Genomic DNA, 50475 nt, shown 5'->3' on the forward strand with positions numbered 1-50475 from the left:
ACACCAATCGAGATCTTCTTACTTAATCTACGTCACTAAATTCGTTCAAGTTATTTCTTGCAATCTGCCATATCGAATGAAAGAAAGGGCTGTGTACCCGTAAGGGTACCGACAATTAAAATGACAGAAAATAACGAATTACCAGAAGAAAATGTTGTACCAACACCAAACACAGACGACATTGAAAAGTCATGGTTCGTTGTGCACACGTATTCAGGTTATGAACACAAAGTGAAGGCTAACTTGGAATCACGTACACAAACAATGGGTATGACGGAACAAATTTTCCGTATTTTGGTGCCAGAACAAGAAGTCACAACGATTCAAGATGGTGAAGCCAAGACTTCAGTTGAAAATGACTTCCCAGGGTATGTGTTGGTTGAAATGGCTACGCCACAAGACTACAACATGACAGATGAAGCTTGGTACGTTGTCCGTAACACGCCAGGTGTGACTGGTTTCTTGGGCTCGCACGGTGCCGGATCAAAGCCAAATTCTTTGTTGCCTGAAGAAGTTGATTTGTTGATGAAGCGAATGGGGATGGTCACACGTGAAGTGGTTGACCTTGATGTTGAAGTTGGGCAAATCGTTAAAATTATTGCTGGCCCATTTTCAGGCATGGAAGGCACAGTTGTCAGTGTGGATGCGGAAAAGCAAACACTTGAAGCAACGGTGGAAGTCTTTGGTCGTGAAACACCAACAGAATTGGATTTTGCCGATGTCGACACGGTCTTGGACGAAGCCTAAATAAAAGTATTGCAATTTGCTTTATTTTTTAATATAATGTATTGGTATGCCATCGGCATACGTGGGAGTAGCACTCAAGCTACGTCTACCACAACACGAGGAGGAAAAAATCGTGGCTAAAAAAGTTACACAAGTAGTTAAGCTACAAATTGCCGCTGCTAAAGCAACACCAGCACCACCTGTTGGTCCAGCTTTGGGACAAGCCGGCATTAACATCGCGCAATTCACAAAGGAATTTAACGCGCGTACTGCAGACCAAGCAGGTTCAATCATTCCGGTTGAAATCTCTGTTTTCGATGATCGTTCATTCGAATTCGTGACAAAGACACCACCTGCTGCTGATCAATTGCGTAAGATCGTTGGTAAGGGTTCAGGTGAACCTAACACTAAGAAGGTCGGAAACGTTACTTTGGATCAAATCCGTGCAATTGCTGAAAACAAGATGGCTGACTTGAACGCCAACGACTTGACAGCTGCGATGCGTATGATCGAAGGTACAGCACGTTCAATGGGTGTTACTGTTGATGGTGTTGACTTGACTGTTGAAGGTACAGCAATCAAGGAGGACGCAGAATAATGACTCAAAAGCATGGTAAGAAGTACGCCGCAGCCTTAGCAAAGGTTGACGCTGAAAAGAACTACGCCTTGAACGATGCCGTGGCATTGGTTAAGGAAATTGATTACGCTAACTTCGACGCATCAGTTGAAGTTGTCTTCAACTTGAACGTTGACACACGTCAAGCCGACCAACAATTGCGTGGCGCTGTTGTGTTGCCAAACGGTACAGGTAAGGACAAGAAGGTTATCGTCTTTGCACAAGGTGACAAGGCTAAGGAAGCGGAAGCTGCTGGGGCCGATGTTGTTGGTGCTGCTGACTTGGTTGCACAAATCCAAGGTGGCTGGTTAGACTTTGACACAGCTATTGCGACACCTGACATGATGGCCCAAGTTGGTCGTGTTGCCCGTGTATTGGGACCTAAGGGCTTGATGCCAAACCCTAAGACTGGTACTGTGACAATGGACGTAACTAAGGCTGTTTCAGATGCCAAGGGTGGTCAAGTGACATACCGTACAGACCGTGACGGAAACGTTGCTGTACCTGTTGGTCGTGTTTCATTTGAAGATGGTAAGTTGGCTGAAAACATCAAGACAATTGCTGAAACTGTTTTGAAGGCTCGTCCAGCTGCTGTTAAGGGCACATACGTACAACACGTATCAATTGCCTCAACATTTGGCCCATCAGTAACATTGGACATCAACACATTGTAAAATTTGACGATATCAACTTGGTTTGATATAATCATTTAAGTGAATTAAATCATTTTGCCTAAGACTCAGGTGGTACTTGTACCTTAATATCCTGCCGAGGAAGTTTTAAAAAAACTTTTCCCGTGCGTCTTTTGGTGCACGGGATTTCTTTTGCAAAATAATATTAAGGAAGGAGAATCACATATCATGAGTGAAAAAGCTATTGCGCTTAAGGCACAAAAGGTTGAAGAAGTTGCTGAACAATTCAAGAACGCTGCTTCAGTAGTTGTGGTCGATTCTCGTGGATTGACAGTTGCGCAATCAACAGAATTGCGTCAACAATTACGTGAAGAAGGCGTGTCTCTTGAAGTGATCAAGAACAAGATTTTGACACGTGCTGCTGAAAAAGCTGGTTTTGCTGAATTGAACGACATCTTTGTCGGTCCTTCAGCCGTAGCCTTCTCAAGTGAAGACGCTATTGCGCCATCACGTATCTTGAAGAAGTTTGCTGACACCAACGAAAAGTTGGAAATCAAGGGTGGTGTTGTTGACGGCAACATCGCTAACTTGGACGACATCAACAAGTATGCATCTTTGCCATCACGCGAAGGTTTGCTTGGTCAATTGATGGCCGAATTCCAATTCTCAATCCGTTCATTTGCATATGCTGTTAAGGCTGTGCAAGAGAAGTTGGAAGAAGAAGGTGGCGAAGCTGCTGCACCTGCTGCTGAAGAAGCACCAGTGGCGGAAGCTGCAGCCGAAGAAGCACCATCTGCTGAATAATCAGCAACAAGTTTTACTAACGACAACATCAAAACAAAAATTTGGAGGATTTAATCATGGCTTTTGATAAAGACGCGATTATCGCATCATTGAAGGATGCAACAATCTTGGATTTGGCTGAATTGGTTTCAGCAATCGAAGAAGAATTTAACGTTTCAGCAGCAGCTCCTGTAGCAGCAGCTGGTGCAGCTGACGGCGCAGCCGCAGCAAAGACAGACTTCGACGTAGAATTGACTTCAGCAGGTTCTGCTAAGGTTAAGGTTATCAAGGCAGTTCGTGAAGCAACTGGTCTTGGATTGAAGGAAGCTAAGGACTTAGTTGACAACGCACCTTCAATCGTTAAGGAAGGTCTTGACGAAGCAGCCGCTAACGAATTGAAGGCAGCTTTGGAAGAATCTGGCGCATCAGTAACTTTGAAGTAATTTCATTTGATGAAATAACGGATTGGTTATCATCACACCAATCGGTGTGGGATATGATTCGCAATATTAAAAGAGGTGCTTCGGTACTTCTTTTTTTGTACATAAACTTAAGGAGTCGTTATGACCACATCAAATGAAAAAATTGGCGGTGAAATGTATTTCACTGCGAATCCGAATTCTGAGCATCATTTCCAAAATTTTGATTTTGACCTGTTGGGGAATACCTTACACTTTACAACCGATAGCGGCGTTTTTTCTAAGTCGACGGTTGATTTTGGGACGCGTACGATGTTGGATGCCCTAGATAAAACAACCCTAACTGACGGGAAGGTACTAGATCTCGGTACTGGTTATGGTCCAGTGGGGGTTGCTATCGCGAAAAAATATCAACGGCCAGTGGACATGGTTGATGTCAATGAACGGGCGTTGGCTTTAGCACAACAAAACGCCAAGCAAAATGGGGTTGACCAGTTGGTATCCGTTTTCCAATCAGATATTTATCAACAAATCACGGATCAATATGCCTTGATTTTAACGAATCCACCGATTCGTGCCGGTAAAGAGGTGGTCACGGCGATGTTACAAGATGCTGTACACCATTTAGTACCAGGTGGTAAATTAATTGCTGTTTTACAGAAAAAGCAAGGGGCGCCTTCAGCACAAAAAAATATGTTGGCAGCCTTTGGAAATGCAAAAATTATTGCGAAAAACAAAGGTTACTATATTTTGGAGAGCACTTATGAGCCAGATACCTACATTTAGTGATGCGCAGATTGATTATTTTATGCAGGTGGCGCTAAACGAGGCCAAACTAGCCGCTAATGAAGGCGAAGTACCGATTGGCGCGGTGATTGTGAAAGATAATCAAATTGTGGCACGGGCGCATAACCATCGTGAAGCCCATCAGCTTGCCACAGCGCATGCCGAGTTACTCGCAATTGAAGCGGCTAACGATGCGTTACAATCTTGGCGTTTAGAAGACACGGCGTTATTTGTCACGCTTGAACCTTGTATTATGTGCGCTGGGGCGATCATTAATGCACGCGTCCCAGTGGTCTATTATGGTGCCGATGACGCCAAAGGTGGTGCGACACGTTCGTTGTATCAGTTGTTGGAAGATGAACGCTTGAATCATCGGGTTGTTGTCCATCCGCAGGTCCGCGGTGATGAGGGTGGGGCGCTGTTACAAGATTTCTTTGGCCAAATTAGAGCGCAACGGAAACGCAATAAAAAATCGCAAACATTGTAACGCCCATATTAATAATTTCGTAGTATAATAGCATCAGACTTATTAAAAGAGGCAAAATTTACATGCAAAATCCTAATGCTTGGCGTCTCGACCAAGAGTATTTAGCAATTGTTGACGATTTATTACAACACGAAGAAGTGCAACAACTCGCACAATATACACAACACCATTTTTCTAACCGGTTACGGCACTCTATCTCAGTTTCTTATCAATCTTACGTGATTGCCAAAAAAATTGGCGCTGATGCAACGGCGACGGCACGTGCCGGATTGTTACATGATCTTTTTTACTACGATTGGCGTGTGACGAAGTTTGAAGCGGGTTCACATGCTTATGTCCACCCACGTATTGCGCTTCAAAATGCCAAAAAGCTAACGTCTATTAGTGATAAAGAAGCGGATATCATTGTTAAGCACATGTTTGGTGCCACCATTGCGCTACCAAAGTACCGCGAAAGCTGGATTGTTTCAATCGTCGATGATTTCGCAGCGGTCAACGAATATTTGGTACCCAAGGCTTACTTAACTTACTTTAAGTGGCAAGCCAAGGTGACGAAGAAAGTGGCTGAAGTGTTTGCTTAAAGCAAAAAAATTAGATATAATAGAAAAGCAGGCAAGCGTCGACTCTCGAACCGGGTCAGGACAGGAATGTAGCAGCCCTAAGGTTGTTCGATGTTGTGCTTGTGTACATATTGACCGCATAGCGGTCTTTTTTTGTAAGTTAGCGTTGTAATTTGCAAAAAAAAGTTCCTCAGGAGGGGGTAACAGTGGCATATCAAGCATTATATCGGGTTTACCGACCACGGACGTTTGATGACATGATTGGTCAAGAAGTTATCACACAAACACTTAAGAATGCGATTGAAACAGAGCAGACAGGCCATGCCTATCTTTTTTCTGGGCCACGTGGAACAGGGAAGACATCCGCGGCTAAAATATTTGCGCGCGAAGTCAATGGGATTGATCCGCAAACGGATGATGCCCAAATTCCCGATATTGTAGAATTTGATGCGGCGTCTAATAGTCGCGTTGAAGATATGCGCGATATTTTGGCGAACGTGGATTATGCACCGATTGAAGCGAAATACAAGGTTTACATCATTGATGAAGTGCATATGTTGTCAAACAGTGCCTTTAATGCTCTTCTAAAGACGCTTGAAGAACCACCGGCAAATGTGAAGTTCATTTTGGCGACCACCGAGCCGCAAAAAGTGCCCGTGACGATTTTGTCACGGACACAGCGTTTTGAATTTAAACGGATTGCGACAGATGCCATTCAGGCACGGTTAGCCGATATTTTAACGCAACGTCAGGTCGCTTATGATGACGATGCGTTACGCATTATTGCCAACGTGGCAGAAGGTGGCATGCGAGATGCGTTGTCGATTTTGGATCAGGTGATGGCGTATGGCACAGATCGGGTGACGGTCGATAACGCCTTACAGGTCACTGGTTCGACAACAACAGCCCAACTATTGGCCTACATGGTCGCTGTTAGTCAAGGGGATACGCCAAAAGGGCTCCAGATTTTACATGATATTCTACTTGCCGGCAAAGATGCCCAACGTTTTGTGGTTGATGTGTTAGGCTTATTGCGCGATGTGATGATGACAAATGTCGCGCCTGATTTGATTAAAACAGCGATTGCTGTGACTGATCTTACGGCATTGGCCCAACAATTATCGGCTGAACGCATTCAACAGATGATGGTGATTCTAGATGACATTCAGCAACAGCTCATGCAAACGATGCAAAGTGATGTGTATTTAGAATTGCTCACGGTTAAACTGGCGATGACGGCTGCACCGCAAGCACCAGCGTCAGTCCAGTCAAGTGAAACAGTAACACCTGCACAACCCGTCAAAGTTGCACCACAAGTGGTTGCAGCGCAACCAACGTCAACACCAACACCAACGGTAACAGTTGAGACTGTACCATCAACGCCTACGCCAGTGCCACCAACATTGGCAACGCCACCAGTTGCACAACCAGTGGTAACTGCTGCGCCAACTGAAGAAGCAGCCGCTGCCAACCAGTTGTGGGCGCGTACGGGGCAAAATGCGGTCTTTGCCGTCTTACAAAAAGCGAAGCGGGAGACGCTTAGTCGCGTGAAGGCTGCTTGGTCAGACTTGATTAGTCAATTTGGTGTTGCTGAACAGGCCTTACTGACGATTGCCGCCCCGGTAGCTGCAAGTGAGGAAGGGCTTGTTTTAGCGTTTGATTTTCCACCTTTATTGGCACAAGCTTTACAAGATGCCGCCTTGCAAACAAAATTGCGGACAGCGCTGGCTGCACAACAATTGCCAACAGAAATGGTGTTGATTACCCAAGATAGCTGGCAACAAGAACGCTCTGATTATGTCGCGCAGTTAAAGGCGGGGACGACTCAACCTTTGAATTTGGCGGATATACCGAGAGTGAGCCAAACAACCACGACCCAGTCGCAAAGTGCACCGACACCAGAGCAAGCGGGGCTTGTGGAACCAGCGATCGTCGCTGAAGCTAAGAAATTGTTTGGCGCCGATATTGTGCATGTGATTGATTAATAGAGAAAGGATTGGCTGTGATAGCCTTGTACCATTATGGAATATCCAGAACCGATTGCAAAATTAATAGCAAGCTATACAAAATTACCAGGTATTGGGCAAAAAACAGCCACACGTCTGGCTTTTTATACCTTAGGTATGGCAGAAGATGATGTGATTGATTTCTCTAAAGCGCTCGCTTCTGCTAAAAATGATCTGACCTTCTGTGAGGTGTGTGGCAATATTACGGAAAAGTCAATCAATCCGTGCGTGATTTGTCAGGATCCGTCGCGTGACCAAACGACTGTTTTTGTGGTTGAGCATGCGCGTGATGTGATGGCGATGGAAAATACGCGTGATTATCACGGCTTATATCACGTGCTCAATGGTGTGATTTCACCGAGTTCCGGCACAGGACCAGAAGACATTAACTTGCCTAGTTTAATTCGGCGATTATCTGAACATCAAGAAATTAACGAAGTGATTGTCGGTACAAATGTCAACGCCGAAGGTGAAGCCACAGCGATGTATCTCGCACGGTTGCTAAAGCCCGCGGGGATTAAAGTAACTCGTTTGGCGCACGGTTTGGCAGTGGGATCAGATATTGATTATGCGGACCAATTGACGTTGATTAAAGCAGTACAAGGACGAACAGAATTATGATATTTCGTAAAAAGAAAGTAAATCTGCGACAAACTTATGACCAGGCCCTCGTTTTTCAAATTGATAAAGCCAAGATTGACTGGGATACGGCCCAAAATTCGGAAGAAGCATTGTTAGATGGCCAAGTCAATGTGCGGTTAATTCAAGCGCAAACTGCCCTGACAAAGGCCAAATTTAATTATCTCTATCGTGAAGCACGCCGCCGCAAGACAGTTGGGCATATGCAAACCCATGTCCTGAAAACTGATCGCATTTAATGTCAGTTAGGGTACTGCCACGATAAACAAAAAGGACAACAAGACACATGACGAAACCGCTATTTATTACTTTTGAAGGACCGGAAGGTGCGGGTAAGACAAGCGTCTTACAGGCACTGGTGGCTGAATTACAACCGCAGCTTGGTGAGGCACTGGTGACGACACGAGAACCTGGTGGCAATCCAATTTCTGAAGCCATTCGTGCGATTCTGCAACCAGCAGAAGATAATGGCATGGATGACCGCACAGAAGCCTTATTGTATACAGCAGCGCGCCGGCAACACTTGGTATCCGTCGTTTTGCCAGCACTTGAAGCAGGTAAAGTAGTGATTTCTGATCGTTACGTGGATAGTTCGTTGGCCTATCAAGGCGGTGGTCGTGGCCTCGGTGTCGATCATATTTGGCAAATTAATCAGTTTGCCATTGATGGCTTAATGCCTGATCTAACGATTTATTTTGATGTACCGGCCGAAGTTGGTTTGGCACGCGTGATGGCCAATCGTCAAGATAAGATTGACCGTTTGGATAAGGAATCGTTAGCCTTTCATCAAGCGGTGCGAGAGACTTATTTAGCCCTGCAACGTGATTTTTCTGATAGAATTAAATTAATTGATGCGACACAACCGCTAGAACAGGTCATTGCAGAGACACGCACATTGCTATTTGACATCATAGCATCGCGAAAGGAGTCATCATTATGAAATTAGTGACAGCTATTGTTCAAGACAAGGATGCAACCAAGCTTAGTAACGCTTTCGTCAAAGCTGATATTCGGGCGACACGCTTAACGACAACGGGTGGGTTCCTCCGTTCAGGTAACACCACTTTCTTGATTGCCATTGAAGATGCACGCGTCCAAGAAACGTTGGACATTATTCAAGAAGTGTCACAAACACGGAAACAATTTATGGTACCGCCAGTGAATTTAGATGCTGGTGGTGAACAAATCGGGATTTATCCGATTGAAGTTGAAGTCGGTGGCGCGACTGTTTATACGCAAAATATTGAATCATTCCATCAGTTCTAATGACACCGGAATTTATTACAACCGCAGAAAAGGTGTATCCGCAACAGATCACCCATTTTAAACAACTGATTGCGACAAATCAGCTCAGTCATCTGTATCTCTTTGTCGGCCCAAGCCAGCCAGAAAAGCTGGCTTTTTCGCGTTATTTGGCTTGGCTTATGGCTGGCGCGGATGAACGTCAGGCTATCCGGATCATGGCGGATGATCATCCCGATGTCAAAATTACGCAACCCAGCCTACCCAAAAGTGGGACAGGGACCAAGCGGACGTGGAAGGTTGACCAAATTCGGGCATTAAAACCAGAATTTGTCACAGTTGCGCAAGAAAGCCAACGCAAAGTTTTTGTGTTTGACGCCATCGAAACGTTACAAGCCGAGTCTGGCAATGCACTGCTTAAGTTTATTGAAGAGCCGGTTGGCCCGCAACTCATGATCATGTTGGCCGAAAACCTCAATGAGGTGCTGCCCACCATTCGATCACGGGCGCAAATTGTCCAATTACGCCCCGAAATTGCCTTGGCACAGCCAGATGATGAAGCCGAGCAGTGGCGTAAAACAATGCAACCAGTCTTATTTAAGTGGTTTGAACTAATGATGCAACGACGGGTGGAAGCTTTTGCGTATGTGCAATTGCAACTTGTCGATGCGTTGAAAGAAGCACCGCAGCAGCGTCTTTTTTTGGCCTGGTTACATGAATTGTCACCTGACACAGTTGTTTACGGGCAAATACCCGACGCACAGCTCCATTTCCCCACACTAGTTGGCTTATACAAAACTTTGCGACAGCACTATAGTCCACAACAGTTAGTGCGCGCGAGCGACGTTATTTTTGCTGATGACCGATTAAGCCAAACGAACGTGTCACTGCAAACACGATTTGAGAAAATGGTCTTGGAAATAGCCATGGCATTAGGAGAATAATATGCAACAACAAAAGAGTTTTGAACAGCGCGAAACCGGCACGCTCTATCTTGTGCCAACCCCGATTGGGAACTTGCAAGATATGACCCCGCGCGCCATTACCGTTTTGGCCGATGTTGATTTAATTGCAGCTGAAGATACGCGGCACACACAACAGCTCCTTAATCATTTTGACATTACAACCAAGCAAACGAGCTTTCATGAGCATAATTGGCAAGCTAAAATACCAGGCATAATTGCGGATTTACAAGAAGGCAAAAACATTGCTCAAGTGAGTGATGCGGGGATGCCGTCGATTTCTGATCCAGGAAAAGAATTAGTGGCCGCAGCGATTGCGCAAGGGATTGCGGTCGTCCCAATTCCTGGCGCAACCGCTGGTGTAACGGCGTTGATTGCCAGTGGGTTAGTACCGCAACCATTTTATTTTTATGGTTTCTTACAGCGGAAAAATAGCGACCAGTTGGCCGAGTTAGAACGCCTTGCTACGTTGCGTGATACAACGATTTTTTATGAGGCACCGCACCGCTTGAAACAAACCTTAGAAAATATTCAAAAGGTGATGGGCGCTGACCGACAAGTGGTTTTGGCGCGTGAACTAACGAAAAAATATGAAGAATTTTTGCGTGGGACAGTGGCCGAATTAGTGGCTTGGGCGAAAACACACGAAATTCGTGGTGAATTTGTTGTGATGATTGCTGGCTTTACTGGTGAGGAAACAGCAGCAACTGACAATGATGAGGCTGAGTTAACAGTCCAAGAAGCCGTGGCAAAGTTGGTCGCCAAAGGCTTAAAGCCTAATGCCGCCATTAAACAAGTGGCCAAAGCGCGTCAGCTTGATCGGCAAGCGGTCTATGCCGATTATCATGGCATTGATTAACGACTAACAGTCATACATTGGTACAGAATGAGGGGGGAACATGCAACCATTTGCGATGCAACGACACGTTGAATACTATGAAGCGGATATGACAGGGAAATTATCCTTGCCGATGATCTTAAATTGGGCCGTTTTGGCCTCGAAAATGCAAGGGGATGCCTTAGGGGTTGGGCAAGACGTGCACTTAGCGCGTGGCCTCGGTTGGGTTATTTTACAATATGAGGTCACGGTTAAGCGACGCCCTAAAATTAATGAGGCGGTTAAAGTCCAAACTTTTGCGGTAAAATATAATCCTTTTTTTGTGCGGCGGCCGTTTGCTTTTTTTGATGCCGCAGGGGAAGAAGTGATTCGCGTCGATTCAATTTGGGCCATGATTGACATTGAAAACCGGCGCATGGCCCGCATACCGGAAGATATTATTAATGCCTATCAAGCTGAATATGTAAAACAGATTCCACGTATTCCTAATCCGGCGCACTTTTCCTCAGATGAGGTTTACGAGGCCAAAGATTATCACGTTCGCTACTTAGATATTGATGCCAATCAACATGTGAATAACTCGAAGTATTTTGAGTGGATGCAAGATGTCATGGCACCTGAATTTTTAAATACCCATGAAGTGACCACAATTAATCTCCGGTTTGAAAATGAAATTCGGCTGGGGCATACGATCCAATCACAAGTCGTACACCAAGATCACGAGAGCAAACATCGCATTATGATGGGCGATGTCGTCAGTGCCGAGGCGGAATTCAAGTGGCGTGATGCTTAAAAGTGGTGTAAACTGAAAGTATCAATTTAGAATAAAGAGGCGATTATGTCAGTATTAGTATTAGGTGGCGCCGGCTATATCGGGTCACACATGGTAAAAACACTTGTTGAAGCAGGTCGTGACGTCGTTGTTGTTGATGCCTTGTTTACTGGGCATCGTGATGCCGTCCACCCAGACGCTAAGTTTTATCAAGTCGATATCCGCGATAAGGCCGCCTTATCAGCTGTCTTTGATCAAGAAGACATTGAACAAGTCGTGCATTTTGCCGCTTTTTCAATTGTGCCGGAATCGGTTGCTAATCCATTGAAGTATTTTGATAACAATACGAGTGGCATGGTAACGTTGCTGGAAGTGATGAAGGATCATGATGTGAAGCAGATCGTCTTTTCATCAACAGCAGCCACTTATGGTAACCCAGTCAACATTCCGATTAAGGAAACGGATCCACAAAACCCTATCAACCCTTATGGTGAATCAAAGTTAATGATGGAAAAGATCATGGCTTGGTCAGATCAAGCGGATGGTGTGAAGTGGGTGGCATTGCGTTACTTCAACGTGGCTGGGGCTGCGGAAGATGGCACAATTGGTGAAGATCACCAACCTGAAACCCACCTTGTACCAATTATTTTGCAAGCTGGTTTGGGTCAACGCGACTACATTGAAATGTTTGGTGATGACTACAACACGCCAGACGGGTTCAACGTTCGCGACTATGTTCACGTGTTAGACTTGGCAGATGCTCACATGCGGGCCTTGCAATATTTGGCTGATGGCAATGAATCGAACCAATTTAACTTAGGCTCAGCAACTGGTTTCTCAGTTAAGGAAATGGTGGAAGCCGCGCGTGAAGCAACCGGTGTTGATATTCCAGCCAAAATTGGCCCACGTCGTGCTGGCGATCCTGATATTTTGATTGCTAACTCAGATAAGGCACGTGATGTGTTGGGTTGGGCACCAAAATATGATAATGTGCAAGACATTATCAAGACAGCTTGGAACTGGCACCAAAGCCATCCAACTGGTTACAACGACAAATAAAGCAATGGATGCAAAACAGCGTTAGTGATGACTAACGCTGTTTTTTTAATAGTGTGCCATTAATTTTAGAAAAAGTGTTGCACAACATCAAAATGCATGCTATACTATTCTTTGTTGTGAAAGCGACATATGGACAGTTAGCTCAGTTGGTAGAGCAACGGACTCTTAATCCGTGGGTCCAGGGTTCGAGCCCCTGACTGTCCACTAACTAAAAGGCGATACAGAAATGTATCGCCTTTTTTTATTGTGATTGTCGGGTTGATCATAAAAAAGTAAAATGAATATGGGCTTAAGTGCTGATTTACCGCGGGTTAGACGATGTTTCAGGTGCTTACTGGCCAGCGTGATGGCCATAATTTTGCTGACCCAATCGCATGATTTTTGATATACTAGACTAGTACGTAACTGAAAGAAATTAGGAGAATTGGCATGATTGTATTATCAGGCACCATCGGCGCCGGCAAAACAAGTTTAACAGAAATGTTGGCTGACCACTTGGGGTCAAAGGCATTTTATGAAAGTGTTGATGATAATCCGATTTTGCCATTATTTTATGAAAATCCAAAGAAGTACGGCTTCCTATTACAGATTTATTTTCTAAATAAGCGTTTAGCCCAAATCAAAGCAGCACGTGCTACGGGGATGAGAAACATTTTGGATCGTTCAATCTATGAAGATGCGTTATTGTTCCAATTAACAGCTGATCTTGACCGCGCAACGCAAACTGAAGTCGATATCTATAAGTCTTTGGTGGATAATATGATGGCGGAAATTGCGGGTGTTGAAGACGTTAAGAATCCGGATTTGCTCATTCATGTGCGTGTCAGCTTTGATACCATGTTGGCACGGATTAAAAAGCGTGGCCGTTCATTTGAACAAATTGATGAAAATCCAGATCTTTATGACTATTACAAAGAGTTGAATAAGCGCTATGATGATTGGTTTGATGCCTATGATCGTTCACCAAAGGTGCAAATCGATGGCGACCGTTTTGACTTTGTAGCAGATGCTGAGGCACGAGCTAAAGTCTTAGAGATGATTGATAGTAAGTTAGCGGAAGTTCAAGACAAATAGTGACGATGGGCCATTTGGCTTGTCGTTTTTCAATAGGAGAAGGTATATGGCAAAGTACGGATTTATTGGCACGGGCAACATGGCACAAGCGATGATAAAAGGGCTATTAGCACGCCAAGTGGCACCGGCAGACATTGCCGTATCATCACCACATACAGCGGCAAAATTAGCCCAAGAATGGGGTGTACAGGCTTTGCCGGCTCAGCAACTAATTCAAGCAAGTGACGTGGTTGTTTTAGCTTTCTTGCCGAATCAATTAGCAGCAGTTGTCAACACGTTGGACTTTGGGCATAAATTAGTCGTTTCTGTGTTAGCTGGGATAACCGTTGACCAACTGGTCGCAGCGACGGGGACAACGCAGGTGGTACGGACGTTACCGAACATTAACGTGGCGATTAATCAAGGCATCACAGCCTATGCCAAAGCGTCATTGACAGCGGCTAACGCTACCGCCTTTCAGGCGTTTTCTGACCAACTCGGGCAAGCTGTTGCCGTACCTGAAGCAGAATTTGCGGCTTTCTCAGCCGTAGCTGGTTCAGGGCCAGCTTACGTTTTCAAATTCATTGATGCCTTGGCCAAAGCAGGGGTTGAAAATGGTCTGTCAGCTGAATTAGCAACAGCCATTGCCACCCAAACGGTGGTTGGTTCAGCACAGCTGTTAGCAGTCTCTGGACAATCAGCGCAAGCGATGCAAGATACCGTTGCGTCACCAGGCGGTTCAACACGTGCTGGGTTAGATGATTTGGCGCAACAACAATTTGATGCTGTTGTAGCACATGCTATCAAGGCAACCGTTGATCATAAGCATGCATAATGGCACAAAAAAACCGCAAAATATTTTTGCGGTTTTTTATTGCGATGATATAACGTTAAGCCCAATCACCGTTTCGGAAGACGGGCACAGTTTGGCCGTCTTGGGTGATACCATCGATATTCATATCGGCAGAACCAATCATGAAATCAACGTGTACATCTGAGATGTTCCAACCACGTTGAGCAAGGACTTCAGGTGCTTCAGTCTTACCACCGGTAATGTTTGAATTATAGGCCGCACCAAGGGCCAAATGGTCTGATGCATTTTCATCGAACAAGGTATTGTAGAATAAGACACCACCTTGGGCAATAGGGGATGGATCTGGAACCAATGACACTTCACCAAGTGACTTGGCACCATCGTCAGTAGCCAATAACTTTTCCAAAACGTCTTGCCCCTTCGTCGCAGTGGCCTTCACAATGCGACCATTTTCAAAGTCAAGGGCAATGTTTTCGATGACATTACCTTGGTAAGATAGTGGCATTGTAGCGGCAACGTGTCCATCAATGTGACGGTTATCGGGAGCGGTAAACACTTCTTCTGTTGGCATGTTCGGGATGAATACGTTACCGGCCTTGTCTTGTGACAAGGCTGCTTCCCAAATGTGACCTTCGGCAAGGCCAATTGTAAAGTCAGATACGGCATTCTTATAGCGTAGTGCTTTAAAGTTTTTGGCATTTAGCCAGTCGGCTTTAGCTTTTAATGTTTCAATGTGATCTGTCCAGTTTGCGATGGCGTCTGAGTCATCATCCACACGAACGTCCTTTAAGATTTCTTCCCAAAGACGTTCAACGGCTGCTTGACCTTTAAGGTCAGGGAAGACTTTTTCTGCCCAGGCTTGACCGGCAGCAGCAGCAACGAGCCAAGAAATATCATCTTTCATCGTAGCATCGCGGACACGATGCAGCGCTTTTTGCGTTGCTTTTGTATAAGTTTGCAAGCGGTCGGCATCAACACCAGCCAAACCGTCCGGATCTTGTGAGACGAGTGAAATCCGTGATGCGTACTTGTCCATCAAGGTGTTGGCCTTAAGGACCTCATATTCAGGGACGTTTTCAAGTCGATCGATTGGGGCATGGCTCAAAAATGACTTGGTAATGGCTTGATCTGACCATTCCATCACCACTTCGCGAGCGCCGGCTTCATAAGCGGCCGCAACAATTTTACGTGCAAAGTCAGCTGATTCAACAGACGCATATAAAATAATCGTTTGGCCAGGTTGGACATTAACGCCACGCTTGACAATCAATTCGGCATATTTGTTGAGTTTGGTTTCTAATGACATCGTTTTAGTGTGTTAGATGACAGGTATTCTAACACGTTCCTCCATAAAATTTCACAATATAATTATTATCTCATGAAAAAAGGCGCACGACAAGATAAAGCCGTGCAATAGCGACTTTGTGATATAAGCTTAATGTAATTGGCAGGCGCAATAGGCATAAATTTTGTATAATGGATATTATGACGAATGATGCGGCAATGAAACAAAAAATAAAAACAAATAACTGGTTGATGACGATAACGTGGCTGATTGTTATCGCTGGTATTTCAGCGACGGTTGCGGTGTGGTTGTTGGCTAAGCCAGTGGCAACGCAAACGCAGGCAACACCGGAAGGCTTTGCCGTGCAAGGCGTTGCGATTAACCAAACGTCAGGTTATGTTGATTATGGTAATTTAGCCACTAATGGCATTGACTTTGCCTATTTGCGTGCGACGACAGGGACATCATTTTTTGATGATGGCTATCAATCAAGTTATAGTCGTGCCGAGGCGGCAAAATTAAAAGTGGGTGCCATTCAAGTTTTTGATAACAGTATTGATGCGGCTGATCAAGCGCAATATTTTATTAGCCATGTTGCGGGTCATGTCGGGGAACTACCAATTGCCGTGTATGTGACCAACGATCAAGTAGCCACGCAAGCAAGTCAGTCACGATTGGCCAGCGTGATTCGGTTACTGGCGGCGCATTATGATAAGTCCGTTGTGATTTATACCACGCCAGCCGTGAAAAAGAAGTTATCCGGTACGATCCATCAGGCCAATTATTGGCTCATTGAAGATAATACGCGGGATCGGGCAGCCGACAATCAATTTATTCAATACAGTGAAGATCACACAATTGGCACAGGCTTAAAGGCTATCAAGATGCCAACTAGCGTGTTTAACGGAACCAGAAAGCAATTCGAGGCGATAAAATGATAAAACTAGGAACGATTGGGACGAATTGGATTACCAAAATGTTTATTGAAGCGGCGCTTCAAACTGGTGAGTATGAGTTGACGAAAGTTTATTCAAGGCGCCAGGCCGGTGGGGAAGCATTTGTAGCCGAACTGGGGTTGGAAAATGTCGATGTTGTTACAACTTTAAGTGACCTCTACACAGACCTTGACGTGGTCTATATTGCGTCACCAAATGCCTTGCATTTTGAACAGGCGAAAGTGGCCATCCAATCTGGTGTGCATGTGATTGTGGAAAAGCCAACCACGAGCAATCCAACAGAATTTGCTGCGATTGAGGCGTTATTGGCCAACCACCCAGATGTGCGTTATTTTGAAGCGGCCCGCCATGTGCACCAACCTAACTTTAAGATTATCCAACAGGCCATGGGTGATTTAACGCAGTTACAAGGCGCAACGTTGGTTTATCAAAAGTACTCCTCACGCTTTGATGCCTACTTGGCGGGTGAGGAACCCAACGTCCTCACGCGTGAATTTAGCGCCGGTGCTTTATATGATTTGGGTGTTTATCCGATTTATGCGGCGATTGCTTTGTTCGGGGCACCACGTGCTGTGCAGTATTTGCCAATCCTCTTAGCTAACGGTGCTGATGCCCGTGGGGTTGCCAACCTCTTTTATGATGACTTTAATGTCACCGCAATTTTTGGAAAAAATGCCAATTCTTACCTATCAAGTGAAGTTTATGGCTTAAAGGAAACCATCTCGACAAATAACATTGCTGAACTCGATACGGTGACTTTCCATGATGGCGAAGGGCACAGTACCGACATTGGGGAACGCCCCGATTCTAATCCGATGGTACGTGAAGCGCAAGACTTTGCAGCCATTATGAATGACCCCGTTGGTCACCATTTGCAGTATACGCAGTGGTTCCAACTTGCTAAACAAGTCAACCAAACGTTGTTTGACTTACGTTCGTCGGCTGGGATTGTTTTCCCAGCTGACCAGAAAGAAATGTAATTTATGCCAATTAAACCAGCGCTACAAGCGCAATTTGAACAACAATTTAAAGCCCAAACACCCATTCAAGCTGCTGTTTGGGAGAAGTTAACGCAGGGCGACAATATTTTCGGCCTAGCGCCAACTGGAACAGGGAAAACGTTAGCTTTTTTGCTGCCAATTCTTAGCCGAATTGACCCCAAAGTTAAGCAGACACAAGTCTTGATTTTGGCGCCAAGTCAAGAACTCGCCATGCAAACAACTGCTGTGGCTCGGGAATGGGGCGCTTTGGTCGATGTCTCGGTGACCAGTTTGATTGGTGGTGCCAATGGTCGCCGTCAAGCAGATAAACTCAAAAAAGATAAGCCACATATTGTGGTGGGGACATTAGGTCGTGTATTGACGATGCTTGATGGTGGTGCCCTAAAACTTAATGGTTTGCAAACCGTTATTTTCGATGAAGCAGACGCTATGTTGTCAGATGAACGGCGTGACAGTTTGCAAGAATTAGCAGCGCAATTACCAACAGACGTTCAACTTGGCCTGTTTTCAGCAACTTCTGGGGTTGATTTGAAATATGTCGCCGACACTTTTGGCCAAGAAGTCCGACCCGTATCAGTTGGCACGGATGCGCCAGCAGCGATCACGCATGAATTTCAATATGTTGACCAAAAGGCCAAGGCTAGTTTGTTGATTCAACTAGCCCGTAATAAGCAACAAGCTTTGGTGTTTTTTAATACGATTAGTGGCTTGGTTAATATGCAGGCGACGCTACGTCACGCGCATGCTAGTGTGATGAGTATTGGCAGCAATGACAAGCGACAAGTGCAGCGTGCAGATGCGTTACGTTTATTCAAAAAAGGCGAAGTGTCGCTGCTTTTGGTGACAGATGTCGCCGCACGTGGCTTGGATATTGAAGATTTACCATTAGTCGTGAACGCACAGTTACCACAACGGAAAAAAACATATATTCATCGCGCTGGCCGTACAGGCCGAATGGGTAAGCCAGGCCGCGTATTGAACTTAGGTAATGACCATGATATTCGTGATTTGAAACGCGAATTAGGGGATGATTTTGTCTTGGTGAAAGCCGCTAATACATTTGCCGATGCGAAGCAGGCGACACCGCAAAAAAGTACCGCTGCGGTCAAGGCTGCACGCGCAACTGCGCCAACTGATCAGGCAGGACACCAAGCGTCGGGCCAAGCGGCCAAACCAGTGACGCCACGTCCGACAGCTCAGGCGAAGACAGTACCGGTTGTTGAAAAGCCTAAGAAGAAAAAACGCTTAAAGGCATCCAAAGATAAGGGAAAGCCAAAATGGGCTAAAAAGTCGGCCGAGTAAGCCACATATCAAAAGGGTCACAGCTAATCATCAAGCTGTGACCCTTTTTTAATATGACTCAAGGGATGAGGTGTTGGAAAAGGGGTGTGTTCGGAATTTCAATTGATTTATGCAACGTGATGGGGGTATCATTGGCATTCGTCGTGTTAACAGTATAGTCGTAACGATAGTAGTTCTGACTTAAAGTGGCAGCATCGACATCTTTCGCATTTGGTGGGGTGATGAATTGATAGTGGCCAGGATTTTGTATGCTGTTATAGGGCGTGGCGATGAAATTGTTTTGGGCATCAAAAGTGAATTGATAACGGGTCGCGCCACCAGGTAGCATATTGAGATCAGGTAAAAAGGCTTTCGCAAAGATATGTGCTGTCGATCCCCAAAGGACGATACGATACGTGCCGTCAGGCATTTTAATGCGGGTTGCGATATCGCGTAAGTTCACAAAGGCCAGACCAATCGCCTGGCCTTTATCATCTGTTGCATCGGTGTAAATTTGGCCATCTTTGTAAATGACCCAACCAAACCCATTCCAAATGAGCTGGTCGTTGGTGGCCCCCTGCCAGATGACGGGTAGCGTCACTGAAGCGAGTTGACCAGTGTCATCGGGAATGGCCACAGTGGTCGTCCCCCAACTGATATGGTTACTTTTAAAAATCAGATTAGGATTGGCCGGTGAATGATACGTTGGCCCATCGTTTAACCAGGCAATGGCGATACCGACAGCATTAATTTGGGCGGTAAATTGGGCAATTGTTTGTGCTTTCAATTGTTGCATCAACGTGGCTAACGTTGGCTGTTGTGTCGGATCCCCACCTGCATCCAGATAGGCAGCGCGGATGGCCGACTGGAGATCGGTGTATTTATTTTGCCAATCTTGACTGGTTGCGCTGGCGGTTTTAAGTGCCGTAATGGCATTTAAAATCACTGGGCTGAGTTTATCGCTATCCAGCACTTGCCCATTTTGGTCCGTGAACGGATTATCGTTTGGTGGGGTAACGTAATATTGCGACAAATCAGGAATATTTAACGCCGTGGCAGTTGCCATAATAACTTGGTAGCGGTCGGTGATAGCAGCAGCAAGGACACTATTATCGTGCGTTAATTTGGTGATTGTCGCGGCGTTATGTGACAATGACGCTTGCGCGGTGGTGAGGGCTGATGTGAGCTGTGCGTTGTCTGCTTGACTGCTGGTTAATAAGTTTTTCATCCGCGTAATATTGTCGTTTAATTGCGCAATACCGGCAGTATTAAGTGGACTCACCCCTAAAAAATAATAGGCAGCTGAGGCAGTCCCAATCAGCACCGCGAGGGCAGTCATGAGGGGGACAACAAGTTTCGTACTTTTGAACATCGGGCTATTTCTCCTTTTTCTGTGTGCACTGTGCAAAAAAAGCTACCAGTCGATAGCGACTGATAGCTTTTTTTACGCAATGCTTAAGGATTAGCTGTTGATGTTTTGGCATTATTGGGATCAACATCGACAGTCCGATCGGTGACGCTGGTATTGGCATTGGCAGCAATGGCTTGCTGGGTGGTAACGTTAGTGCCAGTTTTGGGGTCGTTTAAGGCCGTATTGGCAGCATCAACGGCGGCATTAGCCGCCTTGATATTATCATTAGCATTTTGAATTTGCGCTTGTGCTTGCGCCAGGTCATCTTGGTGGTTTTGTTGCTCGGTATTAAACTTGTTCGTTAGGCCGGTTAGCGCATCTTGAATGGCCTGCATGCTCCCACTGAGACCTTGACTGGCTGTTGTCAAGGCACCGATGTTAGTGCTGGGACTTAGGACCCCAAAGAAATAAGTCGTTGCGGCGAAACCGGCAAATGAGAGAACCGGTAGGAGTAACAGGGTGAGAACAAACTTTTTGGAGCGCGTGTGTTTCTTGAACATAATCTTTTACTTTGTCTATTTTTGACGCACTAACCGATGATTATAAACGAACCAACCTATTATATTTATAATATCAATAATGTGATAGCTCTAGTATAAAACTTACGATGTGCAAGGTCAAGAATTTCTTAAGCAGGATTTAATCTCCTATTAATCACGGGGCATTACAATTAGAAGCAGAAAACGGTATAATGGAGATATGAAAATGGCTAAAGCAATTAAAATATTATTAATCGAAGACGATGTCAACTTGGCAGATAACATTGTCGGCTTTTTGCAAGATTTTGCCGATGTCCATGCGGTTGATAACGGCTTAGATGGTGAATTTGAAGGTCAGGAGTCACCCTATGACCTCATTATCTCGGATTTGATGTTGCCGGGCGAGAGTGGCTTGGAAGTGATCAAAAATTTGCGTGAAAAAAATATTGAGACCCCAGTCTTAATTTTGACAGCTAAAAGTTCCTTAGATGATAAAATCGAAGGCTTTAATGTTGGCGCGGATGATTATTTGACGAAGCCGTTCTATCGTGAAGAATTATTGTTACGGGTAAAGGCTTTGCTACGCCGTGCCGGTGTCTATTCTGAAGATAATACGATCGCGGTGGGGGATGTGCTCATTAACCTTGAGAATCGTGGTGTCCAAGTCCATGGGCAACCCGTCAAATTAGTCGGAAAAGAATTCGATATTTTGACGTACTTGGCACAAAATAAAAATATTATTGTGACGCGTGACCAAATCTTTGATCGTGTCTGGGGGATTGATTCCGACACAACGATTAACGTTGTCAATATTTATTTGAACAACCTCCGACGTAAGTTAGAGGCGGTTGGCCAACACGATCTGATTAAAACACTGCGCAATATTGGGTTTATTTTAGAGGTTGACGATGCCTAATGTCATCAATAAGCAACAACAAATTCGCGGCTTTTTGTTACTAATTGCGAGTTTCTTTGTCATTTTCTCGATTTTAGGTGGGGTCATGAATTGGTCTTACACGCGCACGGTCTTTCGTAATTCAGATGCGGCGATTACCCAACAAATTCGTAACTTTGAATTGGCGGGCGCTTTGGATAATGCTGACGCAACGGAGCGAAAAGCCCCACTGTTATTAGAAACCAATACGTTAGCCAATGTCTGGCTCTATGACAGTCATAAAAACTTAGTCTTAGATGCCCGTTTACCAGAGGCAACCAAAGAATTACTTAGTAAGCAATTCAAATATACGTCACGATTTGAATCTGATACGCCACAAACAGTACATATTGGGGATAATTATTATCGTGTGGCCAGTGTCACGTTTATTAAAGGCGCCAAAAATAATGATGGGCGTCCTGTCAAATATGGTGTGATCACAGTCAATGTTAATGATACAATTTACAACCTCAATCACTTTAAAAAGGTGATTCTCTGGTCGTTTGGCTCGTTTGGGTTGCTCGCTTTAATGGTGTCTTACTGGATTAGTTTAAAAAACATGAAGCCGATTTTGCGATCGTGGCAACAACAGCAAGACTTTGTGAACAATGCGGCGCACGAATTACGGACACCCATGGCCGTCATTCAAGGCAAACTCGAAAATATGTTAACGCATCCAGAATCCACAGTACGTGAACAATCTGATGCCATTATTTTGTCCTTATCAGAAGTGAGACGACTAACTTCGTTAACAAATAATATGTTAACGCTGGCGAAGTCAGGCTCGAATATGACCCCCCTTGAAAAAGAATCGACTGATATTAGTGATTTCCTATCGCAAATTGTTGCGCCATACCAAGAGATGGCAGAATTTGATGGCCAACAGGTGCTGTTGTCAGCGCGGGTTGGTCAGCGTGTGATGATTGATCAAAAGCGCATTCATCAGTTGATTGTGCTGTTGGTCGATAACGCCTTGAAATATTCTGAAGCCGGCGATACCGTATCAATCACTGCCATGATTGAAAAGCGGAAACTTGTCTTAACGGTTGCCGATACGGGGCGTGGTATCAGTGATGAGGCCAAAAAGCATGTCTTTGACCGTTTTTATCGAGAAGATAAGACAGGCAATCGAGAAACTGGTGGGACTGGCTTGGGCTTGTCCATTGCGGAGTGGATTGTCCATGCGCATGGCGGTAAAATTGTGGTGTTAGATAATCAACCAAAGGGGACGATTTTCAAAATCACGTTACCGCTATAACATACGAAAAATTGAAAGAAGCATGACCACGTTGATTAAAATGGAGGGCACGTGATGAAACATTCTCTTATAATAGTTGCGGCAGTTGCTGCCGTAGTTGGTGGTGGCGTCGTTTATTCTGGCACACAACCAAATTCTTGGTTCCAGCGCCAACCTGAAACCAAAAAAGTGGTAAATATTGCCGGGCAAGCGTCGATTGCTTCGACCGCCTATGTGAGCCAAGATGCGGCCATTTCGGCCTATAACAAAGTAAAAAATGCGGTGGTCACCGTGCAAAACTTGCAAAAGAATGCGGCCCAAACCCCAGATGGTTTTGCGGGGTTGTTTGGTCAATCAGGGCGTCAAAAGCAAGCCGATAATGGCCAAGTTGAAACTGCCTCAGAAGGCTCTGGGGTCGTCTATAAGATTGCGGATGGGTATGTCTATATCATCACCAACAATCATGTGGTGGCGAATTCGGATGCCCTACAAGTGATTACGGCAAATGGCGACAAGGTGAAAGCGACCATTGTCGGGACGAATGAACAAAAGGATTTGGCCCTTATTAAGGCCAAAACAGACCTGATTAAAACGGCGGCGAGCTTTGCACCAAGCAGTAAGCTTCAATCAGGTGAACAGGTCTTAGCGATTGGATCACCGTTGGGGTCTGAATATGCGACTTCAATGACGAGTGGCATTATTTCATCACCACAGCGGCAACTAACGGCAGAAGAGACAGGATCGAGTGATGAAACGGTCATCCAAACCGATGCTGCCATTAATCCAGGTAACTCTGGCGGCCCGTTGATTAACTTATCAGGGCAAGTCGTTGGGATTAATTCATCAAAAATTGCTGCTGCAACTGATGGTACTAACGTTGAAGGGATGGGATTTGCCATTCCATCAGACGTTGTTGAAGCCTTTATTCAGCAAACAGAAAAGTAAAAGAGTCACCAATTTGGTGGCTCTTTTTATTGTGTGCTAAATGATTGTGCATCACAAAACAATCATTTAATTTATGAAAGGGCTTTCAATAATAACAGAAGTGTGCTATTCTCAGTTTCTGAAAACGCTTACAGGAAAATCATAAATTGCAGCCAGAGGAGAACAGGCATGATTAATTCAGTTGGGGGTGTTGCTAAAAAGCACAAGGATTTTGGTCAGTTGGCTGATGGGTATCTTAAAAAGACACCGATTTTCCAATTTATCATTGTATCGTTGATGTTTCCGCTGTGGGGAACAGCGGCGAGTTTAAATGATATTTTAATTACGCAGTTTAAAACAGTTTTTGCTTTAAATGATGCGGCAACTGCCTTTGTGCAGTCAGCGTTTTACGGCGGGTATTTTCTAGTCGCTATTCCTGCCAGTTTTGTTATTCGCAAGGTCTCTTATAAAGTGACCATTATGACGGGGTTGGTCGCTTATATCTTAGGGGCTGGTTTATTTTTCCCAGCATCGCGAGTGGCGACCTATTCGATGTTCCTTGTGGCTATTTTTGCCATCGCCATTGGGTTATCCTTCTTAGAAACAGCCAGTGACACCTACAGTATGATGATGGGACCCAAGAAATATGCCAATTTGCGTTTAAATATTTCACAAATCTTGAATCCGGTGGGCAGTGTTGCTGGGATTTTGTTGGGCAAGTATTTGATTTTTGGTTCGGTGGGGAACCTGTCTGAAAAAATGGCCAGCTTGCATGGCGCAGAACGGCTGGCTTACGGCGAAAGCATGTTACAATTAACCCTCCAACCTTACAAATATATTTTGGCCGTCTTAGTTGTGATGTTGCTCATCTTAGCTGTGACGAAGATGCCAAGTGCCAAGCCAATTGTGACGGGGACACAGATGGCTAAAGTGAGTTTTCGTCAGTCAATTGCCTATTTGAGACAGAACAATCGCTTCAAAAAGGGTGTATTGGCACAATTCATTTATGTGGGGATGCAGACGGCTGTTTGGTCATTTACCATCCGGCTGGCTTTGGATGTGAATCATCATATTACAGATGCCGCGGCCTCAAACTTCATGATCTATTCGTATGTGGTCTTCTTTTTGGGGAAGGTTGTGGCGACTTGGCTCTTTAAACAATTGAAAGCAACCCAAGTTTTGACGGCTTACTCAGTACTTGGCACCTTGGCGTTGTTGCTCGCAACATTTGCGCCAGGCATGATTGCTGTGTATGCGGCCGTTGGGGCGAGCTTTTTCTTTGGCCCACAATGGCCAACGATTTACGCGCACACCTTAGATCATGTAACAGATAAGCGTTACACTGAAACAGCAGGTGACATTTTGGTTATGGCCATTGTGGGCGGTGCCGTTATCCCGGCTGTTCAAGGCCTCGTGTCTGATGCGGTGGGATCGATGCAATTGTCGTTCCTGGTGCCAACGATTGCGTTTGCACTGGTGAGTTATTATTTTGCAACAGAAGTTAAACAAGCTATGGCGACAGGACGTTAAAGGAGAAAATAATGGCGATTCAAGATTATGTGACCGGTGTGCAACACGTCGGCATTCCAACCAAAGACTTAGCAGCAACCATTGCTTTTTACGAAGCACTTGGTTTTGAACAAACTGGCTTATTCCCTAACGGTAATAGTCGTTGTGCCTTTCTAAAATTAGGCAACCTTGTGATTGAAACTTGGGAAGGTGAGCCCGTTGGGCATGCCGGTGCGATTAACCATGTCTCATTAGATGCGACGGATATTGAAAAAGCATTTGCAGCGGCCAAGGCAGCTGGTTTTGAATTGATTGATCATGACATTCAAAGTATTCCGATTTTCTGGCAGCATGGAATTCGCTACTTTAATATCTTAGGTCCGAACCAAGAAATTATTGAATTCTGTGAAATTTTAGCCCAATAAAAAAGGACCCTGTGATAAAAACAGGGTCCTTTTGATTAGGCTTGTGTACTTTGATACCAGTCGAGCACTTGTTGTGGTGTCAAGCGTTCACCGTGACCAATACGTGACACTTCTTGACCATCTTCAAACAAAACAAAAGATGGGATACCACGCATATTGTACTTAGTTGCAACCGCTAGATTTTCGTCACGGTCGGCATCGAACCAGTTAGCAGTTTGGCTAATGGTATCCTTAATGTCTTGTACAAATGGCTTGATAGCGCGGCAATCACCACACCAATCTGCTGACAAAAACATCACATTGCGACCAGGCTTGTTAATATTTTCTTCAACGACAGCATCTGAATGATGAGTAGGTTCGTACATATTTTAAGGCTCCTAATTGATTTTGAAGTCAGTATACCATAAAAATTTTGCGACGTTAAATACTTTGCTTAGTTCACCATCATGACTATAAAATGAGAAGATTAAAAAATAAATGACAAATAAGTGTTGACAACTCACAGAATAAAAGTTATAGTTAATGACAATATAAACGGTGAAGAGATAAGTACAACATGGCATTTTACCCAGAGAGTCGACGGTTGGTGTAAGTCGATAAAATAACTGTTGGAAAATGGTCTTGGAGTGATTACAGAGACGAGCAAGCGGACACCCATCTGTGTGGCGCGGTAAGTTGAAGTCGGTGGTGCTCGTTAACGCACAACTTATAACCCGAAAGATCTCACAGATGTTCTCGACGAGATGTGGTGGGCGTACGTTTGAGGTGTGGGTGCGAGAGCCCTACATAAACACTGGGTGGTAACACGTTATTTTTGCGTCCCGTAGTCTAATTTTAGACTACGGGATTTTTTTGTTTTCACATGATGTTAAAAGGAGTGAATGATGAGTGTCATATTACAAAATGGCTTATTACGACATGATCAATTGGTCATTGGCCCATATCGTGTCCTGCAGCCAACGGTTAGCATTTTATTGGTGAATCTCATGCCAAATCGCCGGCAAACGGAAGAACAGTTTGCCCAACTCTTGGCCCAATTACCGATCAATGTGCGGGTGACGTTTGCCGTACCCGCCACGCATATCATTCGCCATGACCGTGAGCTGATTGAAAAAAATTATGTAACGTTAGCCGACATTTGGCATCAACAATTTGATGGATTAATCGTGACAGGTGCACCAGTTGACCGCGAAAAAGTGACGGCTATTGACTACTGGACCGAGTTTCAACAATTACTGGTATGGCGGCAAACCCATGTGAGAGAAAGCCTACTGACTTGCTGGGCAGCCTATGGGGCCGGCTATGTCGAACGCAACTTCCCTGTGCGTCATGTTGACGACAAAATCTTTGGTGTCTACCACAACCAACCAACACTTGGTCAAGGGCATCCGCTATTAGCGCAAATGACCGACTTGGCGATGCCGCATTCACGGTATTTTACCATTCCAAATCGCGCCGTTGCCCAACGATTAAAGGTGGCTGGCGATGATCGCGTCGGCGCATTCATTTTACGCGATGATACGAAACGGACGACTTATGTGACGGGGCATTTAGAGTATGCGACGCACACGTTACATGATGAATTTTTACGCGACCAGCATTCAGGGCAGGCCATGTTACCACCAGAAAATTATTATCACGCGGGCGAACCGGTGAATTCATGGTCAGCATCTGCTGTGCAGTTTTTCAAAAATTGGGGCCATTTGCTGGTCAGTCAAGCTCAGCGACCGGCGGTCGTTGATATTATCCCAGCAGTACAAGCATAAGTGATTTTAGAGGAGTAACGATGACAACGACGATTGATACATTACTCGCCCAAGGGGGCAACGGGACAGACGATGCGCAAACAGGTGCAGTGGTTACGCCACTTTACTTTTCCACGGCCTATCGCCATCCAGGGTTAGGCGAGTCTACGGGTTTTGACTATGCGCGCTTAAGCACGCCAACGCGACAAGTGTTAGAAGAACAGCTGGCGCGCTTAGAACACGCCGCGCAAGGTTTTGCGACCAGTTCGGGGATGGCCGCCATTGATTTGGTGTTTGCGACTTTGTTAAAAACGGGCGATCATTTTTTAACCAGTGATGATTTATATGGTGGGACTTTCCGTTACTTTGATGATTTAGTGGTTCAAAGTGGGGTGAGCTATACCGCGTGTCGTGATTTAGATGACTTTCTGAAACAAATTCGACCCGAAACCAAGCTCATCTGGCTGGAGACACCTTCTAATCCAACCATGAAAATTACCGATATTCAAGCACTAAGTACGGCAGTTAAAGCTATCCGACCAGATATTATCATTGCGGTGGACAACACCTTTTTAACCCCGATTTTTCGACAGCCTTTAACACTTGGCGCTGATGTGGTCGTTCATTCTGCGACGAAGTACTTGGGCGGTCACAACGATATTTTGGCCGGTGCGGTTGTGACGAATCAAGCCGCGCTGGCCGAACAATTAGCCGCCAGTTTGGTGACCCGCGGTCAGGTATTAGATCCTTTCAGTGCATGGTTATTGTTACGTAGCTTAAAAACGTTGCATTTACGCATGGCGCGACATCATGAAAATGGTCAGTTCCTGGCGGATGCCTTACAGACAGTACCAGGCGTGGCCAAAGTCTTATATGCTGGCGTGGGTGGCATGGTGAGTTTTTATTTGGCAGATGGGTATGATGTCGATCGCTTTTTGAAAGGGTTAACAATTGGGTCGTTTGCAGAAAGCCTCGGTGGCCCAGAAACATTGATTACCATCCCCGCAGTGCAAACCCATCATGATATGAGCCAAGCCCAGCGGGATGCATTAGGAATATCAAATCAGTTGGTGCGTCTCAGTGCCGGATTGGAAGACAAAACAGATTTGTTACATGATTTGGTGCAAGCGATTAAAGGAGCAAAGCATGAGTGATTGGACAGATTTAATTCAAGCCACAACAGCACACGACCCGTTGTCTGGGGCGATTAATACCCCGATTCAGCTCAGTTCGACGTTCCATCAAGCGTCATTTGATACGTTTGGGCATTTTGATTATGCGCGTTCAGGTAATCCGACGCGTGAAGTTGGTGAAGCCGCCATTGCCAAATTGGAACACGGCACGCAAGGCTTTTTATTCAGTACGGGGATGGCCGCCATCAGCAGTGTGTTGTTCACCTTGTCAGCAGGGGATCATCTTGTTGTCAGCAAGCATGTTTATGGCGGGACGTTTCGTGTCTTAGAAGACATTTTGCCCCGCTGGGGAATTACGCATACTTTCGTTGATTTTAGCGATGTCGCTGCTGTGACCGCAGCGATCACACCAGCCACCAAGGCACTATACATTGAGACGCCGTCCAACCCAGTATTGCAAATCACAGATATTGCGGCCATTGTCGCTGTGGCAAAACAACATGGGTTGCTGACGATTGCTGATAACACGTTCATGTCGCCATTTTTCCAAAAACCTTTGGACTTAGGCGTGGATATCGTGGTGCATTCAGCAACCAAGTTTCTCGCCGGACATTCTGATATTTTGGCGGGTGCCGTTGTGGTCAAGGACAAGCAGTTGGCCGAGCGGATTTACTTTATTCAAAACGCGGTTGGCGCGACATTAGGTGTGTTAGATACTTGGCTATTATTGCGCGGGATTAAAACGCTTGGGGTGCGGATGGCGCAATCTAGCCAATCGGCATTGCAACTGGCGCAACACTTAGCCCAACATCCAAGCGTTACGCGTGTACTGTATCCAGGACTGGCGACTCATCCAGGCCATACCATTCATACCAGCCAAGCCACCAGTGGGGGCGCGGTGTTGAGTTTTGATGTTGGCAGTCAAGACAACGCCAGAAAAGTGGTCACAGCCTTAAAAATTCCGGTGTTTTCCGTTAGTTTAGGCGCTGTGGAAAGTATTGTAAGTTATCCACCAAAGATGAGCCACGCCGAATTGAATCAAGCGGAACTATCAGCCAGTGGGATTACACCAGGGTTGTTGCGGTTTTCCGTGGGACTAGAAGATGTGACGGATCTCATAGCTGATCTCGACCACGCATTAGCACAAATTGAAGCATAAAGAGGAGAAAAAAGATGACAACAGCTCGGAAATTACAGTACCATTTTGATCAAGTCGGGTCTTACTTGCGGCCAGACGCGTTGAAAACAGCTCGCGAGCAATACGCCAAGGGTGAAATCACGCAAGCAGCACTTTTGCAGGTGCAGCACGCCGCGATTAAAGATTTAGTCGACGCACAAGTAGCAGCCGGTTTGTCGGCAGTGACAGATGGTGAATTTAACCGATCATGGTGGCATTTAGACTTTCTGGGACAACTCGGTGGGTTTGAATTTTATGATCAGGAAGAATCGTATAAATTTCATGGTGAAAAAACACGTTCGACAAATATTCGCTTAACTGGTCCAGTGCATGCGAATTTGAATCATCCATTTTTTGATGATTTCAAATACCTCCAATCGATTGTACCTGAAGGTGTGGAACCGAAAGTCACGATTCCGTCACCAAGTCTCATCATTAATCGCGATCAACGCTCAGATGGCTGGGCGGATTACTATCCAACGTGGCAAGCGTTTTTGGACGATTTGGCACAAGCCTATCATGATACGCTCCAACATTTCTATGATTTGGGAGCACGTTACATACAATTGGATGATACAACTTGGGCTTACCTCATTGCCCAATTGAATGCCAATGCAGATGATCCGGCTGCACGGGCGCCGTTTGAGCAAACTGCCCAAGATGATGTCTATGTCATTAATCAAGCATTGGCCGGCTTACCAGACGACTTGAAGCTATCCACCCATATTTGCCGTGGTAACTTTAAGTCGACCTATTTGTTTGAAGGGGGTTATGAACCCGTTGCCAAATATTTGGGCCAGTTAAATTACGATGCATTTTTCCTCGAATATGACAATGAACGTTCCGGTGACTTTGGGCCGTTGGCAGATATTTATAATGGGCGACCAAATGTTGAAATTGTGTTGGGCTTATTCACCTCTAAATCAGCAGATTTAGAAGCCGTTGACGATGTCGTCGCTCGGATTAATGAAGCAGCGCAATACGTGCCCAAAGCGCAACTTGCCTTATCAACACAATGTGGTTTTTCGTCAACCGAAGAAGGCAATATCTTAACGATTCCAGATCAGTGGCGTAAGTTAGCGTTGATTAAAACGATTGCCGATCAAGAACTGGCGACTGTTTAAGGGGAATTTTAACAAGCGTGTATAGGAGATGTGATGCGTAAAAAAACTTGGATTGGGCTTATTTTAGCGAGTATACTGGTCGTAGGGATCACTTGGGCAACCGTTAAGCAGCGACCAACCAATGTCATAACGGTGGGATCGGTGACCAGCGATGCCGATATTTGGCGCCATTTAGCGCAGAGCAAGCAGGCGAAACAATTACATCTTAAGATTCAAGTGAAAGAATTTACAGATGGGCAAGCTTTGAATGTGGCCACGGCACAAGGTCAAGTTGATGTGAATGCTTTCCAAAGTTATGGCTACTTTGACGCATTTAACAAAGCCAGTAAAGTGGGGAAGCTAGCGAATCTGGGTACGACATATCTTGAACCGATGGGGATTTATTCGAGTCATTATCATGCACTCAAAGACTTGCCAGATGGGGCAACGATTGCCATTGCCAAAGATTTGGCAGATGAAGCACGTGGGTTAAAGCTCTTGGCTGATAATGGCTTATTGACACTGGCGCCTGATTTTGGCGCGTTAGATGGCTTAGAAAAAATCACCAGTAACCCCAAGCATTTTAAGTTTCAAGAAATTGATGACACCACTGGCGGCCGTGTTGTTAAAGATCCGAAAATTGCGGCCGTCCTGATGTCTAATTCTATTTCACAAGCCAGCGGCTTGAATGTGTTAAAAGATGCGCTGGCTTATGAACATGTCAACGGCCATACGCGGGCGAATATCAACATTTTAGCCACCGCTACAAAAAACCAAAACAATGCAACTTATCGGAAGCTGTTAACGCTTTATCATGACAAAGCCTCGCAAGCCTATATTGCTGCTAAGTATCATGGCACCAAAACCGAAGTGAACAAACCAATTAGTTATTTTAAAGGAGAAAAATAATGTCAGAAACAGTTGTTGAAAGTTTTACGCTTGATCACACCAAGGTCAAAGCCCCTTACGTGCGCGTGATTGAAACCCAAGCTGGCCCACAAGGTGGTCAAATTACGAATTATGATTTACGGCTCACCCAGCCAAACGAAACGGCGATTGAAACCGGTGGTTTGCACACACTAGAACACCTCTTTGCTGGACTCGTACGTTATGAAATTGATGGGATTATTGACATCTCACCATTTGGCTGCCGGACAGGGTTTCATGTCATTTCTTGGGTAGATTATGATGCCGAAACCTTGGCTAAAGTCTTTAAAAAGGTCCTAGAAAAGATTGTCAGTGATGACGTGACAGAGGTGCCGGCAGCTGAAATTCAAAGTTGTGGGAACTTTAAGGATCATAGTCTACATTCTGCCAAAGCTTGGGCAGCGATTATTCTTGAGCAAGGCATTTCAAGTGATGCCTTTGAACGACAAGTCGTGTAATGTTAGCGACCAACATGGCAAATTAGAGGAGTAGACGATGCCGGTACACCCGCAGAAAGTTTATTATTTGCATATCAATAAAATCGCCACGGCTGTGTTTTTGACGGGTAGCGGGGCGGTGGATAGTGTCATGTGATCGTGTTTTGTGACGTTACTAAATAATCACGAGACAAGAGGAGTCTAACACATGACACAAACACAACAAAAAATTGGTTTTCAACACGTCGGGTCGTTTTTACGGCCTGATGCACTGAAACAAGCGCGGGCAGCATTTGCCAACGGCCAGGTAACGGCTGACGAATTAACCACAACTGAAGACGCGGCGATCACCACTTTGGTGGCCCAACAAGTGACGGCCGGTTTGGATGTCGTCACAGACGGTGAATTCCGGCGCTCATATTGGCATCTGGATAACTTTTGGGGATTTGAAGGCGTTGAACGGTTTAAATTTGGCGAAGGGTATCAATTTGCCCATGAAGAAACGCGAGACGATTCGGCCCACCTCACCGGTCCGCTGGGTTTTGATGCGACAGCGCATCCGCTTATTCGTGAATTTAAGTTTCTCAAAACTATCGCTGATCGTTATGGTGTCGCTGCTAAAGTGACGCTCCCGTCGCCAGCGCAATTCTTTGCGGAATTAGTGCGTGGCCGAAATGCGGAACGTGTCCACCGGTTTTATACCAATGATGCTGACTTTCATGCGGCCATTCAGCGGGTATATCATGACGAAATTTTGGGACTTTATGATGCCGGTGCGCGCACCATTCAACTCGATGACTGTACTTGGGGGATGCTCGTGGATCCACATTTCGGCGTGCTGATGGCTGGTAACGGCGTTAGTGTGGCCGAGTTAAAGACACTTTATTTAACCTTTAATAATGGGGCATTAGCCGATTTACCGGATGATTTGGTGATTAATACGCATGTTTGTCGTGGGAACTATCATTCTGACTGGGCGGCGAGTGGTGGCTATGATCTGGTGGCTGATGAACTTTTAGGTCAGGAAAATGTGGCGAGCTACTTTTTAGAGTATGATTCTGACCGCGCAGGTGGTTTTGCACCCCTAGCCAAGGTTTCTGGTGATAAACGGGTTGTGCTGGGACTCATCACAACGAAAACGGGTGAACTTGAAGATAAACAGGTGATTATTGACCGCATTTATGAGGCGGCGCAGTATTTACCATTAGAGCGCTTGTGGTTATCGACCCAATGTGGCTTTGCGTCAACTGAGGAAGGTAACGTGCTGACAGAAGACCAGCAATGGGCTAAATTAGCGCTTGTGCGCGATATTTTAACGCAAGTCTGGGGCTATAAAGCATAATCATTGCCCGCTGAAACGACTTGCGCTATACTCGAATTATTTATTTGAAGATGATCATTTTTTACCAAACCAGTTCTAATGTTGCGGGTAGCATTGGCTGCAAGTCGTTTATGGGGGAAGTGTATGAAACGAAAAACAATAATCGGTGCGGGGATCGCCGTGTTGCTGGCTGGTGGGGCTGTGTTGTACCAACGGGGTACAGCAAAACCAACCCCAGCAACGCTAAAGGTCACGGTACAAAATCCAATTACGACATTAGATCCAAATTTTGCCGATGACGTTGGGTCCAATTTGGCTGAGGTACAAACACTGCAAGGTTTGTATACGACAGATGCTACGGGCCAAATCATTCCGGGAATGGCCGAAAAGATTGTGCAACCAACAAACAACCACACAGTCTATACGTTGACGTTAAAAAAGAACCAGAAATGGTCTGACGGGACAACGGTGACGGCACAAGATTTTGTGTCTTCGGTGAAACGACAGGTCGACCCAGCGTCTAAATCAACGCGTGCCAATCATTTTAAAGATTTGGCTAACTATGACGCCATTAGGAAACAGGGTGCTAGTATTGATACCTTAGGGATTCAAGCTGTTAACAACCGCACAGTTAAAATCACGCTGTCGCAGCCAGTGCCTTACTTTAATTTTATTTTGGCTAATCAGCTCTATCCGATTAACCCCGCTAAGGTCAAAGCTTACGGGCATAAATATGGCCAAACAGCTGAAACAACGGTTTCTAACGGGCCATACATGATTAAAAAATGGAATCAATCGGCCACAACTTGGGAATATGTGAAGAATCCGTATTATGCGCAGGCCAAAAAAGTCCATTTTAATACGATCAAAACAACCTTGGTGACCGATGCCACTTTGGCCAGCAAACAATTTTTGTCAGGTAATGTTGATGAAGCAGAAATATCTGGTGGTATTTTAACCAATTTGAAGAAACATTATGCTGACGAGATCAAGTCTCAGAAAAAGGGCCGGATGGCCTTCATTGTTTGGAACGCGCAAGATAAAGTAGCTGGGAATACCAATTTCAAACGTGCGGTGAGTTATGCGATTGATCGACGTGTGTTAGCCGATCAAGCTTTAGCTGATGGGTCAACTGCGGCGCAGTCTATTGTGCCAAGTGGCGAAGTTAAGGTGCACGGCCAAGACTTTAATGCGGGATTGGCGTTACCAAATGATAAGACAAAAGCGCAAGACTATTTGAAAAAAGCACAAGCAGAAATCGGCGAGAAAAAGCTGACGTTGACACTCAATACGGCTGATACGGATGCTTATCGCGCTGCCGGGCTTTATTTGAAGCAAAGTATTGAAAGCACATTGCCGGATGTGACCGTTAATCTTAATCGGATGCCGTTAAATGCGGAAATTTCAGCCTTTAACCATCATAATTTTCAAGCTGGCACATTGAGTTGGTCAACTGATTATAATGATCCGATTGATTTCTTAGATACCGCTTATTCAGACGGCGCGATTAATTTTACAAAATGGCATGATGCCCAATATGACGCCTTGATTCAGAAAATTAACCAACAGCCCGAAGCCAATGATGCGCGTTATCAATTAGAGCAGCAAGCGGCTAAATTGAATAATGACTTGAATGGGGTCACACCGCTATATCAAGTAGCCAATGTCCATTTGCAGAAAAAGACGATTAAAAACTTAAATTATCCTGTGATTGGATACCAAAGTTATCAATATGCAACAGAAAAATAACCGACGTAGGAGTTTATTATGAAAAAGATTGGGATTGCTGGGAACCACGCCATTCATCCGAACCCCAAATTTGGGACGAATTATGTGAACTATATTCAAAAAAATTATACCGCTGCCCTGACAGAAGCAGGGGCATTGGTCATGATTTTACCAATTAGTGCCCCAGAACTGGCGGCTGACTATGTGGCAAGTATCGATGCCTTGGTGTTAGCGGGTGGGCAAGATGTGACCCCTGATTATTACGGTGAAGAACCAATCCCAGCTATCGGTGAAATTGATCGCTATCGCGATGCGTTTGAATTTGCCTTATTTGCCGAAGCCGTGCGAGTGGGCAAGCCCGTCCTTGGTATTTGCCGCGGGGCGCAGGTGATCAATGTGGGCCTTGGTGGCACGCTTTATCAAGATTTGGCCACTCAATATGCACAACTTCGCGTGAAGCATGATCAATACCCAACGAAGTGGTCCACGCCAACACATCGCTTGGTTTGGCAACGCGATAATTGGTTAACACCGAGCGTAGCGCCTGATGCGCTAGTGAACTCTTTTCATCATCAAGCAGTGAAAACATTGGCACCATCGCTAACTTTGGATGCGACAAGTTCGGATGGTGTAATTGAAGCCTTTTCAGATGAGACACGGCATATCTATGCTGTGCAATGGCATCCGGAAATGCTCCGTATGACAGACGATGCAGTGCAAGCTGTTTTTGATGCCTTTGTTGCAAAAGTTTAGAAGATCTAATATTTTGCAAGTCGTTAAATTAACGGCTTTTTTTACGCGATGAAATAGCGTAAAATGTGATGAGTAATGTTGCAGCGTTTTTAAAACCTTGCTGGCATTAGCGTGAAACATGAGGTTGATGAACCTGATCGCTCATTGGCTAGTTGTGTTAATTGTTGCCGTTTTGGCACATCACGTTCATTGGAGAAGAACATGTTTCAATACATTAAAAAGATCATCATCGGTAAACCACTCAAAACGTTAGATGAGGGTGGCCAGTCATTGTCGAAAACTAAAGCGTTAGCGCTGCTGTCATCTGATGCCTTATCATCAGTGGCCTATGGGACGGAATCCATTACAGCTGCTTTGGTCGCTGCGGGCGCTGTAGCGCTGTGGTTGCAACTGCCGATTGCGCTATTAGTTTTGATTTTGTTGGCAGCTATTGTCTTGAGTTACCGACAAATTATCCATGCATACCCTTCAGGCGGTGGTGCTTATGCCGTGGCTAGTGAAAATTGGGGGGCGAAAGCGGGATTAGTTGCCGGCGGATCGTTACTAGTTGATTATATGTTAACGGTTGCCGTATCAGCATCGGCGGCATCTGACGCCATCACTGCAGCGATTCCAATGTTAAATCCCTATGTGGTACCGCTCTCGATTTTTGTAGTCGTATTACTGACTGGTATGAATTTGCGTGGTTTGCGGGAAAGTGCGAACTTCCTGATGTTTCCCGTCTACTTTTTTATCATTGTCTTAGCAATCATGATTATCTGGGGTGTGTTTCAGGCAGCCACTGGGCAATTGCCGTATCATGCTGCGGCACGCGTGGGAACCAGTTTTTCCGGTCTATCATTAGTCTTGTTTATGCGTGCCTTTTCAAGTGGGTCGTCATCTTTGACAGGTGTGGAAGCAATTTCTAATGCGGTACCAAACTTTCGGGCACCAAAAGAACGACATGCGGCGACAACGCTCACATTAATGGCACTGATTTTAGCGACATTCTTTGGTGGCATCACGTTTTTGAGTTACTGGTATGGCATTGTGCCCAATAGTCATTCAACAGTTTTGTCCCAAATTGCTGCCAAAACATTTGGTGGGCATAATATGGGCTTTTACATTATTCAATTGGCCACGGCCTTGATCTTAGCTGTAGCAGCCAATACGGGCTTTTCGGCTTTTCCCATGTTGGCGTTGAATTTGGCGCGCGACAAATATCTACCACATCTCTACATGGATAAAGGCGATCGCCTCGGTTATTCTAACGGTATCTTATCACTGGCTTTTGGCGCGACTATTTTGTTGCTGATTTTCCATGGTTCCACAGATGCGTTGATTCCGTTGTATGCGGTCGGTGTGTTTGTACCGTTTACCCTGTCACAGTCGGGGATGATTATTCATTGGTGGCGGCAGAAGCCAACGCGCTGGGTACTGAAAGCCTTGATCAATTTTGTTGGGGCCTTTATCTCAGCGGTATTGGTAGTCACGTTGTTTGCCACACGGATTGAACATGTTTGGCCATATCTTTTGATTATGCCCATTATCATGTACATGTTCCTAAAAATTAAGCATCACTATACGAGCATTGCGCGTCAACTGCGTTTAGCCTATGCGAAAAATTCACATGCTGTGCGGCATCATTATGATGGGGCGACCGTCATTGTCTTGGTATCAAATATTACTAAAGTGACAACTGAAGCGATCGATTATGCGCTATCCATTGGCGATTATGTGGTGGCGATGCACGTGAGTTTTGATGTGAATCCGAAAAAAGAATTGGAAACCTCAACGCAGTTCAAACTGGATTTCCCTGATGTCCGCTATGTGGATATTCATTCGTCTTACCGCTCAATTGTTAAGCCAGCCACTAGTTTCGTGGATGCGGTGGTGAAACAAGCGGAAAAGCGCAATCATTCAGTCACGGTTTTAGTGCCACAATTCGTGCCAAAAAAACCTTGGCAAAATATTTTGCATAACCAGAACTCGTTACGTCTGCGTACGGCGTTTGCCGCACGGACGGATATTTCAGTCTCAACCTATTATTATCACCTATCAGAATAGTGGTAGATAGCGCAACAATAAGGAGTGGCATGTGCTTGAGCTGGCATGCCGATAACAATCATGACACAAGATACGAAGTTAATACTGTTTTTCATTTGGGTCGTCATTGCGATGATGATATCAACGGGTGGTTTAATTCTGATTATGCGTTGGTATCATCGTGAAGTCGATCGGGTAAAAAAACAACAAAAGGCGTCACAAAACACGGAAACGCCCACAACGAAGCAAAAATAAAAACTGCGGCAAACTGATCATCATCAGTTTGCCGCAGTTTTTGTATTAGAAACTTTCAGTTGGGACTGCGTCCAATCGGGCTTGCCAATCAACGTCAGGATATTTACGTTGCAAAGCCGTTGCCAGAACGCGCTTAGCTAAATTACCATTACGTGTAAAGATTGGGCCGTGGAAGTATGAGCCATAAACATTACGATAAATCACACCTTCAGTTTTGTCCATCCCATTATTACCATTACCAGAAATAACAGTACCCAAAGCACGTTCACCTTCGCCGAGGAACGTACGACCTTGGTGGTTTTCAAACCCATGGTATTTTTCACCAGTGTCATTATTTTCAATCACAATGTTACCAGTGAGGCGCTTGCCGGATAATACTGTTAATTGGTCATCATACATATTGGTCGTATAATGATCCATGACGCCAATGCCATCGACACGCGTGCCGTCGGCCATCACCATATAATGACCGAGTAATTGGAAGCCACCACAAACAGCCAGCAGAGGACCATCATTTTCGATGTAGTGTTTGATGGCAGTTGTTTTTGCAGGTAAATCTTCGGCGACAATCGTTTCTTCGTAATCTTGTCCGCCACCAAACAAGACAAAATCAAAGGCTTGGTCATCAAATTCGTCGCCAAGTGAAACCAATTGATAATCAACAGCGACGCCGATTTGCTTGGCATAGTAGGTGAGGGCAATGATGTTCCCATAATCACCGTAAGTGTTCATCAGATTACCATAAAGGTGCGCAACGTTGAGTTGGTATTCGGTCATTAGAAACCTCCTTTAATATAGCCAGCTGCACCAAGTTGTTCACGAAGTTGTAGCATCGCCGTATAAGTCGCTGCAATGTAGACCTTATCGGTTGGTAAGGCTTTGATGGCATCAATCACTTGGGTCAAATCTTCATAGACGGCTTGGTCAGCAAAACCAGCCATCTTCAAACGCACACGAATATCACGATAGCGTTCACCGCCAGTAGCGACGGCCCTGAGCTTGGTGTCATGCAGCTTTTCAAACTCGGCATCCCAAATCCAACTGGTATCAATACCGTCCGCATAATTGGCGTTCAACAGCGCCAATAGTGAGAAATCAGCCGTTTCGGTCCGCATCATATCAATGACAGAATTGGTCCCAACCGGATTTTTAATCAAAACGATTGTGACATCCTTGCCATCAACATGAATGGCTTCTTGACGGCCAAAAATCTGTGCATTTGATTCAAAAGCTGTCTTGATTTGTTCAGGCGTTACACCAAATTCACGACCAACAGCATAAGCAGCTAGGGCATTATAAATATTGTAGAGCCCGCCAATTTCAATGCGAAGCGGTGTCCCGTCAATGCTAAAAGTTGAATAAGTTGGGGTCAATTCGTCAATTTCGGTCACTTGATAGGCCAATGGTGGGCGCTTGAAATCATCGGTGACACTAAAATATTGACCAAGATTGGCGTACGTGATGAAATCATAGTGTAAGACAGAATGATCGGTCGGTGATAAAATCCCATCAGTGTTGATTGGCGCCACTTGTGGTTGGTAATCGGCCGGTTGGATATGATTAAAGCCAAAATATTGGCGCTTGTTTGGGAAATCACCGCGGGTAAAGATTGGTGAATCACCGTTGGCTAATACTGTTGCTTCGGGTGCATGCTGAATGCCAGCGATGATTTTATCATACGTTGTATAGATTTCGCCGTAGCGGTCAAGTTGGTCTCGGAAAATGTTTGTGAGCACAAACATTTTTGGCTTGATTGCTGAGGTGATTTTTTCAACGTTGGCTTCATCGACTTCCAAGACGGCCACGGACTTTTTACCGTTTGGAGAAGGCTCGACTGGTGTCGTCACCAATGTGCCGGTAATCCCTTGAATCATGTTAGAACCGGATGGGTTGGTGATAACTTCATAGCCACCAGCTTGTAAGACGCGCGTGATGAGGGCAGTGGTCAACGTTTTACCGTTTGTACCAGTCACCACCACAAGATCGAAATCCTGTTGGATTGATTTAAGAATATCTGGGTCGATTGCGACCGCGATTTTGCCGGGTAGACTTGTGCCACCACGGTGCATCACGTCATGCAAAAACCAATAGGCGCTTTTAGCAGTCGCGCGTGCAATTGTACTTTTAAGTGTCATAATGTCCCCACTTTCATGATTATCATTTTACCACGCGTAGCCTTGAGATGGGAATTTTTGATGAAATGTTAAAAAAGCTAATCGACCTGTGTTCTGGTGTGAAAAAGCGCCTGTTATCGTTTGGCATTTGTTATAATAGGAAGGAGTGACAAAATAAGTCAGCAAACAAACTTTTCAGGAGGCGACGTGTCATAAACTGAGGCAACTTGGGACACGGGATGATGATGGCACAATTATTTTTTGAATATGGGGCAATGAGTTCAGGTAAATCAATTGAAATCCTGAAAGTTGCGCATAATTACGAATCACAGGGACGTCAAGTGTTGTTAATGACGCCGATTGTGGATACCCGTGCCGGTGTGGGCGTTGTGGCCAGTCGGATTGGTTTGTCGCGCGAAGCTTTAGCGATTAAGCCAACGGATGACTTGTATGACTTAATTAAGGCCAAGAAAAGCGACAACCTTGCCGTGGCCTTGATTGATGAAGCGCAATTTTTAACCGCAGCACAAGTGGATCAATTAGCCAAAGTCGTGGATCATCTCCATATCCCAGTGATGGCATTTGGTTTAAAACAAGATGCCTTTAATCACTTGTTTGAAGGGTCAAAACGACTCATCGAAATGGCTGATAAGTTGGAAGAAATGAAGACGATTTGCTCGTTTTGCGGTAAAAAAGCGACAACGCAATTACGGATTGTTGACGGCAAGCCACAACGTTCTGGGGAACAGCTCTTTATTGGTGGCGATGAAGCTTATATTCCAACCTGCCGTCATCATTGGTACGTGCCCGATTTGGCTAAAATTGCCGAGATGTTTCCTGTGGATAAGTAAAGCCGGAACGCTATTTTTCAACATAAATTATCACAATAACGACAGGGTACAGTAGCTAAGTTAAACAGTTGGTGTACCACTGTGAAGAGGAGAGTGAACGATGGATCCAATTTTTCAATCATTACAAACGGTTGTTGATCGTTATGATGAACTTAACGAACAATTAGCCGACCCAGAAGTGGCGAGTGACGGCCAAAAATATATGGCCTTGTCAAAAGAAGCGGGGGAAATGCGTGAGACGGTTGAAGTCTATACCCGTTACCAACAAGTCATTCAAGAAATTCAAGAAGCAGAAGAATTACTCGATGATGCCGAAATGGCACCATTAGCGAAAGAAGATTTAGCTGACTTAAAGCCAGAAAAAGCGCAATTGAAAGACCAATTGAAAATTTTAATGTTACCGAAAGATCCCAATGATGATAAAAACATTATCATGGAAATTCGTGGGGCTGCTGGTGGGGATGAATCGTCATTATTTGCCGCTGACTTGTTAGACATGTATCGTCGTTACGCCGAAAAGCAACGCTGGACATTGAGTATTATTGATGAATCTACGACTGAAGTTGGCGGTTACAAGGAAGTCGCTGTGATGATTACTGGCGATAATGTGTACTCGAAGTTAAAGTTTGAATCAGGTGCGCACCGTGTGCAGCGTGTCCCATCAACCGAAACGCAAGGGCGTGTCCACACATCAACGGCGACGGTGGGTGTGATGCCTGAATTTGAAGACATCGATTTTGAATTGGCTGAATCTGATTTGGAAGAAGAATTCTTCCGTTCAGGTGGTGCTGGTGGTCAAAACGTCAACAAAGTGTCAACGGCAGTCCGTTTGGTTCACAAGCCAACTGGTATCATGGTGAAAATGCAAGAAGAACGGACGCAAATTAAAAACCGTGATAAGGCGCGCAAGTTGCTGGCCAGTCGTGTGTATGATTTTTACGCGCAACAAAATGAAGCAGCCTATGCCGAACAGCGTAAATCAGCCGTTGGGACTGGAGACCGTTCAGAACGTATCCGGACATACAATTATCCACAAAACCGCGTCACAGATCATCGCATTGGTTTGACATTAAACAAGTTGGATCGTGTGATGAACGGTGAATTAGGGGAAGTCATTGATGCGTTAATCATTGCGGATCAAACAGCTAAGCTCGCTGAACTCAATAACGCCTGACAATGACAGAAAAAAATTTTGAAACCCCAAAACAATTTCAACAACCTAATCAGACCACGCACAAACGCTCAAACTCACCTGCTAAGTTGACCCAACCACGTTGGTACGAGTGGGATGATCAGGTCAAACCAACTGCCCCAGCGCAAGTGAAGTTGTCATTACTCGAAGCACGCAAATGGGCAGTTTTAGAACTCACGCAGGCGGGGATGCCGGAAGCTGATGCTAAAGATAACGTGGACTTTTTGTTAACGGGCGCCTTAGACATTAACTACGGTTATTTACGGGCCAATCTATCACGGCAAATGCCAGCAGCGCTGGCAGCTGTTTGGCCAAAGTGGGTGGCGCAATTAACCCAAAACAAACCACCACAATATATTTTGGGTCATGCACCTTTTTATGGGCGAGAATTTATGGTGGATGAACGTGTTTTAATTCCCCGACCAGAAACTGAGCAACTCGTAGAATGGATTTTACAAGATGCCAGTGGCACCCAAGGTGCACCAGTTTCTGTGTTGGATATTGGGACGGGTTCAGGCGCAATTATTGAGACGTTAATGCTTGAAAATCCATGTGTTAAGGGGTTTGCCGCCGATATTTCACCCGATGCCTTGGCCGTGGCTGAAAGTAATGCGCAGCGCTTTGGTTTGCATCAGTTACACTTCGTGGAAAGTGATGTTTTCCAAGGCGTTGCGCATTTAACTTTTGATATTATCGTCAGCAATCCGCCGTATATTGCGCGGACTGATGAAGCAGAAATGGACGCCAGTGTCTTGGCGTTTGAACCACAACTGGCGTTGTTTGCCGACCAAGATGGCTTAGCCATTTACGCCAAGATTGCGGCTGGTTTGGCACAACATTTGACGGCACATGGGCGTGCTTATTTTGAAATTGGCTACAAACAAGGCCCGGCGGTAGTAGCCATGATGCAACAAGCGCTACCTGATGCGACGGTAACCTTGAAAAAAGATTTCGCAGGCTTAGATCGTATGGTGCGTGTGGTGAAAGGATAAAATGGACGTCGCGTGTGTCTGACGTCGGGAGGATTATTATGGAGACAGAATTACTAACAACTCAAGATGTGCAACGGGCGGGTGCGTTATTAAAAGCCGGTGAAGTGGTGGCTTTTCCAACAGAAACAGTCTACGGCTTAGGAGCAGATGCTACTAATGATGCGGCGGTGAAAAAAGTCTTTTTGGCGAAAAATCGGCCAGCAGATAATCCGCTTATTATGACCGTTGCAGACGTTGAACAGTTGACACCCTTTGTCACGATTTCTGAAGCAGCTCGGCAATTGATGACCGCATTTTGGCCGGGGTCTTTGACAATTATCATGCCCATTAAACCAGATCAGGTATCGATGTTAGTGACTGGCGGGTTGCAAACGGTGGCTTTCCGTTTGCCTGCCAATGAAACAGCGCGTGCTGTGATTCGTGCAGCCGGGGTACCGATTGTTGGCCCCAGTGCCAATACGTCCGGCAAACCGTCACCAACCACGGCCCAACATGTTTGGCATGATATGCAAGGTCGGATTGCAGCCATTGTGGACGATGGCCCCACTGAAGTGGGCGTTGAATCCACAGTGATTGACATGTCAACGGACACACCGACCATTTTGCGACCAGGGGCTGTGACGCAACAACAATTAGAAGCCGTTCTTCAACAACCAGTCTTTGATGCCACTAGTACGACATCAGTGGCGAGTCATGTCACACCAAAAGCACCGGGGATGAAGTATCGTCACTATGCGCCGGATAAAACAGTGGTCATGTTTGATCGTTTAGATGCTTTGGCGCTGCGACCAACCCTGACAGCCCAAGATGTTGTCATGGCTCAAGATGACACGTTGGCAACATTGCAGTTACCATTGACGCAAACGTGGTCGTTGGGGGAAACACTTGAAAGTGCGACCGAACAGCTTTTTGCGGGATTACGTTTTTATGATGAGACGCCAGAAGTGGCGACGATTTATGTCGAAAAAATGCCACCCATTGGGATTGGTAAAGCGTATAATAATCGCTTAGCTAAAGCGGCGGGTAACCAAGAATTTACGATTTAAAAGCACCGGATCGGTGCTTTTTGTGTTGAACTTGTGGTAAATGTCGCGCACGTCACCCAGATGCTTAACGTTTACTGAAAAGTCACACGGAAAAAATGTAAACGTTTACATCGCAAACGCGATGAGACCGGCATTTTTAGCGATTGGGCTTGATATATCAAGGTTTAACCGGGCATTTTACTTGATATTTTGTAAGCGCTTTGATACACTATTATCAGAAGCTGATTCACAGCTAAAAAGGAGAAAATAATCATGACACAATCAAAAGAATTCCATATCGTAGCAGAAACAGGTATCCACGCACGTCCAGCAACATTGTTGGTACAAGCAGCTTCAAAGTTCACATCAGACGTTACTTTGTCATACCAAGGCAAGGATGTTAACTTGAAGTCAATCATGGGTGTGATGTCACTTGGTGTTGGTCAAGGTGCCGATGTGACAATTAAGACTGAAGGTGATGATGAAGAAGCAGCAATGGCTGCCATCACTGAAGCAATGGAAAAAGAAGGACTTGCTGAATAATAATGGCTAAGAACTTCAAAGGAATCGCGGCAAGTAATGGTATTGCAATTGCAAAGGCCTACTTGTTAGTTGACCCAGATTTGTCTTTCTCAAAGACAACAATTACAGATGTGACAGCTGAACAAGCTCGTGTCGACGATGCTTTGAAGGCTGCTAGTGCAGATGTGGAACTTATTAAGACAAAAGCTGCTGAAAACCTTGGTGAAGAAGAAGCCCAAGTGTTTGAAGCGCATTTGATGGTTTTGGCTGATCCCGAAATGTCTAGCGCATTTAAGCAAAAGATTGCTGATGACAAGGTCAATGCTGAACAAGCTGTTAAAGAAGTGACAGATATGTATATCAGCATGTTTGAAGCCATGACAGATAATGCCTACATGCAAGAACGTGCAGCAGATATTCGTGATGTGACGAAGCGTATTTTGTCTCACTTGTTGAATGTGGCTTTGCCTAATCCGGCATTGATTGATGAAGAAGTGGTCTTGGTTGCAAGAGACTTGACACCTTCAGATACAGCACAACTTGATCGCAACTTTGTTAAGGGTATCTTAACTGACTTGGGTGGTCGTACAGCGCATGCGTCAATCATGGCACGGACGTTGGAAATTCCAGCTGTCGTGGGAACTGAAATTGCCACAAAAGAAGTGGCAGCTGGTGACATGGTGACATGGTGATTGTTGATGGCTTGACGGGCGATGTGATTGTCGACCCAGATGCTGACACATTGGCCAGTTATCAACAAAAGGCGGCTGATTATCAAGCACAACGTGCTGAATGGGCCTTGTTGAAAGATCAACAATCAGTTAGTGCCGATGGTAAGACATTTGTCGTGGGTGCCAACATTGGTTCACCAAAAGACATGCCTGCCGTTTTGGAAAATGGTGCTGAAGGCATTGGTTTGTACCGTACTGAATTCCTATACATGGAATCAGATCACTTGCCAACCGAAGAAGAACAGTTTGAAGCTTATAAGACTGTTGTCGAAAAGATGGCTGGTAAGCCAGTGACAGTACGTACCATGGATATTGGTGGCGACAAGCACTTGAGCTACTGGAAGTTACCAGAAGAAGAAAACCCATTCTTGGGTTATCGTGCGATCCGTATCTCTTTGGATCAAACAGAAATTTTCCGGACACAACTCCGTGCGTTGCTACGTGCCTCAGCCTTTGGTAATTTGTGGATTATGTTCCCAATGATTGCCACATTGCCTGAGTTCCGTGCCGCAAAGCAAATTTATACAGAAGAACGTGCCAAGCTTGAAGAAGCTGGTGTAGCAATGGGTGATGTCAAGTTAGGTATCATGATTGAAATTCCAGCTGCTGCCATGTTGGCTGATAAGTTTGCTAAGGAATTGGACTTCTTCTCAATTGGTACCAACGATTTGATTGGTTATACAATGGCTGCAGATCGTGGTAACGATAAGGTTGCTTATTTGTATCAACCTTATAACCCATCAATTTTGCGTTTGATCAACAATGTAATTACTGCCGCACATAAAGAAGGTAAGTTTGTTGCCATGTGTGGTGAAATGGCTGGTGATCCAATTGCCGTCCCATTGTTGATGGGTATGGGCTTAGATGAATTCTCAATGAGTGCCCCATCTATTTTGCAAACACGTGCATTAATGAAGCAGTTGAATACTGCTGATATGAAGTTGTTGGCTGAAAAAGCTTTGGATACCGAAACAAATGACGAAGTCATTGCATTAGTTGAATCAGCAATTGACTAGAACAAGTTTTAAGACCGCCGATTGGCGGTCTTTTTGTGTTAAAATATAACCTATGAAGATTTTAGCCTTTGATACAAGTAACCAACCACTCACGGTGAGTTTGGCGGAAGATAATAACGTACGACGTGTGTTCACAACGAATGAAGCGCGGAATCATTCGATTCAGTTATTGCCAGCCATTGAAACAACGCTGGCTGAACAACAATGGGCGCTCAGTGATATTGACCGCATTGTGGTTGCCCAAGGACCAGGGTCATTTACTGGGCTTAGAATTGGTGTGACTGTTGCTAAAATATTAGCTAACACGTTGCAAGCCGAGCTCGTAGGCGTTTCTAGCTTAGCCGTGTTGGCTGCGCAAGTGACCAATCCTGGTTTAGTAGTACCACTGTTTAATGCGCGCAATAATAATGTTTTTGCGGGCGTTTATTTAAATGACAGTGCTGTGTTAGCTGATGCACATCAACCAATCGACCATTTGGTGACTTGGCTGCAGACACGTGATGAGCCAATTACTTTTGTGGGGGAAACCACAGAATTTGTGCTCACGTTACAGGCGGTTTTTGGTGACCAGGCGACGATTTTAACACCCGCTGACAGCTTACCTGACGGGCATGGCATCGTTGCACTCGGTCTTAAAGCGCAACCTGTCGCTGATGTGGCGCACTTTAATCCCAATTATTTAAGGAAAACCCAGGCGGAGTTAAACTGGCTTGCTGCGCATCCTGGTGAGGATAATCCCGAAAATTATGTTTTTGAAGTTTAATCACCAACCTAAATTACCGATTGCCTTACCGCGATTTGTGACCAAGACGATGACGGTCAGTGGATATGACTTTGTGTTACGTCGCGCCACAATCGCTGATATTGACACATTGGTTAGAATTGAGGAAGCAGTTTATGCTGGTGTCGCGCCGTGGGTATTGCGTGACTTTCTTAGCGAATTGTCGCGGCCACATATTCGCCTCTACTTAGTGATTGAGCGCCACCAGCAAGTTATTGGCTTTGCTGGGGTTGCCTATCAAAGAGATCAGCGTGATATGCATATTACTAATATTGCGGTTGTTCCAATTTGGCAAAGTCATGGTTTAGGCACAACCATTTTGTCAGAGATTCATCAATTTGCGACTGCGGTCGGGGTTGCAACCATGACGTTAGAAGCACGCGCTTCTAATCATGGGGCGATTGCCTTATACCACCGATTAGGCTTTGAACAAACAGGTATCAAAAAAGGGTATTATTTCGGTGATCATGAAGATGCCGTGTCAATGGTGAAACAACTTGAAAATTCAACCAGCAACAATTGAAGACAGTGAAACCATCTATCGTATTGCCCAAGCGGCCTTTCAACCGTCTCCTTGGCCAAAAACAGTCTTTGAACATGAACTCACAAGTCCTCGCAGTCGTTATTTTTTAACGACTGGTGGTTTTATTGGGATTACCCAGATATTAGATGAAGTTGAAATTAGCAGTATCGCGGTCCAACCAGATTATCAACGGCAAGGTATTGCGCAAGCACTATTAACAACCGTGTTGGCTTTGCCGGATGTTGCCCGATTTTTATTGGAAGTCGACGAGTTAAATCATCAAGCGATTCGGCTGTATGACAAGATGGGCTTTTCACCTTATCATCGCCGTGAGAAATATTATAAAAATGGTCATGCCGCGATCATGATGGAAAGGAAAATGTGAGCACAGGTTGCTAAGGCAACTACTCACACGCATAAATATGACAAAAATCATAGCATTTGAATCCAGTGCTGATGAAACTAGCGTTGCCATTGTGGAAGATGGCCATATTGTCCTAAGTAACGCCGTAGCGACACAAATCAATTCCCATAAACGTTTTGGTGGTATTGTGCCAGAAGTCGCCAGTCGACACCATATTGAATGGATTACACGCGTGTTAGATGATGCGTTGGCCACAGCTAACGTGTCACCAGCAGAGCTTGATGCAGTGGCGGTGACCTATGGACCCGGCTTGGTAGGTTCTTTACTGGTTGGCTTAATGGGTGCAAAAACCTTTGCGTTGGCCCATAATTTGCCAATAGTGCCGGTGAATCATTTGGCCGGTCACATTGCAGCGGCTAACTTTAATCAGCCAATTCGCTATCCAGCCTTAGCTTTGATGGTGTCTGGCGGCCATACCGAACTGGTCCTCATGCAAAACGAAAATGAGTTTGCCGTGTTAGGGGAAACGCGTGATGATGCGGCAGGAGAAAGTTTCGATAAAGTTGGCCGTTTGTTAAAGTTACCTTATCCAGCGGGTAAAACTATTGATGATATGGCGCACAAAGGGCAACCAACGATTAAGTTTCCCACTGCTATGGCGCATGAAGATAATTATGACTTTAGTTTCTCTGGCTTAAAAAGTGCGGTCATTAATTATGTCCATCACGCCGAGCAAAAGGGTGAAATAATTGATCAATATGACTTAGCAACGAGTTTCCAAAATGCGGTTGTGGATGCGCTAGTTGGTCGGACGAAACGCGCCTTACAAGACTATCCGGTTAAAAGTTTTATCTTGGCTGGTGGCGTGGCGGCTAATTCACAATTACGAGAAACATTAGAAGCATTGCTGGCATCATTTCCAGAAACAACGTATATTCCTGTGCCACGGCAATATACGGGTGATAATGCCGCGATGATCGGGGCAGCAGGCTACTGGAATTACAAACAAGGTATTTTTGCGGGCTTAGACTTAAATACTGATCCAGGCTTAGATTTTGAACTAATATAATCGTAATAAGATTGTGAATCTATCACGATCTTTTGTTGCGATCCTTATTTTTGTGGTACAATAGTTATGCAAAAGTTCACAAAGTAATCTAAGGTGCCGATTTCATCAGACCATCACGTTTGCGTTTGGTGAAACAAGCATGATAATAACGACATTAACACTGGAGAAAATTATGACACAACCTAAAATCCCGCGTGCGACCGCAAAGCGTTTGCCGATTTATTTCCGCTATTTAACATTTTTACACGATGCGGGGACTGACCGCATTTCTTCTGCTGAATTAAGCGATGCAATTAAGTTTGATGCGGCCACGATTCGTCGTGATTTTTCTTATTTTGGTGCCTTAGGCAAGCGTGGCTACGGCTACGATGTCAAGGCGTTGCTTGATTTCTTTGCCAATGTGTTGGATCAAGACAGTCTCATTAATGTGGCGTTAATTGGTGCTGGAAATTTGGGGCAAGCTTTGCTTAACTTTAACTTTCACCAGTCTTCTAACATGCGTATTTCAGCGGCTTTTGACGTGGATAAGTCACGTGCAGGCACGATTATGGCCGGTGTGCCGATTTATTCAATGACTGAATTAAAAGAGCAGATTACTGCGCAACGCATTAATATTGCCATCTTGACCGTACCACAAGGTGTCGCCCAAGAAATCACGAATGAACTCGTGGATGCTGGTATTAAAGGGATTTTGAACTTTACACCTTTGCGTGTGACGGTACCAAGTGGCGTGCGTGTGCAAAATGTGGATTTGACCAATGAATTGCAAACATTGGTTTACTTTATGGCAGATTGCAAGAAATAACTTGAACGAATTTAGTGACGTAGATTAAGTAAGAAGATCTCGATTGGTGT

General features: G+C 45.1%; 54 protein-coding genes, 1 tRNA gene, 1 other RNA gene, 1 pseudogene and 1 other annotated feature. Of the genes and pseudogenes, 51 read left to right on the forward strand and 6 right to left on the reverse strand.

The window, feature by feature from the left end; translation table 11 throughout:
- The first annotated feature begins 120 nt into the window (after positions 1 to 120).
- From nusG to proC, 21 genes are all read left to right on the forward strand, one after another.
- Positions 121 to 747: a transcription termination/antitermination protein NusG gene (gene nusG, locus IE039_RS04560; RefSeq protein WP_010004573.1), complete on the forward strand. Its 627-nt coding sequence runs from the start codon at positions 121 to 123 to the stop codon at positions 745 to 747.
- 112 nt (positions 748 to 859) lie between these two features.
- Positions 860 to 1324, forward strand: coding sequence for a 50S ribosomal protein L11 (rplK, locus tag IE039_RS04565; protein WP_010001472.1), 465 nt, complete (start codon positions 860 to 862; stop codon positions 1322 to 1324).
- The gene (rplA, locus tag IE039_RS04570; protein WP_010001473.1) at positions 1324 to 2016 is read left to right on the forward strand and encodes a 50S ribosomal protein L1; all 693 of its coding nucleotides are present in this window, start codon (positions 1324 to 1326) and stop codon (positions 2014 to 2016) included. The genes rplK and rplA overlap by 1 nt, the downstream gene beginning before the upstream one ends.
- Before the next feature lie 39 nt (positions 2017 to 2055).
- Positions 2056 to 2174 (forward strand) — a sequence feature (ribosomal protein L10 leader region).
- A 28-nt stretch (positions 2175 to 2202) separates the two neighbouring features.
- Positions 2203 to 2778 carry a 50S ribosomal protein L10 gene (rplJ, locus tag IE039_RS04575; RefSeq protein WP_010004572.1) on the forward strand — a complete coding sequence of 192 codons (576 nt, stop codon included), beginning with the start codon at positions 2203 to 2205 and terminating at the stop codon, positions 2776 to 2778.
- A 56-nt stretch (positions 2779 to 2834) separates the two neighbouring features.
- Complete coding sequence (gene rplL / locus IE039_RS04580; protein ID WP_010001475.1) at positions 2835 to 3200, forward strand: 50S ribosomal protein L7/L12; 366 nt, start codon at positions 2835 to 2837, stop codon at positions 3198 to 3200.
- Between the two features lie 120 nt (positions 3201 to 3320).
- Complete coding sequence (locus IE039_RS04585) at positions 3321 to 3962, forward strand: class I SAM-dependent methyltransferase (RefSeq protein WP_189428805.1); 642 nt, start codon at positions 3321 to 3323, stop codon at positions 3960 to 3962.
- On the forward strand, positions 3940 to 4449 hold the full coding sequence (gene tadA / locus IE039_RS04590) for a tRNA adenosine(34) deaminase TadA (RefSeq protein WP_029509490.1): 510 nt from the start codon (positions 3940 to 3942) through the stop codon (positions 4447 to 4449). Before IE039_RS04585 ends, tadA begins: the two co-directional genes overlap by 23 nt.
- A gap of 62 nt (positions 4450 to 4511) precedes the next feature.
- The gene (locus tag IE039_RS04595; protein WP_010001480.1) at positions 4512 to 5030 is read left to right on the forward strand and encodes an HD domain-containing protein; all 519 of its coding nucleotides are present in this window, start codon (positions 4512 to 4514) and stop codon (positions 5028 to 5030) included.
- 23 nt (positions 5031 to 5053) lie between these two features.
- Positions 5054 to 5141, forward strand: an RNA gene (gene ffs, locus IE039_RS04600) — signal recognition particle sRNA small type.
- Positions 5142 to 5215: 74 nt separating this feature from the next.
- Positions 5216 to 6994, forward strand: a complete 1779-nt coding sequence (gene dnaX / locus IE039_RS04605; protein ID WP_189428806.1) for a DNA polymerase III subunit gamma/tau — start codon at positions 5216 to 5218, stop codon at positions 6992 to 6994.
- Positions 6995 to 7030: 36 nt separating this feature from the next.
- Positions 7031 to 7636: a recombination mediator RecR gene (gene recR, locus IE039_RS04610; protein WP_010004631.1), complete on the forward strand. Its 606-nt coding sequence runs from the start codon at positions 7031 to 7033 to the stop codon at positions 7634 to 7636.
- Complete coding sequence (locus IE039_RS04615) at positions 7633 to 7893, forward strand: YaaL family protein (protein WP_010004630.1); 261 nt, start codon at positions 7633 to 7635, stop codon at positions 7891 to 7893. The genes recR and IE039_RS04615 overlap by 4 nt, the downstream gene beginning before the upstream one ends.
- 47 nt (positions 7894 to 7940) lie before the next feature.
- On the forward strand, positions 7941 to 8594 hold the full coding sequence (gene tmk / locus IE039_RS04620; protein WP_010004629.1) for a dTMP kinase: 654 nt from the start codon (positions 7941 to 7943) through the stop codon (positions 8592 to 8594).
- On the forward strand, positions 8591 to 8920 hold the full coding sequence (gene darA, locus IE039_RS04625; RefSeq protein ID WP_010004628.1) for a cyclic di-AMP receptor DarA: 330 nt from the start codon (positions 8591 to 8593) through the stop codon (positions 8918 to 8920). The genes tmk and darA overlap by 4 nt, the downstream gene beginning before the upstream one ends.
- Positions 8920 to 9840, forward strand: coding sequence for a DNA polymerase III delta subunit-related protein (locus IE039_RS04630; RefSeq protein WP_019041338.1), 921 nt, complete (start codon positions 8920 to 8922; stop codon positions 9838 to 9840). Before darA ends, IE039_RS04630 begins: the two co-directional genes overlap by 1 nt.
- Before the next feature lies 1 nt (position 9841).
- On the forward strand, positions 9842 to 10717 hold the full coding sequence (gene rsmI / locus IE039_RS04635) for a 16S rRNA (cytidine(1402)-2'-O)-methyltransferase (protein ID WP_010003764.1): 876 nt from the start codon (positions 9842 to 9844) through the stop codon (positions 10715 to 10717).
- A gap of 40 nt (positions 10718 to 10757) precedes the next feature.
- Positions 10758 to 11489 (forward strand): acyl-[acyl-carrier-protein] thioesterase, encoded by a 732-nt coding sequence (locus IE039_RS04640; protein ID WP_010003763.1) that lies wholly within the window; start codon positions 10758 to 10760, stop codon positions 11487 to 11489.
- 45 nt (positions 11490 to 11534) lie between these two features.
- Complete coding sequence (gene galE / locus IE039_RS04645) at positions 11535 to 12527, forward strand: UDP-glucose 4-epimerase GalE (RefSeq protein ID WP_010001491.1); 993 nt, start codon at positions 11535 to 11537, stop codon at positions 12525 to 12527.
- A 131-nt stretch (positions 12528 to 12658) separates the two neighbouring features.
- Positions 12659 to 12731: transfer RNA gene (locus IE039_RS04650), tRNA-Lys, on the forward strand.
- 225 nt (positions 12732 to 12956) lie between these two features.
- Positions 12957 to 13601, forward strand: coding sequence for a deoxynucleoside kinase (locus IE039_RS04655; protein WP_019041830.1), 645 nt, complete (start codon positions 12957 to 12959; stop codon positions 13599 to 13601).
- Positions 13602 to 13647: 46 nt separating this feature from the next.
- Positions 13648 to 14415 (forward strand): pyrroline-5-carboxylate reductase, encoded by a 768-nt coding sequence (proC, locus tag IE039_RS04660; protein ID WP_010003816.1) that lies wholly within the window; start codon positions 13648 to 13650, stop codon positions 14413 to 14415.
- Between the two features lie 55 nt (positions 14416 to 14470).
- On the opposite strand, the gene IE039_RS04665 is transcribed toward proC, so the two are convergent.
- Entirely contained in the window at positions 14471 to 15700 is a 1230-nt protein-coding gene (locus IE039_RS04665; protein WP_189428807.1) for an aminopeptidase, read from the reverse strand.
- Positions 15701 to 15879: 179 nt separating this feature from the next.
- Between IE039_RS04665 and IE039_RS04670 the strand changes: the two genes are divergently transcribed.
- From IE039_RS04670 to IE039_RS04680, 3 genes are read left to right on the forward strand one after another with little or no spacing between them, the layout of a single operon-like run.
- Positions 15880 to 16617, forward strand: a complete 738-nt coding sequence (locus IE039_RS04670; protein WP_068853067.1) for a GH25 family lysozyme — start codon at positions 15880 to 15882, stop codon at positions 16615 to 16617.
- The gene (locus IE039_RS04675) at positions 16614 to 17615 is read left to right on the forward strand and encodes a Gfo/Idh/MocA family protein (protein WP_068851597.1); all 1002 of its coding nucleotides are present in this window, start codon (positions 16614 to 16616) and stop codon (positions 17613 to 17615) included. Before IE039_RS04670 ends, IE039_RS04675 begins: the two co-directional genes overlap by 4 nt.
- A 3-nt stretch (positions 17616 to 17618) precedes the next feature.
- Positions 17619 to 18938 (forward strand): DEAD/DEAH box helicase, encoded by a 1320-nt coding sequence (locus tag IE039_RS04680; RefSeq protein WP_189428808.1) that lies wholly within the window; start codon positions 17619 to 17621, stop codon positions 18936 to 18938.
- 58 nt (positions 18939 to 18996) lie between these two features.
- On the opposite strand, the gene IE039_RS04685 is transcribed toward IE039_RS04680, so the two are convergent.
- Both IE039_RS04685 and IE039_RS04690 read right to left on the reverse strand, forming a co-directional pair.
- Positions 18997 to 20289, reverse strand: a complete 1293-nt coding sequence (locus tag IE039_RS04685; RefSeq protein ID WP_189428809.1) for a hypothetical protein — start codon at positions 20287 to 20289, stop codon at positions 18997 to 18999.
- An 83-nt stretch (positions 20290 to 20372) separates the two neighbouring features.
- On the reverse strand, positions 20373 to 20828 hold the full coding sequence (locus IE039_RS04690; RefSeq protein ID WP_010005932.1) for a hypothetical protein: 456 nt from the start codon (positions 20826 to 20828) through the stop codon (positions 20373 to 20375).
- 205 nt (positions 20829 to 21033) lie between these two features.
- Between IE039_RS04690 and IE039_RS04695 the strand changes: the two genes are divergently transcribed.
- The 5 genes from IE039_RS04695 to IE039_RS04715 all read left to right on the forward strand — a co-directional run bounded on the left by IE039_RS04695 (position 21034) and on the right by IE039_RS04715 (position 25836).
- Positions 21034 to 21723 carry a response regulator transcription factor gene (locus IE039_RS04695; RefSeq protein WP_029509505.1) on the forward strand — a complete coding sequence of 230 codons (690 nt, stop codon included), beginning with the start codon at positions 21034 to 21036 and terminating at the stop codon, positions 21721 to 21723.
- Positions 21716 to 22999, forward strand: a complete 1284-nt coding sequence (locus IE039_RS04700; RefSeq protein WP_189428810.1) for a sensor histidine kinase — start codon at positions 21716 to 21718, stop codon at positions 22997 to 22999. The genes IE039_RS04695 and IE039_RS04700 overlap by 8 nt, the downstream gene beginning before the upstream one ends.
- A 54-nt stretch (positions 23000 to 23053) precedes the next feature.
- Positions 23054 to 23923, forward strand: a complete 870-nt coding sequence (locus IE039_RS04705; RefSeq protein ID WP_010003617.1) for a S1C family serine protease — start codon at positions 23054 to 23056, stop codon at positions 23921 to 23923.
- Between the two features lie 168 nt (positions 23924 to 24091).
- Complete coding sequence (gene fucP / locus IE039_RS04710; protein ID WP_189428811.1) at positions 24092 to 25432, forward strand: L-fucose:H+ symporter permease; 1341 nt, start codon at positions 24092 to 24094, stop codon at positions 25430 to 25432.
- 11 nt (positions 25433 to 25443) lie between these two features.
- Positions 25444 to 25836, forward strand: coding sequence for a VOC family protein (locus tag IE039_RS04715; protein WP_189428812.1), 393 nt, complete (start codon positions 25444 to 25446; stop codon positions 25834 to 25836).
- Between the two features lie 35 nt (positions 25837 to 25871).
- Here the strand turns inward: IE039_RS04715 and IE039_RS04720 are convergent, their stop codons facing one another.
- Complete coding sequence (locus tag IE039_RS04720; protein ID WP_029509510.1) at positions 25872 to 26201, reverse strand: thioredoxin family protein; 330 nt, start codon at positions 26199 to 26201, stop codon at positions 25872 to 25874.
- A 519-nt stretch (positions 26202 to 26720) separates the two neighbouring features.
- On the opposite strand from IE039_RS04720, the gene IE039_RS04725 reads away from it, so the two are divergent.
- From IE039_RS04725 to IE039_RS04775, 11 genes are all read left to right on the forward strand, one after another.
- Positions 26721 to 27602 (forward strand): homoserine O-acetyltransferase/O-succinyltransferase family protein, encoded by an 882-nt coding sequence (locus IE039_RS04725; protein WP_189428824.1) that lies wholly within the window; start codon positions 26721 to 26723, stop codon positions 27600 to 27602.
- A 20-nt stretch (positions 27603 to 27622) separates the two neighbouring features.
- The gene (locus IE039_RS04730; protein ID WP_010004006.1) at positions 27623 to 28735 is read left to right on the forward strand and encodes a trans-sulfuration enzyme family protein; all 1113 of its coding nucleotides are present in this window, start codon (positions 27623 to 27625) and stop codon (positions 28733 to 28735) included.
- Entirely contained in the window at positions 28728 to 29873 is a 1146-nt protein-coding gene (locus tag IE039_RS04735) for a trans-sulfuration enzyme family protein (RefSeq protein WP_189428813.1), read from the forward strand. Before IE039_RS04730 ends, IE039_RS04735 begins: the two co-directional genes overlap by 8 nt.
- 14 nt (positions 29874 to 29887) lie before the next feature.
- Complete coding sequence (locus IE039_RS04740; protein ID WP_095652971.1) at positions 29888 to 31015, forward strand: vitamin B12 independent methionine synthase; 1128 nt, start codon at positions 29888 to 29890, stop codon at positions 31013 to 31015.
- A 33-nt stretch (positions 31016 to 31048) separates the two neighbouring features.
- The gene (locus IE039_RS04745) at positions 31049 to 31903 is read left to right on the forward strand and encodes a MetQ/NlpA family ABC transporter substrate-binding protein (RefSeq protein ID WP_147000976.1); all 855 of its coding nucleotides are present in this window, start codon (positions 31049 to 31051) and stop codon (positions 31901 to 31903) included.
- Entirely contained in the window at positions 31903 to 32379 is a 477-nt protein-coding gene (locus IE039_RS04750) for an S-ribosylhomocysteine lyase (protein WP_010003169.1), read from the forward strand. Before IE039_RS04745 ends, IE039_RS04750 begins: the two co-directional genes overlap by 1 nt.
- 187 nt (positions 32380 to 32566) lie before the next feature.
- A complete protein-coding gene (locus IE039_RS04755; protein WP_189428814.1) occupies positions 32567 to 33700 on the forward strand; it encodes a 5-methyltetrahydropteroyltriglutamate--homocysteine S-methyltransferase in 1134 nt (377 codons plus the stop codon).
- Between the two features lie 123 nt (positions 33701 to 33823).
- Positions 33824 to 35428, forward strand: coding sequence for a peptide ABC transporter substrate-binding protein (locus IE039_RS04760; protein WP_189428815.1), 1605 nt, complete (start codon positions 33824 to 33826; stop codon positions 35426 to 35428).
- An 18-nt stretch (positions 35429 to 35446) separates the two neighbouring features.
- Positions 35447 to 36160 carry a gamma-glutamyl-gamma-aminobutyrate hydrolase family protein gene (locus IE039_RS04765; RefSeq protein WP_189428816.1) on the forward strand — a complete coding sequence of 238 codons (714 nt, stop codon included), beginning with the start codon at positions 35447 to 35449 and terminating at the stop codon, positions 36158 to 36160.
- A gap of 201 nt (positions 36161 to 36361) precedes the next feature.
- Entirely contained in the window at positions 36362 to 38206 is a 1845-nt protein-coding gene (gene kimA / locus IE039_RS04770; protein ID WP_189428817.1) for a potassium transporter KimA, read from the forward strand.
- A 60-nt stretch (positions 38207 to 38266) separates the two neighbouring features.
- On the forward strand, positions 38267 to 38440 hold the full coding sequence (locus IE039_RS04775) for a hypothetical protein (RefSeq protein WP_167604545.1): 174 nt from the start codon (positions 38267 to 38269) through the stop codon (positions 38438 to 38440).
- Positions 38441 to 38485: 45 nt separating this feature from the next.
- Here IE039_RS04775 and IE039_RS04780 read toward each other — a convergent pair whose 3' ends face one another.
- A complete protein-coding gene (locus tag IE039_RS04780; RefSeq protein WP_189428818.1) occupies positions 38486 to 39217 on the reverse strand; it encodes a type 1 glutamine amidotransferase in 732 nt (243 codons plus the stop codon).
- Positions 39217 to 40575 (reverse strand): Mur ligase family protein, encoded by a 1359-nt coding sequence (locus IE039_RS04785; protein WP_189428819.1) that lies wholly within the window; start codon positions 40573 to 40575, stop codon positions 39217 to 39219. Before IE039_RS04785 ends, IE039_RS04780 begins: the two co-directional genes overlap by 1 nt.
- Before the next feature lie 224 nt (positions 40576 to 40799).
- Here IE039_RS04785 and IE039_RS04790 point away from each other — a divergent pair, with 224 nt between their 5' ends.
- The 11 genes and pseudogenes from IE039_RS04790 to IE039_RS04840 all read left to right on the forward strand — a co-directional run bounded on the left by IE039_RS04790 (position 40800) and on the right by IE039_RS04840 (position 50425).
- On the forward strand, positions 40800 to 41405 hold the full coding sequence (locus IE039_RS04790; RefSeq protein WP_189428825.1) for a thymidine kinase: 606 nt from the start codon (positions 40800 to 40802) through the stop codon (positions 41403 to 41405).
- Between the two features lie 100 nt (positions 41406 to 41505).
- Entirely contained in the window at positions 41506 to 42579 is a 1074-nt protein-coding gene (gene prfA, locus IE039_RS04795; RefSeq protein WP_010003908.1) for a peptide chain release factor 1, read from the forward strand.
- A 2-nt stretch (positions 42580 to 42581) separates the two neighbouring features.
- A complete protein-coding gene (gene prmC / locus IE039_RS04800) occupies positions 42582 to 43589 on the forward strand; it encodes a peptide chain release factor N(5)-glutamine methyltransferase (RefSeq protein WP_010003909.1) in 1008 nt (335 codons plus the stop codon).
- 38 nt (positions 43590 to 43627) lie between these two features.
- Positions 43628 to 44635, forward strand: coding sequence for an L-threonylcarbamoyladenylate synthase (locus IE039_RS04805; RefSeq protein ID WP_189428820.1), 1008 nt, complete (start codon positions 43628 to 43630; stop codon positions 44633 to 44635).
- Between the two features lie 252 nt (positions 44636 to 44887).
- Complete coding sequence (locus IE039_RS04810) at positions 44888 to 45157, forward strand: phosphocarrier protein HPr (protein ID WP_010006425.1); 270 nt, start codon at positions 44888 to 44890, stop codon at positions 45155 to 45157.
- Between the two features lie 2 nt (positions 45158 to 45159).
- A pseudogene (ptsP, locus tag IE039_RS04815) lies at positions 45160 to 46883 on the forward strand (phosphoenolpyruvate--protein phosphotransferase).
- A gap of 52 nt (positions 46884 to 46935) precedes the next feature.
- Positions 46936 to 47646, forward strand: coding sequence for a tRNA (adenosine(37)-N6)-threonylcarbamoyltransferase complex dimerization subunit type 1 TsaB (gene tsaB, locus IE039_RS04820; RefSeq protein WP_189428821.1), 711 nt, complete (start codon positions 46936 to 46938; stop codon positions 47644 to 47646).
- Positions 47630 to 48187 carry a ribosomal protein S18-alanine N-acetyltransferase gene (gene rimI, locus IE039_RS04825; protein WP_189428822.1) on the forward strand — a complete coding sequence of 186 codons (558 nt, stop codon included), beginning with the start codon at positions 47630 to 47632 and terminating at the stop codon, positions 48185 to 48187. Before tsaB ends, rimI (IE039_RS04825) begins: the two co-directional genes overlap by 17 nt.
- Complete coding sequence (gene rimI, locus IE039_RS04830) at positions 48162 to 48572, forward strand: ribosomal protein S18-alanine N-acetyltransferase (protein ID WP_048700895.1); 411 nt, start codon at positions 48162 to 48164, stop codon at positions 48570 to 48572. Before rimI (IE039_RS04825) ends, rimI (IE039_RS04830) begins: the two co-directional genes overlap by 26 nt.
- A gap of 37 nt (positions 48573 to 48609) precedes the next feature.
- Entirely contained in the window at positions 48610 to 49620 is a 1011-nt protein-coding gene (gene tsaD, locus IE039_RS04835; RefSeq protein WP_189428823.1) for a tRNA (adenosine(37)-N6)-threonylcarbamoyltransferase complex transferase subunit TsaD, read from the forward strand.
- Between the two features lie 169 nt (positions 49621 to 49789).
- Complete coding sequence (locus IE039_RS04840; RefSeq protein ID WP_189428826.1) at positions 49790 to 50425, forward strand: redox-sensing transcriptional repressor Rex; 636 nt, start codon at positions 49790 to 49792, stop codon at positions 50423 to 50425.
- Positions 50426 to 50475 lie beyond the last annotated feature (50 nt).

Origin of the sequence: Leuconostoc lactis KCTC 3528 = DSM 20202, assembly GCF_014651235.1 — a bacterium.
Classification (GTDB): domain Bacteria; phylum Bacillota; class Bacilli; order Lactobacillales; family Lactobacillaceae; genus Leuconostoc; species Leuconostoc lactis.

Coding starts and splice junctions, on each gene's coding strand:
- IE039_RS04765 (WP_189428816.1), top strand. CDS start 35,447: ATGAAAAAGATTGGGATTGCTGGGAACCACGCCATTCATCCGAACCCC.
- IE039_RS04675 (WP_068851597.1), top strand. CDS start 16,614: ATGATAAAACTAGGAACGATTGGGACGAATTGGATTACCAAAATGTTT.
- IE039_RS04745 (WP_147000976.1), top strand. CDS start 31,049: ATGCGTAAAAAAACTTGGATTGGGCTTATTTTAGCGAGTATACTGGTC.
- IE039_RS04595 (WP_010001480.1), top strand. CDS start 4,512: ATGCAAAATCCTAATGCTTGGCGTCTCGACCAAGAGTATTTAGCAATT.
- IE039_RS04720 (WP_029509510.1), bottom strand. CDS start 26,201: ATGTACGAACCTACTCATCATTCAGATGCTGTCGTTGAAGAAAATATT.
- tsaD (WP_189428823.1), top strand. CDS start 48,610: ATGACAAAAATCATAGCATTTGAATCCAGTGCTGATGAAACTAGCGTT.
- fucP (WP_189428811.1), top strand. CDS start 24,092: ATGATTAATTCAGTTGGGGGTGTTGCTAAAAAGCACAAGGATTTTGGT.
- IE039_RS04640 (WP_010003763.1), top strand. CDS start 10,758: ATGCAACCATTTGCGATGCAACGACACGTTGAATACTATGAAGCGGAT.
- IE039_RS04735 (WP_189428813.1), top strand. CDS start 28,728: ATGAGTGATTGGACAGATTTAATTCAAGCCACAACAGCACACGACCCG.
- rplL (WP_010001475.1), top strand. CDS start 2,835: ATGGCTTTTGATAAAGACGCGATTATCGCATCATTGAAGGATGCAACA.
- IE039_RS04760 (WP_189428815.1), top strand. CDS start 33,824: ATGAAACGAAAAACAATAATCGGTGCGGGGATCGCCGTGTTGCTGGCT.
- IE039_RS04785 (WP_189428819.1), bottom strand. CDS start 40,575: ATGACACTTAAAAGTACAATTGCACGCGCGACTGCTAAAAGCGCCTAT.
- IE039_RS04730 (WP_010004006.1), top strand. CDS start 27,623: ATGACAACGACGATTGATACATTACTCGCCCAAGGGGGCAACGGGACA.
- IE039_RS04630 (WP_019041338.1), top strand. CDS start 8,920: ATGACACCGGAATTTATTACAACCGCAGAAAAGGTGTATCCGCAACAG.
- rimI (WP_189428822.1), top strand. CDS start 47,630: ATGTTTTTGAAGTTTAATCACCAACCTAAATTACCGATTGCCTTACCG.
- IE039_RS04615 (WP_010004630.1), top strand. CDS start 7,633: ATGATATTTCGTAAAAAGAAAGTAAATCTGCGACAAACTTATGACCAG.
- IE039_RS04715 (WP_189428812.1), top strand. CDS start 25,444: ATGGCGATTCAAGATTATGTGACCGGTGTGCAACACGTCGGCATTCCA.
- tsaB (WP_189428821.1), top strand. CDS start 46,936: ATGAAGATTTTAGCCTTTGATACAAGTAACCAACCACTCACGGTGAGT.
- IE039_RS04740 (WP_095652971.1), top strand. CDS start 29,888: ATGACAACAGCTCGGAAATTACAGTACCATTTTGATCAAGTCGGGTCT.
- tmk (WP_010004629.1), top strand. CDS start 7,941: ATGACGAAACCGCTATTTATTACTTTTGAAGGACCGGAAGGTGCGGGT.
- IE039_RS04665 (WP_189428807.1), bottom strand. CDS start 15,700: ATGTCATTAGAAACCAAACTCAACAAATATGCCGAATTGATTGTCAAG.
- IE039_RS04755 (WP_189428814.1), top strand. CDS start 32,567: ATGACACAAACACAACAAAAAATTGGTTTTCAACACGTCGGGTCGTTT.
- IE039_RS04750 (WP_010003169.1), top strand. CDS start 31,903: ATGTCAGAAACAGTTGTTGAAAGTTTTACGCTTGATCACACCAAGGTC.
- IE039_RS04810 (WP_010006425.1), top strand. CDS start 44,888: ATGACACAATCAAAAGAATTCCATATCGTAGCAGAAACAGGTATCCAC.
- rplJ (WP_010004572.1), top strand. CDS start 2,203: ATGAGTGAAAAAGCTATTGCGCTTAAGGCACAAAAGGTTGAAGAAGTT.
- prfA (WP_010003908.1), top strand. CDS start 41,506: ATGGATCCAATTTTTCAATCATTACAAACGGTTGTTGATCGTTATGAT.
- tadA (WP_029509490.1), top strand. CDS start 3,940: ATGAGCCAGATACCTACATTTAGTGATGCGCAGATTGATTATTTTATG.
- IE039_RS04690 (WP_010005932.1), bottom strand. CDS start 20,828: ATGTTCAAGAAACACACGCGCTCCAAAAAGTTTGTTCTCACCCTGTTA.
- IE039_RS04775 (WP_167604545.1), top strand. CDS start 38,267: ATGACACAAGATACGAAGTTAATACTGTTTTTCATTTGGGTCGTCATT.
- IE039_RS04680 (WP_189428808.1), top strand. CDS start 17,619: ATGCCAATTAAACCAGCGCTACAAGCGCAATTTGAACAACAATTTAAA.
- IE039_RS04585 (WP_189428805.1), top strand. CDS start 3,321: ATGACCACATCAAATGAAAAAATTGGCGGTGAAATGTATTTCACTGCG.
- kimA (WP_189428817.1), top strand. CDS start 36,362: ATGTTTCAATACATTAAAAAGATCATCATCGGTAAACCACTCAAAACG.
- IE039_RS04780 (WP_189428818.1), bottom strand. CDS start 39,217: ATGACCGAATACCAACTCAACGTTGCGCACCTTTATGGTAATCTGATG.
- IE039_RS04705 (WP_010003617.1), top strand. CDS start 23,054: ATGAAACATTCTCTTATAATAGTTGCGGCAGTTGCTGCCGTAGTTGGT.
- IE039_RS04655 (WP_019041830.1), top strand. CDS start 12,957: ATGATTGTATTATCAGGCACCATCGGCGCCGGCAAAACAAGTTTAACA.
- IE039_RS04695 (WP_029509505.1), top strand. CDS start 21,034: ATGGCTAAAGCAATTAAAATATTATTAATCGAAGACGATGTCAACTTG.
- recR (WP_010004631.1), top strand. CDS start 7,031: ATGGAATATCCAGAACCGATTGCAAAATTAATAGCAAGCTATACAAAA.
- IE039_RS04670 (WP_068853067.1), top strand. CDS start 15,880: ATGACGAATGATGCGGCAATGAAACAAAAAATAAAAACAAATAACTGG.
- darA (WP_010004628.1), top strand. CDS start 8,591: ATGAAATTAGTGACAGCTATTGTTCAAGACAAGGATGCAACCAAGCTT.
- nusG (WP_010004573.1), top strand. CDS start 121: ATGACAGAAAATAACGAATTACCAGAAGAAAATGTTGTACCAACACCA.
- IE039_RS04700 (WP_189428810.1), top strand. CDS start 21,716: ATGCCTAATGTCATCAATAAGCAACAACAAATTCGCGGCTTTTTGTTA.
- IE039_RS04725 (WP_189428824.1), top strand. CDS start 26,721: ATGAGTGTCATATTACAAAATGGCTTATTACGACATGATCAATTGGTC.
- IE039_RS04805 (WP_189428820.1), top strand. CDS start 43,628: ATGGAGACAGAATTACTAACAACTCAAGATGTGCAACGGGCGGGTGCG.
- galE (WP_010001491.1), top strand. CDS start 11,535: ATGTCAGTATTAGTATTAGGTGGCGCCGGCTATATCGGGTCACACATG.
- rplA (WP_010001473.1), top strand. CDS start 1,324: ATGACTCAAAAGCATGGTAAGAAGTACGCCGCAGCCTTAGCAAAGGTT.
- rsmI (WP_010003764.1), top strand. CDS start 9,842: ATGCAACAACAAAAGAGTTTTGAACAGCGCGAAACCGGCACGCTCTAT.
- IE039_RS04685 (WP_189428809.1), bottom strand. CDS start 20,289: ATGTTCAAAAGTACGAAACTTGTTGTCCCCCTCATGACTGCCCTCGCG.
- proC (WP_010003816.1), top strand. CDS start 13,648: ATGGCAAAGTACGGATTTATTGGCACGGGCAACATGGCACAAGCGATG.
- IE039_RS04790 (WP_189428825.1), top strand. CDS start 40,800: ATGGCACAATTATTTTTTGAATATGGGGCAATGAGTTCAGGTAAATCA.
- prmC (WP_010003909.1), top strand. CDS start 42,582: ATGACAGAAAAAAATTTTGAAACCCCAAAACAATTTCAACAACCTAAT.